We start from the raw sequence: 56,320 nt of genomic DNA, 5'->3' as shown, positions 1-56,320 counted from the left end.
CCCTGAAAACCCTGCGCAACATCGCGCTCGAGTACGGCAGCAACGAGCAACCGGATCTGGCCTTAATGGCGCGCGAGCTCGGCCGCGTGGTGCATCAGAATGCCGCAGTACTGGCCAACCGCCTGGCTCCTTTGCGGGCGCGCCAGCGCGGCTTTGAACGCTGGTTGCTGGCCGAGCGCAGCAAACCGGCGCTCAGCGTGCTGGTGATGGCGTGGCCACCGAATCATCTCACCCCGGTACACGACCATGCCGGCCTGTGGGGTCTGGAAGTGGCCCTTGCCGGAGCGCTGGAAGTGCAGTCCTACTCGCGCGATCCAGCCTCAGGCGATCTGCGCATGCTGGGCCGCGACTGGCTCGGCCCGGGCGACGGCACCTGGTTCGAGGGGAGTGACACCCACGTCCACCGCTGCCGCAACCTGTCACAGCACGACACCGCGCTTACGCTGCATGTGTACGGTGGTGATCTTGCGCAATTCTTCGCCTACGAGCAGACCGGTCCATCCGGCAACTGGATCGCGCAGCCGCAGCGCAGCAGCATTGCCGGCCGCCTGCGCGGCTGACCGTACGACACCACACACAGGGAATTCCATGTTTCGACGGGTCGCCATCATCGGCGGCGGTGCCGCGGCAGCTACTTTGCTCGGCGAACTGCTGGAGCGTCAGCCGGCGCAGCCGCTGCATCTTGACTGGTATACCGGGGCTGCTGCCGCACCTGCGCGCGGCGTGGCCTATGGCACCACCTCGGACCGCCACCTGCTGAACGTGCGCGCGGCATCGATGAGCATGTTTACCGGCAAGCCGCGTGGCTTCCTGGACTTCGTGCAGCGCGACGATCCGGCCATTGCCGGTACCGATTTCCTGCCGCGCCGACGCTATGGCGACTATCTGGAGGCGGAGGTGGCTCGTGCGTTGGAACACGGCAAGGCCCACGGGCACGATGTCAACGTCATTCCGTTCGCGATCGATGCCCTGGTACCCGAGAACGACGGCGTCACCCTGATCCATGGCGAGGAAAGTCATCGCGCCGATGCCGCCGTGCTGGCACTCGGCGCCTTGCCGCCGCAGCCGCTGCCCGGTGTGAGCTCTGCGGCCATCGAAAGCGCTCGTTATGTGATGGATCCGTGGCAACTGCTGGCCGGTGCTGCCGACCTGCATCCGCCACCGCGCAAGGTAGCGGTGATCGGCCTCGGACTGACCGCGGTCGATGTGTTGCTGGAGCTCGCTGCGCAATGGCCGCAGACCGAATTCGTCGCAGTTTCCCGCCACGGGCTCCTGCCCGAGGCGCATTTGCACAAGGCCGCCGCGCCCGCCGATGACAGCGCCGAACTGATCGCCTCGATGCATGACGCGCCGGAGATTCACCGCTGGCTGCACCTGCTGCGCGAAGCCTGCTCGCAGGAGACGGACTGGCGCCCGGTCATCGACAGCCTGCGGCCGCATACCACCAGCCTGTGGCAGGAACTGCCGCTGGAACAGCGCGCGCGCTTCTTGCGCCATGCCCGCTGGGCCTGGGAACGCGTCAGGCACCGCATGCCGCCACAGGTACTCGATTCGATCACGGCGCTGGAACGATCCGGCCAGCTGCAGCGTCAATGCGGCCGCGTGCAATCGGTAGAGCTGGTCAACGAGGCCTTGCAGCTGACCCTGGTGCACGCGGGCGAGACGCGCACGCTAGGTGCCGACCTGGTGATTCAGACCGTCGGCCTGGACACCGATGTGCGCCGTACCCGGCATCGATTGGTGCAGCAGCTGCAGACCAACGCGCACATCACGGCAGATCCGCTGGGTCTCGGCGCACAAGCCGATGCCACGGGCCACTTGCGCCATGGAGACAGCAGCTGGCCGAACCTGTTTGCCATCGGCAGCCTGTTGCGCGGTACGCTGTGGGAGTCCACTGCCATGCCGGAGATCCGCCAGCAGGCCCGCAACCTCGCCGATCGCTTGCTGGGCGACTAGCCAACCTGCACAGCCTGCCATGACCCTCAGCATGCTCACCGCCGGGATCCTGCTGCTGCACCTGCTGGGGGTTTTCGCGGCCATGCATGCCGTGATGTACACACGCACCCCGCAGGGTGCGATCGGCTGGGCACTCGGCCTCTTGTTGCTGCCGTATCTCACCCTGCTGCCTTACCTGTACCTCGGCTCCAGCCGCTTCCTGGGCTATCGCACAGGGCGCAGGCGGCGACCGGCGCCACTGTCGCCGGCCAGCACCGACGGACATGCCGCCATCGACCCGGGTTGTACCCGTTTCGCCGCGGTCAGCGCCCTGCAGGGACAACCGTTTCGTGGTGGTCACCAACTGCGCCTGCTGATCGATGGCGACGCGGCATTCGATACCATGCTTTCGGCGATGGCTGGGGCCGAAAGCTGCCTGCTGGTGCAGTTCTTCATCATCCACGACGACGGCCTCGGCCGGCGCCTGCAGCAAGTGCTGCTGCAACGCGCTGCCGCCGGCGTGCGCGTATGCGTGCTGTACGACGGCGTCGGCAGCCATGACCTGCCGCAGCACTACGTCGATACCCTGCGCGCTGGCGGCGTGGCTATCCACCCGTTCGCCACCCACCGCTGGCGAAACCGTTTCCAGCTGAACTTCCGCAACCACCGCAAGATCGTGGTGGTCGACGGCACCTGCGCCTTTGTCGGCGGCCTCAACGTGGGCGATGAATATCTGGGCCTGAAACCGCCACTGGCCCCATGGCGGGACACCCAGCTGGAATTGCGCGGACCGGCGGTGGCCGAGCTGCAGCGACACTTTGCCGAGGACTGGCGGTGGATCACCGGCAGCCTGCCACCGATGCTGCCGCCGCTGCCTGGTCATGGCGACGCCAGCGCACTGGTGGTGGCCAGCGGACCGGCCGACGAGCTGGAAACCGGCTCGTTGTTCTTCACCACGGCAATCAATGCCGCGCGCGAACGGCTGTGGCTGAGCACGCCGTACTTCGTGCCGGACCATTCGGTACGCGCAGCGCTGCAACTGGCGGTGCTGCGCGGGGTCGACGTGCGCGTGCTGATTCCGGCCCGTCCGGATCACCGGACCGTGTTCCTCGCGTCCACCCTGCACGCCTACCACGCCGTGCGCACCGGCATCCGCATGTTTCGCTACCAGCCCGGTTTCCTGCACCAGAAAGCATTGCTGATCGATCACGACAGCGCGGCGATCGGCAGCATGAACCTTGACAGTCGATCCTTCCGGCTCAATTTCGAGGTCAGTGCGCTGGTCGTCGATCGTGCGTTTGCCGGCGAAGTGGAAACCATGCTGAGTACCGACTTCAGCCGTGCCCGTGCCATCGACGAACGCGAATACCTGGATGCACCGTACCTGCGCCGGGTGGCGATGCACGTGGCACGGTTGTTTGATCCGCTACTGTAACTGGCGGCACCCGGCATGCCGAGCGCGTCATCGCGAAGCGAAGCATGATGAACTGAAACACCTGCCAAGGAACCCCAACATGCGTCGCCTGATCCTGCTGCTCTGCCTGATGATCGCCAGTGCGGTCTGCCATGCCACTGCATCGGCGCCGTTCGTCGAGCGCTCGCTCGACCTGCATGGCAAGACCTACCGCTACCAGGTGTTCGTGCCGGATGGCTGGACGACCAAACAGACCTGGCCGGTGGTGCTGTTCCTGCATGGCAGCGGTGAAAGCGGCAACGACAACCGCAGCCAGCTCAGCCAGGGCCTGCCGCCATGGCTCAAGCAGCAGGGCAAGGATTTCCGCGCCGTGGTCGTGATCCCGCAGGCACCCGATGCCAGCGGCTGGAATGGCGATACCGAACAGATGGCACTCAAGGCGCTGGACGACAGCATCAAGGCTTACCACGGCGATCGTGAGCGGCTTTACCTCACCGGCCTGTCGATGGGTGGCTACGGCGCATGGCAGATCGCGCTGGACCACCCCGGCATGTTCGCCGCCGCCGCGATCATCTGCGGCGGCATCGGCCATCCCGACGACGGTGACCCGTTGCACATCGAAGGCATCCCAGCCAACGTCAGCGACCCGTATGCCTGGGTCGCCGCCCACATCGGCAAGCTGCCGGTATGGATCTTCAACGGCGCCATCGACGACGTGGTGCCCCCGGCAGAATCACACCGCATGCACGCGGCGCTGCAGGCGCTTGGGGATGATGTCCGTTACACCGAGTTCCCCGGTGTGGGGCACGGCTCCTGGCCGATGGCTTATGCCACAAGCGAACTGTGGCCGTGGATGTTCTCGCATCGGCTAGCGCAGGCACGCGCGCGGCGCTGAGGCTATGCCAGCCAAGCCTGCGATGATTTTCGCCCTGCCTATTTATCGCGATTGGCGGAGCGCCCGTTGCGGCTGCACAGCACCCAGCCCGCATAGATGCCCAGCCCCACGCCAATCAATTCGGACATCACGCGCAGGCCGATGTTGTCCGGATCGTGCACCAGCGCCAGCTTCGCCTTGAGCAGTGGCAGCGACTGCAGTGGCGCGTAGTTGAAATAGATCAGGTCCGAGAGGTCGCCACCGGCCGTGACTATCGTGGCCAGCAGGAACGACCAGCCGATCTGCGGGGCGTAACTCCAGCCATGGCGACGCCCGACCCAGTGGAACACGACGAACAGCAACAACCCTGCCAATGCGGAGATCGCACCGGCCTCGATGCCACCGATGAAGCCGTAGCCCATCCAGTCCTGGTTGTAATGCATGGCTCTGTGGTTTCCCTCTGTGATTGCCATGCATTATGCCTGCAGTAGCGCGTCCAGCAGCCGACGACAGGGGCGCGCTAGACTCTGGCATCATCTTCGCGCTGAACTCCCGGCATGAGCCATCCCGTTTCGCCCCACGCCGCCCTGATCGTTGTCGACGTGCAGCCCGATTTCATGCCCGGCGGCGCACTGGCCTGCCACCAAGGCGATGCGATCGTGCCGGGCATCGGCGAAATGCTGCGCTCGCGTGTGTTCCGCCATGTCGTGGCCACCCAGGACTGGCACCCGCGCGGACATGTCTCGTTCGCCAGCTCGCATCCAGGCCGTTCACCGTTCGAACAGATCGATCTGTACGGCCAGCTGCAGATGCTGTGGCCGGATCACTGCGTGCAGGGTACGCGCGGCGCCGAACTGCATCCGGCGATCGACTGGTCGGCCCTCGACGCAGTGATCCGCAAAGGCAGCGACCCCGGTGTGGATTCCTACAGCGGCTTCCGAGAGAACCATGGTCCGGCCGGCCAACGGCCACCTACCGGCCTGGCTGGGTGGCTGCGCGAACGCGATGTCGAGGAGGTATTCGTGTGTGGCCTGGCACGCGATGTCTGCGTCCTGTGGACGGCGCAGGACGCACTGGAACTCGGCTTCCGCGCCAGCCTGCTGTGGGATCTCAGCCGCCCGGTGACGCCGGACACGGACGCGACCACCCGCGCCACCCTGCTGACGCAGGGCATCGCGATCGCTGCGGCAAGTGAATTGCGGCGCGCCTGAAACCGCTGCTCATCCCAACTTCGGTACTGCGTGCAGGCGCACGTCGGCAATCGACCACAGCTGCGGCAACCGGATCGCGAACAGCCCGGCGCTGCGGGTGCGCTGGTCCAGCTTCAGCAGCTCCCTGTCCTTGCTGAGCAGCCAGCAGGCTCCCGAGGCCAGCGCCAGCTCCAGAAACTTCTGGTCATCCGGATCGCCGCAACGTGGCAACACAGTATCCTCGCCCGCCGTTGCCGCCTCGGGCGGCAGCAGCTGGATCAGTGCATCGAAAGCCGCGTTGAAGGCTGGCCGTTGCTGGTCATCGATAGGCAATTGAGGGTAGTGCAGCACCCGCTGCCATTCCTCGCGGCAATCGTCACGCGTCACCGCCTGCACCGCGCCGCGTTCCAGCGCCGCCAGCAGGTGCGAACACAGCGGGTCGCGGAACACGAACAGATCCAGGCATACGTTGGTATCCAGCACGATGCGCGGCACAGGCAGGGCATTGCGGGTCATCGCCGCAGCACCGGACAGGGCCATCGCATGAATGCCGCCGCTTCCATCAGGCATCATTCTCGGATGTCGCACTCAACTGCGCCTCGCCATCCGCATCGATCCGGATGCTCAGGGTGATCGGCCGGCAGCAGACCTGGCAGTCCTCGATGTAAAGCTGATCGCCCGCCGAGGCATCGACCAGGATCTCGATGGTTTCGCCGCAATACGGACAGGCGATATCGAAGGGCGCAAGCATGGGTGCATTACCGGAACAGGGGTAACGCAGCTTGCCACAGACCGACGGCCCCGGATGACGGCGCCGTGCGCGCTACAATCGATCCGCGCCGCCGCCCAACCCGGGCGGCATCCATCCATGCGAAAAACTCCAGGCAGATGCTGCACTTCCTGAATCAACCACGGATCATCGACATCGCCGGGCGACCGTTCGTCAGCCAGGGCCTGTCGCGACGCGTCTGGGATGACATCTACCATCGCGCGCTCACCGTGAGCTGGCCGGTGTTCTTCGGCCTGGCTGCTGCGGCCTTCCTGCTGCTCAACACCTTCTTCGCCGGGATCTACCAGCTCGGCACGCAACCCATCGCGAACCAGTATCCGCATGGGTTCGCCGGCGCATTCTTCTTCAGCGTGGAGACCCTGGCCACGGTCGGCTACGGCGACATGCATCCGCAAACCGTCTACGCGCATATCGTGGCCACGGTGGAAATCTTCACCGGCATGGCGTGCATCGCCGTGGTCACCGGACTGATCTTTTCGCGCTTTTCGCGCCCTCGCGCGAAAATCATCTTCACCGACCATCCGATCGTGCGCATGATCGACGGCAAACAGACCTTGATGGTCCGCGCTGCCAACACCCGGCAGAACATCATCGCCGAAGCCTCTGCCCAATTGCATTTGCTGCGCCTGGAAACCTCGCCGGAGGGTTTCAAGCTGCGCAAGATCTACGACCTGAAACTGGTGCGCGATCGCCATCCGATCTTCATGCTGAGCTGGAGCCTGATGCATGTGATCGACGAGAGCAGCCCGCTCCACGGCGAAACTCCGGAGACCCTGGAAGGCAGCCAATCGGCCTTCCTGCTGAGCCTGGAGGGCATCGACGAGACCACCTCGCAATCCATGCTCGCGCGCCAGCGCTGGAGTCATAAGGACCTGCGCTGGAATCATCGTTATACCGATCTCGTTCACGTCGACGATGCCGGCATCAACATCATCGACTACAGCGTTTTTCACGAAGTGCTGCCGCTTGATGCGGACGAAACCCCACCCGGCTGATGCTGCGTCACGCCTGCCAGGCGATACACTGTGCCTTCCCCCTAGCGGATGACCACCGATGGCCGAGCGCGAGTTCGACAATTATCTTGCCCGCTCCGGCGCCACGCTCGAGGGTTCGCGCTATACCGCCTACCTCGCGGTGACCCCGCGCAAGAGCGGCTTCCCGATGTATTTCGCGATCTGCGAGAACCGCAGCTTCCGCGACAAGACGATCGCCGAGACCGCCGCTGCCAAGGCACTGGCCGACATGCTGGGACTGGAAGATGACGGCACGCCGATCTTCCCCGAGGATTACACCGGCTTCGATGACGACAAGCCGGCCAACGCGCCGGAGTGATCGTGGGCCCGGCATGCGCCGGCCGCGTCAATCACAGCGTCAGCAGCACCTTGCCGATCGCCTCGCGGCTTTCCAGGTACGCGTGCGCCTTCGCGCCATCGCTAAGCGCAAAGCGAGCGGCGAGGTTCGGCTGCAGCTGGCCGGCGCGGATCTGCGCGAACAACGCCGCCGCCCGTTCGCGCCGGATCGACGCACTGGTCAGCACGTTCCACAGATCACCACCGGTCAGCGTCAGCGAGCGATCCATCAACAGGCGCGGGTCGACCGGATCGGGATCACCGGCCGCCATCCCGTAGAACACCACCGTACCGCCGATGCGCGCGGCGGCGAGGCTGTCGCCCAACGTGCGGCCGACCGAGTCGTAGACCACATCGGCGCCGCGACCCGCGCTTAGTTGCTTCGTCTGCGCCAGCAGCTCGTCGTAACCGCACGCAGCGGCCGCGCCGGCCGCCAGCACCGCAGCGCGTTTCGTGGCGCTGGACGCCACGCCCAGTACGCTCGCACCCAGCGCCTTCAGCATCTGCACCAGCAGTTGGCCCACGCCACCGGCCGCCGCATGCACCACCGCCACGTCGCCTCGGCGCACCTTGTAGCTGTCGGTCACCAGATACTGCGCGGTCAGCCCTTGCAACAGGGTTGCTGCCGCGGTGTCGAAGGTGATGTCGTCCGGCAACGGAATCAGCTTGTCCAGATCCACCGCCACCAGCTCGGCATTCGCATGCGGCATGTCGGCAAAGCCGACCCGCGTACCGACCGGAAACTGCGTATCGCCCGCCGCCTCGGTCTCGATCACCCCAGCGCCCTCGTAACCGAGGATCCATGGCGCGGTGCCGCTCAGGTGATAGTTGCCGTTGCGCCGGTACACGTCGGCGAAGTTCAATCCGACACTCTTCATCCGCACCAGCGCCTGACCGGACGCGAGAACCGGCTCGGGCCGCTCGCCCCAGTGCAGCACGTCGGGACCACCGAACTTTTCAAACAACAAGGCATGCATGGCGTGGCGCTCCGAATCAATGGAAATGGGTGATGGCAACCATGCTCACGCGCAGTGCGCGATTCAAGCCGCCCTTTCGCGCAACTGTGCCACTGCTTCCGGAATCGCCGATGGCGTATCCGCCGTGATCACATGCGGATGGCCGGTGCCGAGATCGTGCTCCAGCTCATGCGCCCAGGTCACGTGATACGGCAGGTGCACGCCCCAACCACCCAGGCGCACCACCGGTTCGATATCCGAGCGCAGCGAATTTCCGACCATCGCGAACTGTGCCGGCTGCAGCTTGAACTCGGCCAGCACACGCCGGTAGGTATCGGCGTTCTTCTCCGAGACGATCTCGATGCGGCGGAACAACTCGGCCAGACCTGATTGCGCGACCTTCTTTTCCTGATGGAACAAGTCGCCTTTCGTGATCAACACCACCGCGTGATGCTGCGCCACCGCCTCGACCGCCTCGCGGATGCCGGGCAGCAATTCCACCGGATGCTGCAACACGTCCTTGCCCACCTCGATCAGCCGATGGATATCGGCCGCCGTGATGCGGCCGGCCGTGACCGTGATCGCGGTCTCCACCATCGACAACGCCATGCCCTTCGCGCCGTAGCCGAACAGTTTGAGATTGCGTTGCTCGGTCGCCAGCATTCTGTCGTGCACCTGCCGGTCGCCCAGATCCACATAGCGCCCGACGACCAGCGCGAACTCCGCATTCGCATGCTGGTAATAACCCTCGCTGTGCCACAACGTGTCGTCACCGTCGAAACCGATAAGCTGGAGCATGCTGGAGGCCTTGTCGCAGAGCTGATGATTTTAACGCGTGACTGCCATCCAGCGGCGGCAATCAACCATCGGCCCGTTCAATCTGGCGGGTCAGCGCATACAGGATGCGCAAGTCCTGTGCATCGAGCGTGTCACCCTCGATGCCGCGGTAATGATGATGGAACGCATGCACGGCGGCGTTGCGGTCATCCAGCGGATAGCCGACCTCCCCCAGCGCCATCCAGGGATCGAAGCCGGCAGGAGGATCGATCAAGGTGCCCTGTGGCCACAGTCCGAAGCCGGCATCGGCCAGTTGCTTCCACGGAAACAGCGGACCGGGATCGTTTCTGCGCGTGGGCGCAAAATCCTCGTGACCGACGATCTGCGTGCGCGGGATGCGCAGGCGGTCGGTGAGGTCAGCCAGCAGGCGCAACAGGCTGTCGATTTGTGCCGGCGCAAAAGGCGAGTGGCCGTCATTGTCCAGTTCGATGCCGATGGAAGCGGAGTTCACATCGGTAATCGTGCCCCAACGTCCCGCCCCCGCATGCCATGCGCGCTGCGCATCGGCGACCAGCTGATAGATGTGCCCGTCCTGGCCGATCAGATAGTGCGAGCTGACCGGGCCTTCGCTGTTGCCGCTGCGCAGCGTATCCAGGCTCTTCTGCACCGATGACTGCTCGGTGAAATGCAGCACGATCAGCTGGGCCCGACGCTCGTCGTGATTCGACGACGGCACCCAAGTCGCCAGCGGATTGCGGGCAGGCACCTGCGCGCAGGCGGCAAGCAGCACCAGCACGGCCAGCAGGGTCATGCCACGCCAATGCCGGCACCAGCGCGAAAAGCGACGCATCGATGATGCTCCCGGAAATGGACAAGAACGGGATACTAACCTCACGGCAGCACGGTGCCGTGCGCCTCAGCTCACTTCGCTGCCCAGCCGCAGGTTGATGCCCAGCGCCGTGGCCAGCTCGCGCAGCGGCTCGCCGTCACGGGTCAGCGTCATCCAGCCGGCATAGGTGTCGCTGTCGGTTTCCCACGCCCACAGCGTATAGCCGAACTCGGCCAGGCGGTCGTAGGCGATCGAGAACAGTTCGGCCGCATCCAGGTCATCGAAGAACTCGTCATCGTCCGGATCGCCGTTCCAGTCCACCGACAAATTCCAGCGCGAGGACAGCTCGTCGATCGCCTGCACCAACGAGCGCAGGTCATGCGTGCCCACGATGAAGCCGGAACGCCAGTCGATCACCCGGCCGATCACTTCGATCGGTTCGACCTCGTCGGCATCGACGTCGGCCATCGCCTCGCGATAGTCATTGAACTGCAGCAGCGCCGTTTCCTCGTCGCCGGGATTGATCAGCAGCAGCAGCTGCCAGACCTTTGCCTCGACCGAGTCCTCATCGACATCGTCGAATTCGCGCTCGGCATCATAATCGTCGTCGGATGGATTCATGGGTGGATCACGGTCGGGCAGGAGCCGCATGGTGACGTGTCCGCCACCGCGGGGGAAGCATCCGTCATCACGCACCCACCCGGCGCCGTACTACCGCCATGTCGCGCACCGGGCGAATCTCGATCGCGCCGGTGCGCGACCACGGAAACTCCGCAGCAATCCGCACCGCCTCGTCCATGCTGTCAGCTTCGATCAGGTTGAAACCGCCCAGGTATTCCTTGGTCTCGGCGAATGGCCCGTCGACCACGCTGACGCGGTTGTTGCGCACTCGAAGTGTCTTCGCCGTGGCCGGCGCCTCCAGCTGCTGCGAATCGTGCAGATGGCCTTGCTGCTGCAGTACGTCTGCATGCATGAAGCAGCCATGCATCATCGTGTCGAACTCGCCCTCCGGCAACGCGTCCAGCAGGGTGTCGTCGCAATAGATCATGACCAGGTATTTCATGGCGCCCTCGACAGTAATTAGGTGGATAAAGCCGTGGAACGAAGTACGAAGATGGATAATGCCGCCATCCCGCCTCGCGTGACCACCATGCACGATACCCCCACGTTCTCCTGCCAGCCGATCGCCCACGTGCGTTCGCCGTATGCGCGGCGCATCGACGCGCCGCACCAGCCCACCGTGGTGGAAGGCACCGAAACCGGTGCAGCGGCCGAGGCGATCATCGAGTTTGCGGCTGATTTTCCGGCGGTGGCGTTCCGCGATCTTGCCGGCTTTGAGCGCATCTGGCTGGTGTTCGTGTTCCATCGCAGCGAAGGCTGGAAGGCCGAGGTACGACCTCCGCGTGGTGGCGGCAAGCGCAGCGTACTGGCCACCCGTTCGCCACACCGGCCGAACGCGATCGGCCTGTCCGCCGTCGAACTGGTCGCCGTCGAAGATCATGCCCTGCGCGTGCGCGGCATGGACCTGCTCGACGGCACGCCGATCCTCGACATCAAGCCGTATGTGCCCTACGCCGACGCATTCCCGGGATCGCGCGCCGGGTGGATCGACGGCATCGACGCAGCGCAGGGTCGTCACTCTGCGCCGGGGCCACGCCGGCCACGCTCCACTCCAGGCCGCTGAGCATCGCAGCATCACCGCCGAATCGCCCCCTCTCCGCTGGGCAAAGGACGCGAGAGTAATACGCCGGCACACCTGAAAATGCGCCGCTCGGCAGCCCAGACACCCCTGATCTTCCGGGGGTATCGGCCTGTCATACGGCGATCATCTGATCGGTCGATGATGCAGATGCCCTCTTCTCAACCGCTGAGACAAGTCCCCGCTATTTTTGCTTCGCCCCGACGGAACCCTCCGACGACGGCTCCCGACTTCCCGGCAGTGGTCGGTTCAAACCTCTTGCCGCGTCAGGCGCAAGCCCGGCGCGGCTTTTTTGTGCCCGTTGTTCGCCATGTCCGTCAAATCCTGTTCACGCCCGAGCTGCTTGAATCAGTTGCAAGGAGGTCACACCATGAAAATCTTCCCGCTGCTGTCGCTCGTCCTCGTCGCCTGCGCGATGCTGTCGGCGTCTCCCGCGCATGCAGCCCCACCCGTCCCCGACAGCTCGCACGCATCGACCTTGCCGGAGATGCTCACGCGTTATCACTGGCAATTGCACGATGCCGTCGACAACAGCGGCAAGCGTCTCGATGCCCTGTTCGGGCTGCCGGACAGGCCGCTGCAGCTCGATTTCGCCGATGGCAGGGTCAGGGTGCGCAACGCCTGCAACGGCATCGGCGGCAGCTACCTCATCGTCGAGGATCATCTCCAGGTCGCACAGATGATGCATACCATGATGGCCTGCCATGACCAAACCCTGATGCAACGCGAGTCCACCATCACAGCCGTGCTGCGCAGCACGCCGACCCTGATTCTGTCGGGCAAGGGCAACATGCCGCTGCTCACCTTGACGGCCGACGATGGCCAGACGCTGACATTCGCCGGCAGCCCGGTCACGCAAACACCGTGAAAGGCCACCTGGGAGGTCTGGATTGAAGGCGGCAAGCAGGCAAACGCAGCAGGGACAAACCTTGCCCTCTACGGCTGCCGCTTCACACGATCAAGATGCATGCCCAGCGGCCCGCGTTCCAGCGTGACACTGACATTGTCGCCGGATCGCGCACCCCAGTAGGGCAAGCCGCAGTCGCCCACCCTGCGCTGAAGGAAAGGGTCGTAGAACGCGTAGCTGGTTCCGCAACGACCACCGGTATGGGAGACCTCCAGCTGCGTCAGCATGGACGAAGGGGTGCGGGAGCTTGCGAAAACCAGCAAGCCGAGCAGTGCGTAGAAGCCAAGCCAGCACATCCAGCCGACAAGGCAGCCCATCATCACGACATGAAAGGGGATTTCCATCGTCGTGAGCCTGCGCGGTCCCGCCCGCATTTGCAGGGTGTAGTGATTCCGGCGCAGGAAGCGTGCGAACAGCAGCATCCCGAGCATCGCGAAGACCGCCATGGACCACGCCGCCACCCGATAGGTAGCGGCGCTGAAATAGCAGTCGGCCGAAACACACCACGAAAAAATCAGCAACATGAGCACGCCCAGCCAGGCATACATGCGCATCAGGCCAGTCCTGCCGCCGTCTGTCCCTGCGGCGTCCCCATGGTCGGAGCCGGCTGTACTGACGGAAGCAGGCGGCAGACGATCATCCATTCACGCATATCCTCATCGAACGCACGACGCAGCGGCCGAGCCACTGCGCACTCTGGTCAACCGCTCAGCGTGCCGACGCCGGCACCGCGACGCCCGCCGCCCGGATATCCGCATCATCGAGATGCTCCGCTTTCCAGATCATCGCGCGATGGATGCGGTTCCAGCCGCTGGGATGGTCGAAGAACACGAACTCCTCCACCGGGCCGGGATGCATCTTGCGGTATTCGGAAAGCTGCACGGCCGCCTCCGCGAAACCATCCGGCTGGCGCGCCGCATTCAGGCCGAACGCATCGGCTTCCGCTTCCATGCTGCGGGTGATCGTGTTGTTCACCGGCGTCATGAAGAACATGAAGATCGAGAACAGTGCGGCAAGCAGCGGCAAGCCAGCCACGTCGCCGGCGCCGCGAAGGTTCCAGCGCGCGCCCCAGTACCGTTCGGCCCGGCCGAAACCCCAGTACACGAAGGCGAAGCCGAGCACGATGATGATGGCGAAAAAGACCAGACCCTTGTAGACGTGATTGAGCACATAGTGGCCCATCTCGTGGCCCAGGACCGCCTTGATTTCCGCCGGGGTGCTGCGGTTCATCAGGTTGTCATTGAGGCTGATCCGCGTGGTGCCGAACATGCCGCTCACGTTGGCACTGATGCGCTTGCTCTGGCGCGAGGCATCGAACCAGTAGACATCGGTGGCGGGGATGCCGTTGGCTCGCGCCATCGACAGGATCTGTGCCTTCAGCGGGCTTTCCGGCAGCGACTTGTACGTGTTGAACACCGGCGCGATGTAGACCGGCGCGATGGTGGCCACAAAGGTCATGAACACCAGCGACACACCCGCCCCCCACAGCCACCAGGTACGGGTCGCCTTGCGGATCACCGCATAGATGATCACCAGCGCCACGGTGCCCAGGATCAGGGCGATGACCAGCCCCTTGGCCTGGTCGCCCAGCCATTGCCCAAGGTCCTGATTGGACAGCCCGTACCGATGTTCGCGGACGAAGCCCTCGTAGATGTTCCACGGCAAGGTCAGCAGCGTCGTCAGCACGATGTACTGCAGCGCATAGACGGCCGTCTGCAGCCAGCGCAAACGTGTCAGGCGTTCGGCGAAATCACGCATGCGCGCCGACAGCCGCGTGCCGAGCAACAGCCACGCCACAGCCAGGGCCACCAGCAGATCCCACAGGATCAGCCAGTAGCCGCCCTCGAAATACGCGTCGGAATTCGCCCGCGCCTGCGGCGACAACTGCGCCATGTAGGTGTCGGTGGCAGCGCCCACATCGAAGTGCGCCGTGCTCACCGGTGTCGTTGTCGCACTGACCGTCGGCGTCACGTCAGCCGCCAGTGCAGCCTGCACCTGGCTTGCACCAAGCATCAGGACAGCCACCAGCAGGATGGCCAGAACGTGTTTCATGGACGACTCCCCTCGCCTGAAGATGAAGAGCTTCAAACGTAGCCGAACCTACGGAGGCAGGCTACCTGACTAGTTACACTCCCACGGTTCCTCATGGCTCCGGGAATGCGCTCGGCATCATCCTTGAAGAACAAGTTTCGAGCCACGTCGTGCCGGCTATTTTCCGGGCGCTTGCGTCGATTCATGGACTGGGTGATGGCCATAGCTGAGCACGCGGGTGATCTGCCACTGGTCGCCCTGATGGCGCCAGACGATGACAAAGTCGGCCATGCCATCGCAGTCACCCGTCTTGAACTGGCAGAAGCGGTGCACGCCCTGTTCGATCGCGCCGAAATCCTTGATCGGGTAGACCTTGAGGCTGCCCGGCACCAGCTCGCGACGGAAATGGCCGCACACGTTCTGCGCCGTCTTGGCAATCATCGCCTGACGCGTCCAGGTGACACCGCCCTGGTCGTGATAGAACTCGACATCGGGTGCAAAATAACTGGCGTGCCGCTGAAGCTGCTCCGGCACGCTGCAGTGATTGAATGCGTCGAACACAGCCGTATCGAGTGCGGCTATCTTGTCGAACAGGGCATCTGCCGCTGGCGACGGATCGGGTTGCGAGGCTGCGGCAGGTGCCGCGGAAAGCCTGAACGCGATCAGCATCGGAACCACGATCGTCGAAACGGCAAACTTGTTCACATCAATCTCCTGGCTGATACTCGAATGAGGCCGTGCGGATCCATTGCGCAATCCAGTACCGTCTGTTGAAACGGGTTCCTGTCAGCCGCCGGCAAAACGCTACGAGCGATTGCCCAGCATCAAGGCATAGACCAGATACAGCACCGTCGCGACCAGTGGCATCGCGTACCACCAGTAAGACGCAGCGCTGCCGCCATGCCGGTGCAGATACACCACGATACCCGCACTCGCGGCACACAGGGCCGGCAGGACGTACATCGAAAGATTCAGGATATTGAGCTGGAGCTTGCCGAGCGGGTCATCGTTGCCGATGCCGGTTGCCGAAAAGACCACGACCATGAACAGGAGGTACGCCAGCAGCAGCTGGGAGATCGTCCCCAGGATGGTCCATGTAAGTGACATGCTTGCGTTCCCTTCGGCATTCCGATCGCCGTCGCAGTATGCCTGCAAATCGACCCATGAGCCGCAATGCCCATCGCCACAGTCTCGGGCGAGGAATGAAGATGAAACTCCGGCAGGGTTCGTCAAACCTGTGCCGATTCACCCTGTCCGGGTGGATGCTGTTGCGACATCAAGCGCCTGCATGGAGACGACCTTGCCACCATCGAGCTGCCGCTGGCCGACTTCGCGGAATCCGAACCTGGCATGGAAGCGGCGGGACGCCGTATTGGGCGGCTCGATGTCGAACTCGCAGGTGATGAACGGCACCGCGTCACGTGACGCCAGCGCGCAGGCATCACGGTAGAGCCGGCTGCCTGCACCGCGTGCCTGCACGGTGCCGCCAACCACGATGCGATCCACATACAGGAAGCGCGCATGGCGCTGCGCAAACCACTGGTAGTTCGCTCCGTCATAGTCCGCGCCCTCGCGGAAGGCGAGCAGGAACGCCTCGATCCGGCCGTCATGCTCGATCACGCGATGCAATGCCGACTGTGCGTGCAGTTGCGCCAGGCGCGCAGCATCCAGCGGACTCAGCACCGCCACGAAAGCCTCGTTGAGGGCGAGGATCGCGGGGAAGTCGGCAGGAGTGGCGTCGCGGAGCAGCATCGATGACCTGGTTTTCGCACAGCATGCCCAAAGTCGGGCTTGAGTGACATGGGGGTTCCCGCAGGTGGGAACCCGCCAGGAATGCCGCTTCCTTTCACGCTCTCCGAAATGGCGCCATGAATGGGCCGTGCCTCCTCCCAGATTGCCAATTTCCGGCCCGGCAAATCCAGCCCGGAATGTGGCGCAGAAATGCCGCGGTGCTACCTTTGCGCGGAACGGCCGGGATGTGGCTCCAGGCATTGGAAAGAGGTGGCAGACCTTGCCAGCGTCGACCGTGCCCGCCACCCCTGGATACTGATCAACTCACCTGCCAGGTCTTCGCCAGTTCGCCGGCGAAATCGCGATAGCGACGCGGCGGATGCCCGAGCAGACCGGTGAGGACGTCGACGGCGTGGGATTTGCCCAGCATGCCATCGACATGAAAGCGCGAGAGCATCAGACGCAGATCGTAGGCCGACCATGACGGCATGACACTCGCCATGAAACCCTCGTATGCGTCGAGATCATTGCCACCATGGGTGACCGGCTTGCCGAGCACGCCGGACCAGATTGTCGCCAGCGCATCGCTGGTCAGCGCGTCCGGCCCGGTGATCTCGATCACCTCACGTGGCAGCGGCGCCGGCGCACGGACGCGGCGCAGCAAGGAGGCCACGGCGATCTCCGCAATGTCACGCACATCGACCATCGACACGCCGACATCGCCGATGGGCATGCCGTAGCGGCCATGCTTCATCAATCCATCCTTGAGCATGGCGTCGTTCTGCATGAAATAGGACGGGCGCAGCACGGTCACCGGCAGGTCGAACTGCTCGATCATCCGTTCCACCGTGTACTTGCCGGTGAAATGCGGCACATCGGTGTAGGTATCGCTGTTGAGCACCGACAGATAGACGATGCGCTCGATGCCAGCCTCGCGTGCCAGGCTCAGGGTGCTGATGGCCTGGGTCACTTCATCGGCAACCACGGCATTGAGAAGGAACAGCGCGTCGACATCCTTCAACGCCGCACGCATCGAGGGGATGTCGGTCATGTCGCCCCTGACGGCGGTGACGCCTTCGGGAAACGACACCTTTTCCGGGTCGCGCGTCAACGCACGCACGCCGACACCTTGTGCGACCAGTCCGCGAACGACAAGGCTGCCGATCGTGCCGGTGCTGCCAGTAACGAGAATGTTCATGGGTATCTCCTTCAGTGGTGGGGATGACGTGTTCTGTGGCGCCATCCTGATGTTTCATGAATGTCACCGATAGCCGCATAATCTGGACATCTCGTCTCACTGGTGGAACACCCATGGACCTCCTCGCCCTGGCCGACTTCAACGCGGTGGCACGACATGGTGGCGTCGGTCGCGCCGCACGCATTACTGGCCGTCCCAAGGCCACGCTCTCACGCCGGGTGCGCCAGCTCGAGGACACGCTCGGCGTACGCCTGTTCGAACGTGGCGGCCATGAGTTGCGTCTCACCGGGGAAGGACGCGAGCTGCAGGACCAGACACAGTCGCTGCTGGAACACCTCGATGAAGTCGGCGAAGTGTTGCGGCGAGGCATCAGCACGCCGCGCGGCCGGCTGCGCATCAGCGCGCCCGTGCTGTTCGGTCAGCGCGGCCTGGGCCGCATCGCCGCCGACTACGCCCTGGCCTATCCCGGCGTGCAACTGGAAGTGATCGCCGAAGATCGTTTTGTCGATCCGGTGGACGACGACTTCGACCTGATCATCCGTGCCAATCCGGACCCCTCGACCGACCTGGCCGGGCGCTGCTTCCTGCGCGACGTGCTGGCCGTCGTGGCGGCCCCATCCCTGCCCAGACCGGCAAGGCAGCGTCATGTCGCCGTGCCGGCCATCACCCTGCCCCATGCGCCGGTCGACGCGCCCTGGCAGCTCAGCCGCACACGCAGTGTGCTGACCATCGCCACTCATACCGTGCTGCGCCTGTCGTCGATGGCGATGATCCACGATGCGGTACTCGCAGGCGTGGGCGCCGCCGCCATGCCGCGCTCGCTGGTGCAGGCTGATATCGACGCCGGCCGGCTGATCGACTGGGGCACGCTCGCTGACCGCCGCATCGAAGTCTGGGCGTTGTATCCCTCGCACAGGCATGTAAGCACCCGTGTGACCGCTTTCGTGAAACTGCTGGTGGATCGTTTTGAAAACGCCTCGCCTGCAGCTTTCGCCCGGCTCGCAAGTACAAAGTGACCCGGCGCCAGCGCGGCAAGGGAAGCAGCAACCCTGGCTAGCCATCCTTCCGCGCTACGCGCTAATGCTGCATCAGCCGACCGTCCCGCTTGCGCCTCGCCTCACCGACTCAAGTCCCCTGCACCGGGCGCCAGCGCGAAATCGATCGCCGCGCAAACCGCTGCCACCTGCGCGGCGTTGCATTGCTCGGGCGTTGCCCGCGGACTGTCCGGATAGACTTCGGTGGTCGTCTTGTAGCGGGCGTTGGTGATGCCTGCGCAGAGGCCAAGCTGCCTGAGCGGGTATTCGATGACACCCGGCGCGACCACCGGTGAACCGATGATCTCGCCATGGCTGTCGGCCGGGGCGATGTGGGTGACTTTCGCCACCGCCGCGATCACTGCCTGCTGGAATGCGGGTTGCGGATGTTCGCTGTCGTCGACCAGATAGAAACCATCGGGAATCTCGCCCGGTTCGCAAGCCATGCCATCGCGGGCCGCCAGCGCCGGGCGAAATTCGGACTCGTCGCTGTCGGTGGTTTCATGCAGATCGACATGCACCAGCACGCGGTCGCGCAAGGGCGCAATCAGGCGCATCAGCGCCGCCGACTCCTGTGCCGGGCTGTTCTCGCGGAAGGAGCGGTTCGGATCGATCGCATCCGCGTTCCAGCGATGAATCCGTTCGTAGGCCCAGGGGCTCACGCAAGGCGCCACGATGAGGTTGATGCGACCGGCATAGCTTGCTGCATGCTGATCGACGAACTGCAGCGCACCGTGCACGCCGCTGGTTTCATAGCCATGCACGCCACCCGTCACCAGCACGCAGGGAAGCTCGTCACGCCAGTCGCGGCTCCTGACCGCGAACAGCGGGTAGCTGCCGGAGGGGTAATCGAGACGGCCGTATTGCTCCAGCTCGAAGCGTGTACGCAAGGTCTCGAGCACGCTCAGCACGTCCGCTTCGTAGCTGCGCTGACGGGTCTGCCGTGACAGCCAGGCTGCGACTTCTGCCGGTCCCCACGGAGTGCCGGGGGTGCCGATCGGGTAGAGGGCCGGGATTGTCATCACATCGCTCGCTTTTCAATCGCACAAGGCAAGGCGGGGCAATGTAGCACCAGCCGCCATCGCGGTTGGTCGTCAGAAATGTCTGCCTGCAGACGGCGCCCCTCTCTCGGGCGCGGCCGAGTCACCAGCTGGCAACCATGAAGCTGGCGAAGTGCACTCTGCACCCTGCTTCGAATGTACCGGCCCGGCGCCGATTACTTCTCGTTCACGCGTGGCCCGTTGCCGCTCGGCAGCGGCTCCAGGCTGAGGGCGATGGTGGTGATCTTGCGATCCAGACCCTGGACGACGTCGCTGGTCAGGTCGTTGCTCATGTTGCCGGCGAGCACCGAGTCACGGTTGAGCAAAAGTCCGCAATGATGGCTTCCATAACTGCCAGCGACGATCGGCTCCGCCGCCTGGCCGATACTCTGCATGGCCTTGGCGCGGGTGAGCTGGATACGTTCATTCAGATTGTCGGCCTGGGTCTGCAACGTCTGCATGCGTTGCTGCAGGGCCGCTCCCTGTTCCTTGCGCTGCGCCTCGCTCATGGATGGCTCCTTTTGCTGGAAGCTCTGGACATCCGCGTCGAGCGGCTTGCGCTCGCTGGCCAGCTGACTGCGCGCCTGATCGGCCAGTTGGCTGAGTTGCTGGCTCGCGGCCTGACCGACCTTCGCCTGTGCGAAGACCGCCTCGCGCGAGAGCAGGCACACGCCAGGCACGGGGTTACCCTGGAGATCGGCGGCGCGCGCAGACGACACGGGAACGGCAGAAAGAACGGCCGCGGCGATCAGGATAGCGACATGCAGGGAACGATACAGATTCATGGTGGGTGGTCTCGTGTCCGTAGATTCAATACGAAGAAAATGTCCTTGCAACCTTTGTCACGGCCGACCAGCCTGTCGTCAGAGTTTGGTGGTGCCCTTGCGCAGCCAGTCGTCGATCAGCGATTTCTCGTAACGCAGCGGATCCTGATCGCTGGCGGAAATCTGGTTGAGAAAAGCCGGATTGCGCAGCTTGCGGCTACCCTCACTCAACACCTTGCCGTCGGCACCGTACAAGGTGAAGTCCAGGTCGATGCGTGGCGGATAGATGTCCTTGATGATGCGCACGTCGTCGAAGCGGGGGCCGCGCCAAGGCTCGTATTCGCCGGCACGGGCGACATCGGTCACCTCGATGTCCAGCCGTTGGCCCGGCGCGAGGATGCGCGAGGCACGCTGGGCGATGTAGTCCTTGAGCGGCTTCAGATACGCGCTGGTGTCGATCAGGTGCGGCCCGGAACTGCGCATGACCTCGGTGAAGTGCTGCGGATCCTTGTAGCGGACCTCGACGTTGTCCGGCGGTGTCGCTGCCTGCGCCATGACGAAAGCGAGGGTCATGCAGGCAGCGCACAGCAGGCGCGGAAGCAGGGAAGATTTCATGGCGGACCTCCCGGAACGGTACAGGGCAGCGGCCACCGCGGGCGCGCGTGGCTGCGGTGCAATCGCGGGAACAAGTATACGTCTGGCCGTAATGGGCAGTCAGGCAGGAGCCGCCACCATCAAGCTCCACCTGATCCGCCCTGTCTTTGCATGCATGCTTCGCTGATGCGTCAGGCTTTCCGCAAAAGCCTGCGCATCAACGAAGCATGAAAGAACCCGACGCCGTTTTCGGCCGCCCGCGTCTGCCTCACGGCTTGGCGGCGGCTTTGCTCGGCAACGGCTCCAGGTTGAAATCGATCGTGCTGACCTTGCGGTCCAGGCCCTGGATCACTTCGCCCGTGAGGTCGTTGTCCATGTTGCCGCCCAGCACCGCATCGCGGTTCAACAGCAGCCCGCAGTGATGGCTCTTGTAGGCATCGGCGGCGACCGGTTGCGCATCCTGGCCAATCGTCTGCATGGCCTTGGCGCGGGTCAGCTGGATACGCTGATCGAGCTCGTCCGCCTGCTCCTGGAAAGCCTGCGAACGCATCTGCAGGGCTTCACCCTGCTGGCTGCGTTGCGTCTCGCTCATCGATGCGGCCTTCTCCCGGAAACTCTGCACTTCCGCCTGCAGCGGCTTGCCCTGGGCGTCCAGTTGCGAGCGGGCCTGGGTCGCCAGCTGGTTCAGCCGCTGACTCGCCGCCTGGCCGACCTTGGCCTGCGCGAAAACCGCCTCGCGCGACAGCATGCACACGCCCGGTACGGCATTGCCGCCAAGGGGATCGGTGGCAGCCCGGGCGGAAGACACGGGAGCGATGGAAAGACCGGCTGCGACGATCAGCGCGGCGGTGAAGCATGAGCGATGCATATTCATGTTGGGTGTCCGGTTGCCTGAAATACCTGAGGATAAGCGAACGCGCCCAGGCATGACAGTTACCCCGCAACGGGTGGATCACGCATGGCCATCCTGTTAGTTCTCATACCCCTATAACGTCACTACTTTGCAGGCATGGGCGCCTGGGGCACGGTGGCGCATCCACACAACAGGAAACCCCCATGCGCATTTTCCTCACCGGAGCGACCGGCTTCATCGGCTCCAAAGTGGTACCGGAATTGCTCGCCGCCGGCCATCAGGTGCTCGGCATGACGCGCTCGGATGCCGGCGCCAAGGCACTCGCAGCCGCCGGAGCGGACGTGCATCGCGGGGAATTGGAGGACCTCGACAGCCTGCGCAGCGGTGCAGCGCAGGCCGATGCGGTGATCCACACCGCGTTCAACCACAACTTCGCCAACTTCGTCGCGAACTGCGAAAAGGATCGCCAGGCGATCAAGGCATTGGGCTCGGCCCTGATCGGCTCGAACCGCCCGTTGCTGATCACCTCCGGAACCGGCATGGGCAGTGCCAGCCACGGCCAGCCCGCACTCGAATCCATCTTCAATCTCGATCACCCGAACCCGCGCTCCGCATCGGAACTGGCAGGCGCGGAAATGTCGGCGGCCGGCGTCAATGTGTCGGTCGTGCGGCTGCCGCAGGTACATGACACGGTCAAGCAGGGATTGATCAGCCCGTTGATCGAAGTGACCCGCGCCAAGGGCGTCTCCGCGTACGTCGGCGACGGGCTCAACCGCTGGCCCGCCGCACATGTGCTCGATGTGGCCCGGCTGTACCGACTGGCGCTGGAAAGGAACGAACCGGGTGCGCGTTATCACGCGGTCGCCGAGCAAGGCATCTCGGCGCGCGACATCGCCGAGGCCATCGGCGCCGGCCTGAACGTGCCGGTGAAATCGATCACCCGCGAGGAAGCCGCCGATCACTTCGGCTGGCTTGGCATGTTCGCCGACATGGACATGCTGGCGTCGAGCGCCTGGACGCGGCAGGTGCTCGACTGGCATCCGACGGGGCCGGGGCTGATCGCGGATCTTGAGCATATGGACTATTCCGGCAGCAGTACGCATACGTGATCGCTGCCTTTTGAAAATTGCGACAATCGAATCGTGGCGCAGCACATGGGACGCTTATCCGCGCCACGTTTTCCTCCCGAGAACGGGACGGAGACAATGGTCCCGAATTAATTGCCTCCGCCCTCTTTGGCAGTCGCGATGCCGGCACGACTAGCGCCGCGGGTCGCGCTCCTGCTAAAAAGAAGCTGCGGTCACGCCATGGGGGAGTGTTCCGTCGCGGCGCAGGATTGGCCGCATGGCATCGGAACGCATGCTGGCATCGCGCATGAACTGTTGGTCATTGCTGGCGCCGTCGCCGTCTACGGCATGCGCCATGTTGCCGTGGATCACCTGCTTCGCACCGTGGAACCTGTGTCGATGAATGCCGGTGACGGTCAGGCTGACGACAGCACTCCGCTGGCGACTCCGGGTTGGTCGATGACGCCGCCACCTCTTCCACCACCACTGCCGCCGCTGCCGTTGCCATATACGCCAGCCGGAGCAGCGACGCCGATTCGACGTGGCTATGTGGCAGCGCACTGGCACGGGGATCTCTCGCTGGCGCTGAGCTACTGGGTCAACTTGATGCTGGTGACGCTCATCGCCCGCATCCTGCTTGCCGGGCTGGGCGCGCTCGACTGGCAGCGTCACCCCATGAGTTGGGCGATCGCCGTCACCGTGACCGCCGTCTTGACCTGCCTCCTGATCAACGTGTGGCAGTACGTTGGTCTCTGGCGCGCCGCCGAACGCAGCGGCAGCGGCTGGGGCGTGGTCGCACGGATCATCGTGGTGGTCGGCTGCATCGCCGGTTGTTTCGGCATGCATACCAATGTCCGGGTGCTGACCAACATGGCGCACGCCGCCGCGGAGCAGCGAACCTGGAATGACTTCCGCATCGGCGTGTCGCCCGACGGCAACGCCATCGACGCCACCGGCAGCATGGGCGTGGGCTTCGCCGATCAGATCGAGCAGGCCTTCACGGATCATCCCGGCATCCACATGCTGCGCATCGCCAGTCGCGGCGGCAGTGTCAGCGAGGGCGTCGACCTGCACGATTTCCTGCACGCCCATCGAAACATCACGGTGGAGGCGGACGGCATGTGCGCCAGCGCTTGCACGCTCGCCTTCATCGGCGCCAACCAGCGCTGGGCTAGCCCGCAGGCGTGGTTCGGCTTCCACCAGATGCGCTCGCTGCTGGTGACAGCCCGCTCGGTCGACTACGTGACCACGCAGCAGGACGGCTTCAAGCACGAGCTGCTCGCCCTCGGTGCCAGCCCCGACTTCGTCCGGCTCGCGTTCGCCAAACAGGGCAACGACGTCTACATCCCCGACAACGCGGAGCTGTTCGACAATCACATCATCACCGCGATCGACGCCAACGGGCAGCGCTGGCAAGCCGATGCGTGGCAAAGCGAACAGTTCCTGCAGGCACTGCGCCACGACCCGCATGGCCAGGCGCTGGCGCAGGCGTTCGACCGGATCGCCGTGGTGCAACCGACGATTTACCAGAACTGGTTGCAAGGCAATCTGGCCGTGCCGCCGAATCCGCGCAGTGCCGCCGCGAGACGGCGCAACGACAATTTCTGGCATGCGCTCGACACCGCGCGCGCGCGCCAGCTCGAATATGCCTCGGCGCAGGACGTGCACCGCTATGCGCTGAGCGAGCAACAAACACTGCAGTTGTTGCAGCAGCGATTGTCGCCGTCCGCCTGCGGCCGCTACGCCAGCGGCATCGCCATCAGCCTTGGCAACCAGACCGGCGCGTTCAAGGCTGCCGTCGGGCCCGGCTATCTCGCCCTGTTCTCCGGCAGCGACACCGTCCAGTTGCCGCCCACTGCATGGCGCGCCAGCCTGACCGCCGCCTTGCGCCAGCATCAGGCGGAACACTGGACCCCGCACGGTGAACTGGCCGACGAAGCCCATTGGTCGGCCGACTGCAACCGGCAACTGGCCACGCTGGATCAACTGCTGAATGCTCCCGGCGCCGCCGGCGACCTGGCGCTGCGTGCTTATCTGCGGGTGCGTTGAGTCATGCGCCTCGCTTAAAGAAAGCACGGCCCGGCTGTCGATGCTGGTACCCGTGCAAAAAGGGAGCGACCCTCTTGGCCCCACGGCCCGCGGGATGGCCGTGGCGTAACGGTGCCCGGCTCACTTGATGTGACATTCAGCACATGGTCGGCGCCAGGTCGAGGCCGACAATGGGGCGAAGCAGGCATGACGCGATCCGCAAGACATTCGCCTGAGTCGAGCTGTTCAGCAGAAATGTGAGCCGTGGCGGTATCCAGGTTCGATGTGGCTGGCGCTGCTTTCCCATCACCCTCGTCCTGGAGTCCGCACAGACATGGCCGACGAGCATTCACCCACCGGCTTTTCGCGCCGGAGATTCCTCAAGACGGCTTCCCTGCTTGCCGTGTACGGTCAGGCACTTCCTCTGCTTGCGGCAAACGCCACGCCACATGCCACGAAGGCAAGCGCACCGACGGACCTGCTGGAAGAGTTCGCCTATGGCGATGTGCAGCTTGCACCCGGCCTGGCGCGCGCGCAGTTCGAGCATACGCAAGGCGTGATGCTGCGCATGAACGTGGATTCGCTGCTCAAGCCCTACCGCCTGCGTGCCGGACTGGCGGCACCGGGCCCCGAGATGGGCGGCTGGTACGACGCAGTATCCGATGAGGTCAGGGCGGCCAACAAGGACCCTTACGGCGGGCACGGTTTTGCGCCCGGACATGCCTTCGGCCAGTGGATTTCCGCGCTGGCCCGCGGTTACGCGGCTTCGGGCGATCCGGCAGCCAAGGCCAAGGTCGAGACCATCCTCGCGGGCTACCGGCCGGCGATCTCGGGGCGCTTCTACGCCAACTTTCCCTACCCCGCCTACAACTACGACAAGATCGTCTGCGGACTGATCGACGCGCATTCGTACTGCGGCACGGCATCGGCCTTTTCGCTGCTGCAACGCACGACCGACGTCGCCGAGCCGCACCTGCCGCCACGGGCGCTCGATCGCGGCGACCCGCAGAAGCACTGGCGGCAGTCCATCGGCGAAAGCTCCTCGGGCTGGTACCTGATGGACGAAAGCTACACGCTTGGCGAGAATCTGTTTCTCGCATGGCAGCGCAAGGCGGGGGAGCGCTACCTGCCGCTGGCGCAGCGGTTCCTGCTCGACGACATGTTCTTCGCGCCACTGGCCGCTGGCAACAACGTGCTGCCGAACCATCACGCCTACAGCTATGCCAACGCGCTCAACTCGGCGGCACAAGCCTACGTGGCCACCGGCAGCCGCATGCATCTGGATGCGGCGCGCAACGGGTTCGCGATGATTGCGGCGCAGAGCTTCGCCACCGGCGGCTGGGGGCCGGAAGAATATTTCCGCAAGCCCGACAGCGACGATCTCTACACCACGTTGACCACCACCCATCGCGGGTTCGAGACGCCATGCGGCAGCTACGCCCACCTGAAGCTCGCCCGCTATCTGTTGCGCATTACCCGTGACGGCCGTTACGGCGACAGCATGGAGCAGGTCTTCCTCAACACTGTGCTCGGTGCCCGGCACCTGCAGGACGACGGCCACGCGTTCTACTACTCCGATTACAACTTCAAGGGCGCGCGCACGTATTTCCCGGATCGCTGGCCGTGCTGCTCCGGCACGCTGCCGCAGGTGGCCGCGGACTATCACGTGCTGATCTACTTCCGCGACCCCGCGGGGGTGTACGTGAACCTCTATACACCGTCCACCGGCCACTGGATCGACGACACCGGCACACGGCTGGCGCTCACGCAAAGCGGCGACTACGCCAATGACGGTCGCGTGCACCTGGACCTCAAGGCCAGCCGCAGCGCGCGCTTCCGCCTGCGCCTGCGCATACCCGGCTGGTCGCTGCAGGGCGAAGGCCGGCCGCAGATCCGCATCAACGGCACCACGGTGCCTGTGGATGCAGAATCCGGCTTCGCCGTCATCGAACGCACCTGGAAAGATGGCGACCGCGTCGAACTCGCGTTGCCCATGACGGTGCGCCTGGTTCCGATCAACGCGCATCACCCCGACGTGGTGGCCTTGATGCGCGGACCGCAGGTGCTGTTTGCCCTGGCCGAACGGCCAAGACTGGGCCGCGGGCAACTGCTAGGAGTGAAGCGGCGCAGCGACGGGTTGTGGCAGGCGGGCGACGTGCGCTTCGCCCCGTTCACCGCGATTCATGGCGTGCCCTACAGCACTTACATCGAGCTCGCCTGAGGGTAGATGCATACGCGCCGTGGGCAGCAAACAAGCACAGGACTCGTTACGCGTGCGGGAGGGCTTACGCTTGCGCCAAACCCTGGAACAGCAACTGGCGCAGATAGATGGATTAACGCTGAGCAACGCGGCGGCTGCCGCCATCCTCAACGTGTTACCGCGATCAACACGCAGCCGTCCGCTTGAACGAATCGTCAAGCCCCACTTTGCGATTGCACGGTCTTGCCGAGGCAAATGCTGGTTGGATCGTTGATGTGCTCTCCAAACGCCGGAATACGCTTGAACCCATATTTCTCGTAGAGGGCTATGGCTTGAGGTTGACGATTGCCCGTTTCGAGCCATATGGCGTCATAGCCGAGCCGAACTGCGTGGGACTCTAACGCACGGAGAACTGCCAAGGCCAAGCCATTGCCGCGCGCTGCGCGTGTGACAAATACTCTGCGGATTTCGGCGACGTTATCTGATAACGGGCGTAACGCGCCACAGGCGACGGGCCTGCCACTTATCTGCGCGAGCAGATAGATGCCTCGCGGCGGTGTTGGCTCGTTTGTTGGCCAAGGGGCATTGGGAGACGAGGACTCGGGATAAAGCTTGCGGGCTTCAACTGCTGCTTCGCGAAGTAACGCAAGCGCCTCTGACCCCAGCGGATTGACTTCGATGACCGATAATTTTGCAGCGAGTTCGGTCATGGGGCCTAACGTTCGACATGAGCGGCGGACTCAAGCGCAGCTTGAGGTCCGCTTGATGGAGGGGTTAGATATTCACGCCGGAGGAGCGCAAATTGCAGCAGGTCGTGGTGTTCGCCGAGCCAGAACCCCGCCTCCCGCATGTGGCCCTCCTGAACGAACCCCAGCGCGCGCAGGAGCTTGAGGGACGCAGCATTGTCCGGATGAATTTGTGCCTCGACACGGTTCAGCCCCATCTGCTCGAACCCCCACGCCAACACTGCGGACAATGCCTCCAGCATGAAGCCTGCACCACGCGCAGATCGGGCGAGCTCGTACCCGACGATGCAGCTCCTCCACCCACGGTTCCATTTGAACAGGCCGCATGAACCCAGGAGCTGATTGTCCAACTTTCTCTGGATACCCCAGCGTGTTCCGGGGTTGGGCATCTGACGCCAGGCAGCGAAGGTTTCGACGAGCCTTTCTGCCTGCTGAAGATCCGTAAGCGGATCTGTGCCGAACCAGCGCATCGCCTCGGTGTCGCCGTGAATATCAAACAAGGCCGTAGCGTCGGTCGCGACGATCTCGCGCAAAAGCAATCGCTCGGTTTCGAGTGTGGGGAAGTCGCTCATTGAGTACCTAACGCTTGAATTTAGCGGCGCGCGTAGCGCGTCCGCTGGAATGACTTCTCAGGCCGCACACGCCTACCGCATGACCCGAGCGCCGCTTAGTCCAGGAATCTCCATGTATTGGCACCATCCAGTCTCCGAACACGAGTTGACTCAGCCACGGACGGGTCAAAGTTGCGGAAGTTAACGCCCATTCTGCTGCTAATGCGACCGATGGGTTGCCAGTGTGTTACGCAACCACAGGTAGCGCATCTACAGAGCGCAAGGCACTTGTCACCCCAAACGTAACGCTCGATCGCGCCTCTGCGGGCCACGATCTTCACTCTGCTCTTGTCGTAGTAGCCCCACAACCCGGCGTGGCGACGGCAGATTGAACAGTTGCAGCTCGTGAGGCGCCGTGGTTTACGTTCGACCTGGATCTTCACTGCTCCGCAATGGCATGAACCTGTGAGCATGGTACTGCCCTCTTTGTGCCGCCTGACGGCTGAGTCAAGCGGCGCCGGAGGCATCCGCCTTGAATGAATTGTCAGGCGGAAATATACGAAATCGCATACGCCAACCACATTGCAGCCACTAGAAAGCAGCCAGCCAGGAAAACAGGAAACCTGTGCATGACTTTGTTATAGGTACATTGAATGGCGCTGTGAACCATGCGCAAGGCAACGAATAGCCAAGCACATGCAGGCAGCCAGATGGGTATGTGGTTGGTCGCAATGGCCGTAAGACAGAGCACATAGAAGACGACCGGAAGCTCGAACAAGTGGTTGAAATTGTCTGATGCCCGAGAGTCTTCAAGGCGTTGCGACCTGTGGAGGGAAAGCGCCACCGATTGAGGGTGAATCCGTCTGGCCCGCATATCCTTGATGCGGACGTGGAACATGCGGATGCCAACAACGAAGGTGAGCATCACCAGGGTGGTACAAGCTGCAACAAGGTGTTGAGTCAGACTCACAAGGAACCCTCCATTGCCATTCAACGAGGGAGTCAGGCGACGGCAAAGCCGTTCGCCTTGAACGAATTGTTGGACCACATATGCGTGCTCAGCCCGTATATGGCCCCTTGACCTCACCCCAACCCCATTTTGGCATGGGTGCATCCTGGTCCGCCGTAGCACCCGGCTGCGAATTGATCACTGCCAAGCGAGAACCCCACTCCAAATAGCCGACCAACGCAGAGCGGAACTCGGGATCATCCGGCATGCCAAGCTCGTCTGCTGTTTCCAGCAGCAGACCTACCCAGCGTCGCCTCTGATCCTGACTCAGGTGACGGTTGAGATGCTGCCGAATCATGTGCGGATGACCGCCGTGCAGCCTGGAGTAAGTGTCTGGGCCGCCAAGGACTTCTGCTAGAAAAGCAGCGACGTGACTCGGATGATCCGCGCTCATGTGCGCGAAGACCGGCCCTAACAAAGAGTCAGCCTTGACGTGCTCGTAGAACCGTGTGGTCAGGCGAGTAAGTGCATCAATGCCGCCGAGCCATTCGTAGAGGGTGGGAACGCGTTGATTTGACATGGCGACCTGATCGTTGAGATGTGGTCCAACGCCTGAATTAAGCCTCGCGGCTTAGTGAAGGCAAAACAGTGGCAAGCTTCTTTCTGACACTATTTTGCGGGAACGAAGCGGTGCCTGCTTGAAGGAATTGTCAAGCGGCCGCCGGCTGGTGCCCGCACCAGGCCTGCCGCCGCCCAACGCCTGAGCCGGAACACTACTCCGGCAGGTTCGAACGAATTAGGTTCGCGGTTTCAGTAAGTTGCTTGGCAGAAACTTGAACTCGCTCTCGACGCTGCGCGTCTCCGCCTGGATCGTGTGAGGCACCCCTTTTGCGTCCGGCGCCATCGAATGTTGCGAGTTGCGGCGGGCCTATACCCCAATCACTTCCCTTCTGCCGAGGCACGACATGGAAATGGAAGTGCGGTGTTTCCTGTCCGCTAAACACCCCGTTGTTCTGGAACGTAAGTATTCCGAGGGGTCGATAAGTCTTGACGAGCGCCTCTGCGACTCTCTTGGCCGAAACCATGATGGCCCCGCACTCCTGGTCAGAAAGATCGAGCAGCGTTGCGACATGCCGGCGTGTGATGACGCAGCACTGGCCAACTTCGAATTGCCACGGATTGATCACGGTCAATGTATGTTCGCTTTCGTCTATGACCTTCCATCTTTCTTCGCGACCTGCCACACAAAGGTCGCACGGATCTCTTATGGGAAGTTCGATCATCTGCCATCTCCGATTAAGCTGGTTTGCCCCAGGCGGCCTACCGCTGGAGTCAAGCGGTGGCGAAGCCGTCCGCGTTGGACGAGTAGTTAGGTGCTCTGCTCGAGGGCCACAGATCTGACCATGACGATATCTCGTTGAGGATCGCCGCCAAGAGGGAATGTGTGCTCACCCGCCTCCACGAACCCCAACTTCTTGTAGAACGAGATGGCCTTTGGGTTGCGCTCCCAGACACCGAGCCACAATGCATCTGACCCGTGTTGCCTGATTTGATCGATGCAAACCTTCATGAGCTCCTGCGCGACGCCCTTGCCATGCCAGTCTTCGACAACGTAGAGGCGTTGAATCTCCCCCGAACTTTTTGCCGAAACACAGTCAGGAGCCTCTCCCCAGCGCAGTTGGGCATAACCAATCAATTTGCCTTCGTTCTCGCTCACCAAGGTAACCATTCCAGGATCAGTGATCTCGGCCGCTTGAATCTGTTCGCTATAGCTAGTTCGGCAATGAAGCTCCATGTGTTCGGCTGTATTCACTGCACCAAAGGTTGCCCTAAATGTGGCCTCAGCCATCTCGGAGAGCGCCTTGGCGTCACCAATGTGAGCTTTTCGTACGGTTGGCACCAATACCTCCAAAGAGCATCTGACAACAGAGTTAAAAGGCCGCGTAGCCGTCCGCCTCGAGCGAGTGGTTAGGCGGCACCTGGCGGTGCTCTCATGACTTGCCGGCACGCTTGAGGATTGCCTTTGAGTCTTCGAAACCAACGGGAACCGATGTGTGCTCGTGCACTACACGCAGGACATCGCCGCTTGTTTTGAGCACCCAGCTGATTCGATTTTGCATGGAGTGGATGTCTTGACCTTGCGCCGATATTCCAGTGTAGGTCGCGACGGCGCTCATCGCCGCAAAGCCTGGGGAATCGATGATCTTCACATCGTCGAATGCGACGCGGCATTTTTCGTCTTGGAGCGAGGAGAACCAACCCTCAATCGCAACTCGCCATGCAGCTGCTCCCTCATAGGTCCAGACACCCCACGTGTCGAATACCCGAACGTCGGAATCGTACAAGTGCATAAATGCATCAACTTCCTTGACCAACACAGCTGATTTGTAGGTCTCGAGTGCACGCAAGACCATTTTTTCGGTGTCACTCATCTCGATCTCCATCAGCTCTGGACAGGGCGCCAGTCTATTCCGCCCATATGAGAGGGACGTTTGGCCACGGAATAAAGGGGTCAGAGTGAGCTGGCCCGCTTGGCAGGCTACGCATCAGAACCAGTAGTCGGCAACGCAACGGCCATCGCGCGGCAAGTCTTCGTACGTGTCGAAACCGTCGAAGTGATCGATGGGAATCTTCGCCACGGCGTCGGGCTCGGCCAGGCGGAGGTTGACGGCGGTGCGGCGACGCCCCGCCGCATCCGTCTCGAGGCCGCGCCAGCAAACGACGCAGCCGCATGCCGGACAGAAGTGGAACTCGATCGCCTTGCCGCGGACATAGGCCTGCGTGTGTCCCGTGACGCGAATGCCTTCATCCACGTAGTCGTAGGCCCAGAGTGCGCCGTAGCGGCGGCAGACCGTACAGTTGCAGGCCGTGGCCCCATCGGGCTGGCCATCGAGCTGCCATCGCACTGCGCCGCAGTGGCATGAGCCTTCGATCATGGTTGCTTCCCGTGACTTGGGCCCATGATAAATGAAGCTGCCACGTCACCGGCACACGCTGCCTATCGGCACGAGGTTGACGGTGGTGGAGCTGCACCATTTCCGAATGCTTTGTTCATCTCGCCAGGAATCCGCCCGACCTCGGCATCATGGAGTACGTGACCGCCTGCCCGTCATTTGTCTCACCGGCTGCTCAGGCGCTGGAGCTGATGCCGGCGGATACGGCGAAGGAACTCCAAGACCGAGCGAAAAGGAACTGGCGACATGTCATCACGTGAAATGTCGATGCTGCCTTTGAGCGCAACTATCGGGCCATCAACTTGTGCTCGACCCCACCAACACGGTGGATCACCTTGCCGTCCACGCTCAAGCCGAACGACTGGGTAAAGCTTTGGCTCGGTGTGTCAGGCAGCAGGCTGTACATGCTGTTGGCGGCCTCCACCGTGCGGAACGTCCAGTCCACGCACGCCGGCTCGGTATTCAGCACCGACATCAGGTTGGAGGCGGTGTAGGTCATGGTGCCTGCGCCGGAGGCGAGCGTGGTGGTGGCGCCGTTGATGTCACCCACGAAGTTGACCTGAAAGGCGACGATGGGCGCCAGGTTCTCGGCGGGTTGATCGCTCAGCGAAATGGTTTTGTTGCCGATGGTATGGCCGTGGTTGTCGATCACCACATAGGTCGCTCCGGTGATGTTGTCGGCCGCGTCGTTCAACAAGGTGATGATGATCTGGTACCCGGCGGGCAGCGTATTGGTCGGCAGGTTGGCCAGCCAGGGCTGAATGTTGATCAACGGCTCCTGCTTGTCATGAAAGTTGCACACCACACACGTCAGGCTGGGCGAACTGTTGTTCGGAATGAGCAGCACCACGTACTGCTGTGCACCGACGTAATCGCCCCTGGCCGAGTACGCGTTGATCTGGAAACCGAAGCCGTTGGTGCCGGTGATGTCGGTGTCCACGATGATGTGCACCGAGAGTCCCCGCAGGTGGTTGCACGAGGTGAACACCGGAAGCCCGGGACCCACGCGGATCTTCTCCTTGCTGACAGCGCCTTTCGACACCAACTGGGCGGGGCTGTACAGGAAGTAGTTCGAATTGCTGCCCAGGCCTTGCGCCGGGATGGCCGCATACGGGCCGCCACTGTTGAGCGCCGCGCCAATGCCCTTGCTGCCGAAACTTCCCCAGCCCCAGTTCGGCGAAATGGGTTTGGGGTAGCCGGCATCCACCGTGCCCGCCCCTTCGTCGGCGCGCGTGACCCGGATGTACTGGTCGCCGGAGAAGAAATAGCAACGCGACCCGCTGTACAGCGCAGCATCGATTCCATTCGCGCCGAACGAGCCCCAACCCCACACCGAGATCGGCCGCGGATAGCCGGCATCCACTGTGCCCGGGCCAGTTTCGCCGCGCGTCACGCGAATGTATTCCTTGCCCGAAAAGAAATAGCACTTCGAGTTGCTGTACAGCGCCGCATCGATGCCATTGGTGCCAAACGTACCCCAGCCCCAGTTGGGTGCGATCGGCCGCGGGTAACCCGGATCGATCGTGCCCGGCCCGGTCACCCCGCGCGTCACGCGTATGTAGTCCTTGCCCGAAAAGAAATAGCACTTCGAGCCGCTATACAACGCCGCGTCGATACCGTTGGCGCCGAACGAACCCCAGCCCCAGTTCGGTGAAATGGTCCGCGGATAGCCGGCGTCCACGACGCCCGGCCCCGTATCGTCGCGAGTGACGCGGATATATTGATTGCCAGCAAAGAAATAGTCGTACACGGCAGCTCTCCAGGAGGGGTGCATGACCCGTCACGAGCAGCGTTCCGCTGGCGTGGCGGATCGTGTGATGCGAAGGACAAACTTCAACAGCGCGCACGTGACGTGCGAGACATCGCGGAGCCTAGCGCCGTGCCAGGGCCAACTCCATAACACGCAAGCGCTAGGCGTCGGCCGCAAAGGGCCTACTTCCTAGGCGTTTGTGCTTAGACCTTTTGATTGGCCAGGGGTGCAGCGAACGCATTGTTCGCGCCGTCGATAACACCACGCCTCATCCGCTTCGCGTCCGCGCAGCACGCTGACCCCTGTGGCGTTATCGGCAGTGCTGCAACTGGGCGCCGTACTCGCGCGCGAGATTGTCGACCGCTTCGGCGGTCTGCAGCAGATGGCGGTCGTGCTGCCACTGACCGCTGCGGTAACCGCCAATGCCTTCGTGGTAGGCCAGGTACAGATGCCTTGGATCCCACTTGGAGATGCCCAACTCGCGATGGATGCGGTCGGTGTACCAGCCAAGGAAATCGAGCGAGTTGTTCATGTTCTTGCGGCTCTTGAACCAGCGGCCGTTCGCTTTCAGATACTCCTGCCACACCGGGTCCTGCGCCTGCGCATAGCCATAGGCGCTGGAGCGGCGCGGCAGCGGGATGAACAGGAAGTGCGGCCGGGCCGGTTGAGCCTTCTCGCGGAAGTCGGATTCCCGCTGCACGAACGCCATCAGCACATTGACCGGAGTACCCCAACGCTTCTGCGCCGCCTGGGCATCGCGGTACCAGCTTGGGTACTGGTCGAAGACCTGGCAGATGCTCTGGCTGTTACGGGGCGGCGCGGTGGCACACCCACTCAAGGCCAGCAGGCTGATAGCTAAAAAGGCCACGCCGAGACGACGAGCGGTCGTGGCGCTCCATGCTCTGATCATGGTTGCAGGGTAGCAGCCGATGGGGCCTGCAGTGGAGCGGGTGTTGCGGAAAATATTCCCTACGCCTTTGTGCTGCGACGAGTTGCGGGGCTCAGGCCCCGAATGCAGCCATGAAAGCCATCTAACCACGCCGCAAAATGAACCTGAAGACTCATGTCGCCGCCTCCTGTCGCTGGGCGACGCTCGAAACTGTGGTAGTTACGAACGTACCGCCCAGCGACAGGAGGCGGCGACATGAGTCTTCAGAGTGAGCTGGCCCTGTTTTTCGCCGGGAAGGGATGGTTTTTTGGAGGCTGACAACGGTTATAGTGCTAGTGGAGACTTTCTCTTCTGATGATGGGTCTGAATACCATCACGTTCTTAAAGGCTGTAAGAGGAGGAAATCCCATATTCGTTCATGGCGGACGGCTACATCGCCGCTTAAATTTAGCATTAGGCAGCTTGTGAAGCTTCAATCCCACTCATGGCGGCAGTCTGGTTCCATAATGCTCTGGCGATACGTGGAGAATCGACGCAATTTTCCAGGCTGGAATTTCACTGCTAATGTCGAAGGCTGCGCTTCGCTCATCGCCTTGTTGGATGCATTCACTAAGGACGACATCCCGGTATCACGCACGCTTACCATTACTGCACCGACGCCAGCGGCCCTGGCTAATGTAAACAACCGATCGGCTGCTTCAGTAGCGCCGGTTAAGCTTCGCATGTCATTTTCGGCAGTCTTGTCGAAATGGGCCTTTTCCGAGTCAATCGACCCTGCAGAATTTTCCATTGGCGCCGAGTGGTTGCCACTGTTCCGACAGGCTATTGCTGACATTCATGCTGGCAAAGACGACTATTCCATTGGCCCATCAGGCAGTAGCATGCTATGGGTCTGGCGGCAGCCAGCTGCTTAATAAATCGTTCAAAGCAAAGCGGCGTGCTTAACTCGGACGTACTCGGTGGCAACAATTGGAACTTCGGTGTCAAATACAATCTAGAGACAAAGACGTTTACGACTTTGGGCTCAACGGCGCCGTTTGATGCGCTGAAGCGCCCATTCATTCGTCCAAGCCGGCCGCTGCGAGGCGGTGACGGATTAACTGAAGCGTTGGTCAACAGGCAAATATGTCTTATTTCAAGATAATGCTTTCGGGTACAGGAATATCCTTTCCGTTTGAGGGAAGTACAGCCCTTGCAATTGGGTTCTTCACGACGCGGTTTGTAAAAGCTGCGACTCGTTCAGAGGCACAAGAGCTTGCTAAAGAAATGGTGCTCGACGAATGGCGTCAAGGGGGTATCTACGCCGCTGAAAATCGCGGTAAAATCCCCTCACTGGTCATCGAAAGTGTCTCTTCTACGGGCACCCTTACGGGGATGTTCAAGCACAAAGTGGCAGGCTATACATTTTACCTCGGCGATTAAGCCTATCTAACTATTCGCTCAGACTGGTGTCTTCAGCACTCCCCAAGTTGGCGCCCATTTTGAGTGTTAGCAGGGCATAAGGGGCTTGAGGTGGCCATTTTCATGCTTCGCAGCTCATCGCGTTAGCGTACTTCAACGATCAGTGCCAGCTTATTCATGCGCTACCAAAATGACCCTGCTCGAACCTTGAATTTCCGGGTAGCATGTTTGATGGCTCGGGGTGCTGACGATCTTCTCGGCTGCCGAGTGGAGTCTCAGCGTGCCATGCGTAACTATCTCCGTCGAGAGGCGAACAGTCAGCTTCATGCAGCGGTCGCCTACATGGTCCCGTTCCGGGAGGCGTCCTGAACATTATATTGGCGGATAGTGCCAAGAGCCGATTTAGCGTATTGGTCTGTGTAATGGACTAATTACCAGGAATCATAGGGCAGCTGCTGATCCTTGACTTTTCCAGGTGATGATGGAGCCTCAGTTTGCTTTGCTGTCGTTTGCTTTCCTGAAATAGTTTTGCCAGTAAATAAACTGCTTACCCACGCCTTTTCATTATTCCAGCGCTCCTCATCATCAGCCGTTGCAGGCCGAGGCACTGGATCGGGTATATATGCAGCATATTTCTCGAGTTTCTCGAAATCGTCAGCCGTAGCAGCAGAAATTATCGACAATTCTCCCCAAAAAGTATGCCCCGTAACATCCTCAGACTGATAATGAGGCAAGCCTTTCGATCCGTCATCAAGATCGTGACCTGGGTCCCTCTTTATTCTAGTTGGATCGTTAGCTGCGCTCTCAATTTCGTGTGCAAGCTGCCGTCTCGGGGCCACTACATTTTTACCCGCCCTTCTCGCGATCACAGCCTCTTCCTTGGATAAGGCAGCCAGTTTTCGCATGCCTGTAGCAGTCAGCTCAACTAAATAAGCAATTTTCCCTGCACGACCATCCGGGTCAACATTTAAGATAGGGTTATTATTTGCATAATCATATCGATTGAAATTGAACGCATTGCCTGCGGCAGGTGCCTCTTGATCTTCGCTGATAAATCGTCCCACACTCGGGTCGTAGTACCGGGCCTGCATATAGACCAAGCCGGACTCCGGGTCATTCACATGGCCCGTGTACCCTGGCCCATTCGGTGGCGTGCCTAGCGCCTGACTGCCATAAGGCATGTAGTCGTAGGTCGCGGTAATGTTGCCATTGGCATCGGCTTCGGCCAGCGGCGTGCCCTGCGGATCGGTGTAGACGTAGGTCACCGAGTTTGCCAGGGCTGGGACCTGATTGAAGATCAGGAGAAGCAACCCCAATCCGAACTTCCATGCATGCTTCATATCCGTGCCCTCAGTTCGCACTCAACGCAACAGTGACCCAGTCCGAACAACCTGCGCTGTTGCAGGCATTCAGATTGAAGGTTCCCGGCTTGATGTTTGTCGTAACCAGGTAGCTGGTAGCCGGCCCGTTATATGTCAGTTGAATCATGCCAGGCACCTGGAGCTCATACTTGCTGGCTCCAGGCACAGCATCCCATTCGGCGGTATACGTGGTAGCCCCCGTAGAGCTAACACCACTTACGATTCTTGCATTCGTCGGGGCAGCCGGAATGCCGACGGCAATCATGCCAATGCTGCTCCAAGGTCCACACCCCACAGCATTGCATGCCTGTACTTGATAACCGTAGCCACCCCCGCCCTTGCCGGTTGCATTCCAGCTTGTAGCACTACCATTTTGTACGTTAGTCCACTGGCCATTGCCAAGGGCGATGCCATGGGGTAGCGCGATGGTGTACTGATTTTCCTGCAAGACGTAGTAGGTGGTTGCCGGTACAACGCTCCAGTTGATGGTGTAGCTGCCGCTAGGGCTTGCCGACGGCACGGTTATGAACGGAGCTGATGCAGGAGGCAACGGAATGCTCTCGTGGGCAATCTGCTTTGATCCCAAGTAGATAAAGTTAACGTCCACCGCTGCGGCAGGTTGATGCTGGAACATCAACTGGCCACCATGGTTATAGAACGAATATATCGAGCTCCCGTCTACCAGCGTCTTGGTGGTTCGGCGCCCCGATGCGTCGTACTGATAGCTGCCATAACCTTGAATCAGGGTCAGCTGATCCTTCTGGTCAAATACCAATGAGTTAGCGTTGCGGCCGATCTCGTTACCGCGGTTGTCGTAGCCGAAGCTATCGAGGGTGCTGCCTGCCTGCGTGATGGATTGCAGCCGATTGGTGGGGTCATAGTTGTAAACCAACGTCTGGCCAGCTGACACTCGTGTGCGCAAATTGTTGAGCGGGTCGTACTGGTACGACTCGGTACCCCACAGACCGGGCGCCACAGCGCTGATCAGGCGATTGAGACCGTCGTAGCCGAAGGTCTTGGTACGCGGCCCGTTAGCCAGATCGTTGACGTGAGTGATGTTGCCATCGGGATCGTAGAGCAGGTCCTCACTCAGGTTGGTGCCACCGGCTGTGCCATAGGTGAAATTGCTCAGCAGTTGACGTGCGTTCTGCTCGGTTACATAGGCGGTACCGTTGCCGAAAACAAACTGTTTGACCTGACCGTTGGGCCAGTAGCCGATGGCGCTAGCGTAGCCTCCTACTTGGGTAGCGCGCCCCAATGCATCCGGCGCATAACTAACATTTTCGCCATTTGGGTAACGTATGAGACTCACGCTCCCATAGGCATCATGGGCATATCCCAAGGTCCACGCATTCTGACTGACCACTTGCAAGCTCTCGCCCGTCAGCATGCCGCGGAAATTGTAGGTACCGCCCCAGGTACTAGTTCCGGAGATAGCTGAATCCATGTCCCCCACCGCCGTGTAATGGTATTGCGTGCTCTGCGTTCCAGTCGGCGGCACGACGGTCCAGAGCCGGTTGGTGGGGTAATAAGTGAAGGTGGTCTTGGCCGTGTCGGCCACTTGGTCCTGCCCGCAGCCCATCCCGCTGATGCTCAGCCCGGCCGCGCTCCACTGCAGGTTATTGGCGCCGTCATAACCCATCACCGTATTGGCGCTTTCCGGCTCCGTGGTGCGACACAACCGGTGATAGTTGTCATAGGTGAGCGTCTTGGTCACGCTGTCGGTCTCGGTGCCGTTGTAAGGACCGGACTGGGTGATGGACAAGGGGTTGCCGTAGACATCACGGTTGATGACTTGGGTAGTAAGGTTGGGGTTGAATGCACCGGCTACCTGCACCTTGATCGGGGCGTTGTACGACGGCTCATCGAACACCTGGTAATAGGTCGTTGAGACGTTGCTATTAGGGTCGGTGACCTTCTTGCCGGCGCCCGACAGGTACGACATGGTTGTGGTCAGCGTACCCAGCTCAGAGTCTCGTTGAATTTGGCTCACGCGGCCCAACGTGTCATACGTCGTGCTCGTGCCGCTAGTGATCGCCGATAGATCGGGTGCACCGCCGATCGGATAAGAGGCAAAGGTGGTGAGTCCGCGCCAGTCGTAACTGTTCGCACTGGTAATATCCGAACCGGTCGTGCCGGCAATCGAAGAGTCGCTGAGCAGAGGCCGCAACATGGCATCAAAATACGTCACCTCGGTGGCATTGCCGGTACTCACGGTGCGCCGCCAGTGGCCGCTTGAGATACCGCGCTCGGCCGCGGTGATGTAGGCGAAGGCAAAGGTCTTTGGCAACCATGCCACTTCATCGCCCGTGGGGTAGATGATCTGGTAGGGCCACCCCGAAGAGGTATAGCTGTATTGGGTGGTATGGCTGGCCTGGTCGGTGACCGAGATGATCTCGCCGTAATCATCCACAGTAGCCGACTGGCTGGTGTTATCCGGATAACCGATGAGCTGCGGAATGCCGCGGTAGTAGTTGCCCAGGGTCGTGGTCTGGTTATTGCCGTCGGTGAAGCTGGCCAACTGGCCAGCCGCTGGCTGGCCGGCCGGAAAGTAGGTATAGCTCAAAAGCGGTTCGCCAAAGCGCGACTGCGACTTCATCAACGCGGTCGCCGGATCGTAAACGCGCTGAATCTCGGTTTCGCCGGTCTGCATGTTGACAACCTGCTGGATTTGACCAAGCACCCAGTGCATGAGGTCGTCGTAGTAGGTTGTCTGATCCTCCAACGCGACTTGGCCGGCTACGTTGTTGTATTTGTTGACCTGGTTCGGTCGTGCAAAGACATCGAAGGCCACATTCTGGTGCGTGTAGGTATCGCCGTCCTGCACCGTGACTGTCGACACCACTGGGCGAAGACGCCCGACCATCGGGTTCTTGTAGTTACCTAACACCGATTGACCTACATTCGGAGGGAAGGCCTGATTCGCCACCTGATCTTCTGTCAGATAGGTGTTGGTAACGACTTTCTGGACTTGCCCGGAAAGCGAGTCCGTTTCTGTCTGCAGCAGCCACCCTTCATTGTTGGCGTAGCTGTCGCCAAAAGTGTATTTGACGATATCGCCCGGCTCGGTAACCGTCACTACCTTAGAGGGAGGGGCGATGCCACAACAACCCGGTGGAATGTACGTTTCGACATTCCCGTTGTACGGGCTAGACGCCGTGAAATAGGAGCCTTGTTCGGCGTAGGCATAAGTCCAGTTCAGCGCGGTCAGGCCCGCACCAGAAATCTGCTTTGAGACGAGCGTAAAGTTATCAAAGTAGTCGAAGACCGATTGATAGGAATGATCCGGATTACCATCCAAACAAGAATATGGCACGTCCGCACGATAGTGCCGCAGGTATTGGAAAGTGAACGTAACTTGGGCGCCAGATGGAGCACCGATGCTGTAGACGAATGCGCCCGTATTTGGAAAAGTGTCTAGCTCAGATTGGCACTGGCTCGGTTCGGGAGGGCCACCATGCAATACCTTGGTGGTTGCCAATGATCCCGACGCTATCGTGTAAGTCCATTTCGACGTATCTGGTCGTGTGACCGAAGACAATGCTCCGTTGGTATACCCATACGTCCAAGTGCGGCTGCCGGCCTTAGCGGAGGCCACCGTATTGCCCGACCAAGTCAAATCAATTTCTCGCCCGTCGTTGGCAGTAATACTGGTCAATTGGTCATTGTTGTATGTATAGGCGACCCAATTGCCGAAGCGATCCTCTACCCGGGTAGCAAGCAGGAATATGCGGTACCTTGGGTAGGAAATACCCGGAGGTACGCGTTGATCGTTGGTCGTAAAACCCATCTCTGGTGCGACACGCGTCACGGTCCAGCTAAAGGTATATTTCTCTCCGCTGGGCGATAGCGCGTAGAACGATTCACCAGCCATGCCGTACGTGCTGGCCAGACAGCCGAAGCGGTAATAACTCTTGGTGACCCATGGGTAGTTTTGGCCGTCCGCCACCGACGGCAACTTTGCCTCCGTATTGATCAACATCTCTTCGTCGATGCCATCCGGAACATGGACGAAATTGCCATCCCATAGCAGTTCAGAGTAGTAACCGTCGCTATTGGGCAGGCCAGGGTACGAAACGTAGGGCAACGTCGGATTGGAACAACGCGCAGTACTGAGGTTGCCGGAACTATCCGAAACCGTCCAGCCATTCTGCTGAGTAAAAGCACCCTCGATGTACGGCACGTCGACATCCCAGTCGTCCATACCTGAGAGTCTTCCCGGATCAATGCGTCGATCATTGATGACCAGACGTCGACGCAACTGTACCGGTAGCTTGCTGTTGCCCGGGAGGTCGATATCCGTGACGTCAAACTCGGTGGAGCCGTTGTAGAGACTGACCTGATCGCCGAACAGATCGGATTTGAGGGGGGTCACTTCCTGGGCAGCACGCAGGTGATTGCCGTATTCCTCATAGGGCTCGACACTACTTGTCTGCGCGTGGACTCCTGCAGAAATCATGAAAAGCAAGAACACCGACCAAACCAGTGGGCGTACTTTCATGAAACTCCCCGAATAGATGGTGTCTGCAGATCGCAGCAAAGCAATACCAAATGTGCCGCGCCATTTCGCGCCATGCGCAACGAAACGAACGTCGCTTTCCTTGATGCGCCACAACAGCCGATAAAAAGTTTTGTCTAGCAATTTGGCTAGATAACTTTCGCTGTTGCATGCCCATCTCAGTATTGAGTCATCAGCGTTCGCTGGCTCATTGCCGAGTACTTGGCCAGGAAGATGCGTCATTCCGGCGACACGACTATTTCGTCTTATCGCACTGCCCAAGGGCACTAGCCACAAGAGTATGGATCTGCCATACGAGAGCATGTTAGATCGGCAGCGAGGGGCCGACTTATTCGATGAGAGGGCTGTGTGAGCAGGACAAGACATCGGGGCACTCGTATCCGATCCGCCGTGGAAATCCTTTGCCATCGATGTCCCCTTTAGTAGTCGCGTACGCTGTCATCGCGTCGATGCCGACAGCACCGATTTTCGCTCAAACACGGTTCGACCCTTACATCCGTTCACACGAATGGTGAACGCCCCTTAGGCTGCTTTATAGCAAATTTGTGCCGATGGCAGATAGTGCGGCTTAATTTTTTGGAACCATGTGCGTCGAGATTCTTGCAGAGCAGCACGTGACGCTTGACCATTTGACACCTCCCAGAGGATTGCATGCAGGCATGCGTGCTAGAGCGTGACGCTCTTTAAGATCCGATCGTTCGCACACTGGATACTTTGGTCCATAGGTTTGCAGCTGTGGAAGTTCACAAGAAAATCGTTGATGTCATCGGCGTCGGATGCTTTGACGCCCGTCAGATGGATGTGGACGAAGGACGCGTTGGCATTGGCCTGATGCAGCAGGTCGAACTTGCCATTCGACTTCACATAGAGGCACTTTCCAATGGGGTCAGTCAGTTTGTAGTGCTTGACTTGAGGTGCGTTGAAGATGTCGTCTTGTGGGTTGTTGCCACTGTAAATTTCCGTTTTGACCTCAGCTCCGAGAGAGAGGCTATAAAGCACAAAGTCCGCCGGGATTTTCATGTCCAAGGCGTCATCGCTCGCGATCCCGAAAATAGATCTCGCGACGATCTGAGCGAATGTGCAGCGATAAAGCGCAAGAGCGCCGGGATGGAAAGGAGAGGAGCAGACACGCGAGGGTTTCATCTTTGGCGTGCCGGCGGGTGACGAAGCGTCGGCCGTGCTGCCGCTCGAGTCGCTCCATTTTTAGCGATCCAAAAAGCGTTTCACTGCAGGCAGCGTCCCAGCAGTTGCTACGCAGGCTCATCGACCGACTCGTTATGGTGCTCTATCACCTTTTCCCATTTCCAGATTAGCTAGTCGTAAGATATTGCGCATCTCTACTCCGGAGAGGGCGTTTATGAAGACTTGGATTGCAGTGGAGCTGATGCTGGCACTGGCGGCAGGCACGGTGGCGGCGAAAGACGTGCCCAAAGTTCCTGATATGCAGAGCGCGGACTTCTGTGCTTACCCGAATGACGTTGAAGAGCTCCTCAAAGCATGGGCAGAAACAACACTGAAGGACTTCGATTCCGCGCGACACGTCCACGTCTCGAAGCCTCGAAAGGAATGGGCGGTTGAGCAACAGCAGCCCATCTATCGCTGGTCCGTGCGTGCGACGATCACGCCAAGAATTCATAAGTCCGATCCTTATGCGTGACACCAAATCCTTGTACCTCCAACTAAGGAAACTATCCGCAGACATGGAGTTCAGCTATGGATGCTATCCATTCCAAAAGTGTATTCGTGTACGGACAAGTCAAACGCGCCCTGCGGTCAGGCCGCTACGCACCCGGGCAGCGGATCGATCCGGCCACGCTCGCGGCGGAGTTCCACACCAGTGCCACGCCGGTTCGATTCGCCCTGTACCGCTTGGTCGGCGAAGCGCTGGTCGTCGATCAGGCACGTGGCGGACTGCACGTACCGTTGCTCACCGAAGTCGCCATGCACGACCTCTACGACTGGATGGAACGCCTGTTGCTGATGGCATGCGATATCGGCGTTGCACCGGGAGCCCGCAAGACGGATCAGCTGGAGCTTGCGTCCGCCGATGACGATCCGGTCAAGCTGACGTGGCAGCTGTTCGACGCGATCGCCCGCGCGACAGCCCATCGGTCCCTGCACCATGCCGTGAAGCAGGCCAACGACCGGCTGGCGCCGATACGTCGGGCCAAGCAAGGATTGATCGAGCACGGCTTCGAAGAGCTTTCGGAGCTGTACCGGCATTGGCAGACACGCGACATGCCGGCCCTGAAGTCTGCACTACGCGACTATCACGAACGCCGGAAGCGACTCGTCCCGCGCATCGTGGCGTTGCTGAGTGACCACAGCGATTACCTTCACTAGGCAGCCTCTGGTCCAGTGTCCACGTGGGTCATCGTGTTGCGGGAAAGACATTGGATGACCGGCATCTGCCGTTGAAGAGCGCCTCCCGCCTGCACGTGAATAACAGTGAGGCGCGTTGATCAGGCCGCCCCAGCGCACGTCGGCTGAGTGCACCGGAGCGAATGCATCACCCGACCGGTCTTCGATGATCGGACACCGGCAAATTTGACCGCCTCCCCGGGGAAGCTGGAGGGCGGCTTCCGACGGCGGACTCAACCGATCATCACCACAAAGCCATCCAGCAGCGTCTTGAGACCAAACTCAAAGAGTTCATCGAGGCGAAGCTCGTAACCGGGATCAAGATTACCTATCAAGGCGGCGAAAGCAGGATAGCGGCCCGACGTAACAAGGTTCGAAAGCGACGTTGCCTGTGCAGCCATCCAGGCGTCGTCGGACAAACCGGTAGCTGCTTCCTCCTGTGTCCGGCGCTCCAGGTGAATGGCAATACCGTGCACATAGCTGTAGAGCAGTACGTGCAAGTGCATGACGGTGGCTGGATCAAGCCGACATGGGGCCAGCGCATCAAATACGGTCTCTGCGTGCGCCATCAGATTGGGCAGCAACAACGGACGGGTCAGTGCATTGATATGCGCCAGCCAAGGATGCTTGGTGTACAGGCCCCATAGGGCGCGTGCGCTGAGCGTCAATTGTTCTCGCCAGTTCATCGCCATCTTCGGCGGTGGCGGTATTTCGCCGTAGGCCGTATCGGTCATCAGGAGAATAAGAGACTCTTTGCTATCCACGAATCGATACGGCGACATGGCGGCCACACCCAATTGCGCCGCAACACCGCGCATGGACATGGCGCTCAGTCCTTCGCGGTCGGCTATCTCTATAGCCGTGTGAATGACGCGCTCTCGCGTAAGGTCACGATCTGAAGAAACGTGCGGACTTGGACGGCGCTGCGGCTGCGGCTGCGGCTGTAGAGGTTTTGCCGTTGTAGCTACTACCGTGCCACTGCGCGCGCGCACTACGACCAGCCCCTCATGACGCAGAACGGTCAGTGCCTTCGCGGCTGTGGCTAATGCCACGTTCCATTCGCGTGCGAGCTCCCGGATTGACGGCAGTCGGTCACCCTGCCGCAGCTCATCGTTGGCCATACGCAGCTTGAGTGCCGCAACGATGCGCAAGTACGGAGGTTGGTCGACCGCGGACATGTCCTTTCACCCTTGAACTGATCTAGTACAGATGTCTCGTCAATTCTGGATCTGATCCAGCCTGATCGCCATATTGTCGGCGTATTTGGCCAGGGAGCAAACTTTAAATACAGCGTACATCTTCCACGCAACGCTCACATCCATCCAAGAGGAAGCACCGGTCATGGACAAAGAAGTTCAGGGATGGCCAAGGACGTCGCCCATACGACTCATTGGCGCCGGCAGCATTGCTGCGGGAATCATCGACCTCGCCTATGCCATCGTTTTCAACAGCCGCGCCGGCGTTCCCGCCATCGTCATTCCACAATCAATTGCCAGCGGCCTTCTTGGCATCAACGCATTTCGTGATGGCTGGGCATCGGCAGCACTTGGCGTAATGCTCCATTTCGGCATCCTCTTCGTGGCTGCAGGCAGCTACTTTCTCGCGAGTCGAAAGTTAGAGGCCCTGGTGATGCGACCGAAGACGTATGGCGCCCTTTTTGGCTTGGCCATTTATCTGTTCATGCATGCGATCGTTCTTCCGCTTTCAGCCGCACCCAAATTCAAGGTTACGCCCGCATCGGTAGTCGGCGACCTCATCGTCCATATCGCTTTGATTGGCCCGATTATCGCCTTGGCGGTTCAACGGTTCTATGTGAGGCGCCTGCCTGGCGCACCTCAAGCATGAGGTCATCGCCCTTGCGCGTTCCGATCGCCCGGATAGTTCCACTCGTGCGCATAGCTTCCGAAATTATCGATTTTCCAGACGGAGCAACCCATGGTTGAGCAGGAATTTGTCAAAACATCGAATGGCCATGCATTGTTCGTACGCGATTGGGGTTCCGGGCCACCCATTGTGTTGCTGGCCGGTTGGGCCATGCCCTCGGATCTTTGGGGACCGGTGATGGTCATGCTGGGCGATCAGGGTTTCAGAACCATCGCTTATGACCGACGTGGTCATGGGCGATCAAGCGACCCTGGCGTGGTGAACTACGATTGTCTCGCGGACGATCTCGCAGCCGTTCTGGAGGCACGCGATCTCCGGGATTGCATGGTCGTGGCGCATTCGGGTGCAGCTGGCGAGGTAATCCGCTATGTCACAAGGCACGGGTCGGCCAGGCTTGATCGCATCGTACTTGTGGGAGCGCAGGGACCATGCCTACTGCAAAGCGTCGACAATCCGGATGGCATCCCGCGAGAGGGTTTTGAAGCGCTGTTGCAGCAGCTGAAGGAAGACTTGCCGGGCTGGATCGAGAACAACATCGGGGCTTTCGTACCTGGAGCTTCTGAAGGTACTCGCACCTGGGTAAGCGAGATGATCCTTGGCTGCTCTCGACGAATCGCGATTGATCTACAACGCACGATCGCCGAGGCCGATCTGCGTCTGGAAACGCAGGGGCTGGACCTTCCAGTCACCATTATCCATGGCGATCTTGATGCATCGTGCCCCATCGACATGACAGGGCGGCGCTACGCAAAGCTCATCACGGGGGCACATTACATCGAGTACGAGGGGGCCGCGCACGGTCTTATGCTGACGCATGCGAAGCGCCTCGCCGACGACATCGCCAGGCAATTTACGCAAGCGTAGAGAGTTTGAGCGGTCGACAAGCGGGATGCTCTATCGGAGTCACCGATCGAGACCCCTTGCTTCGACCTGTCGTCGTTTTCCACATGAATGCGCAGCGCATCACCAGGTCCTAGATGAAGAAAGTACTGATTTCCGGAGCCGGCGTCGCTGGCTCCTCGCTAGCGTATTGGCTGCATTACCACGGCTTTGCAACGACCGTGGTCGAGCAATCACCGAGCCGCCGACTCGGGGGGCAAGCCGTCGATATTCGCGGTGTCGCGCTTGAAGTCGTGAAACGCATGGGCCTCGGTGAAGAGATCAAGCAGGTGCGCACACGGATGCGCGGCATGACCGTACTTGATCGCGATGGCAACGAGGTCGGCCGTTCGACCGAAGCTACCTTCAGTAGCGGTCGCCTGGACAGCGGCGATGTGGAGCTGCTACGCGAAGACCTTACACAACTGCTCCATGAACGTACCAGTGGCGACGTTCGATATCTGTTCGGCGACTCCATTACCGCCATCGACGAAGAGGCCGGCGGCATCTGCGTCACTTTTGAGCATGCGTCGCCGTGCATGTTCGATCTGGTGATCGGCGCCGACGGCCTGCACTCCCAAGTGCGGGCACTCACTTTTGGAAGCGAAAAGCAATTTCTGACTCCGCTCGGCATGCAAATAGCCATCTTCGGTACCGACAACTTCCTGGCACTCGACAATTGGCAGATCTGGTTGCAGGGCGGTGATGCCGGCTATGGCATCTATCCCGTACGGGACAATCGTGAATTGAGAATCACGCTGGGCTTCGCCGCTGCTGATGGGGACGTTGACTATCGCAATATTGACCAGCAAAAGCTTCGCGCCTCCGAGCGGCTTGCACATCTACGGTGGAAGACGCCGACACTCCTCGAGGCGATGTGGGAGGCCAAAGATTTCTATACGGATGCAATGGCACAAATTCACATGCCGTGTTGGTCAAAAGGCCGGGTCGCATTGTTGGGCGATGCGGCCTGTTGCGCCTCGCCGTTGTCGGGGCAAGGCACCAGCCTGGCATTAGTGGCCGCGTATGTCATGGCGAACGAACTTGCCAGGACGCGGGACGACCACCATGCGGCGTTCGTTCGCTACGAGGAACGCGTGCGTCCTTTTGCACTAAGCAATCAGGCACTCGTCACCGAGCATCCCGGCCAACCTGCGTCGGCGGAGGCGATTGATGCAGCAAAGAACGCGATATCAATCGATGACCAGGTCCGGATGATTTCTCGGAACAGGAATATCGGCGCTCACAATCATGAGACCTTGAAACGCTGAACAAGCCGATCATCCCGGAGTTCCATTGAAGCTATTTGATTGCAAGCAGCAACTTCGGCTCGATTCGACATCATTACCCCCACGAGATGGTTATGCGCTTCAAACACCTGCATTTCGCTATTGCTCCCATCCTTGGACTGGCCGTGCTCGCAAATTCTTCAGCGGCGTCACTAGTCAAGGATCCTCAGGCCATCTTTGACGCCATGAAAGAGGCTAGTGGGGGTTCACGATGGGACGCCATCGGCGAGCTCGACTTCACGGCTGACATCAGCGAGGGAGGCTTGATGGGGCATCGTTCTTTCAGTGAGGACCTGCATACCGGCCGCAACAGGGAGCTTTATGACCTCGGCGGAACATCGGGAGGTGATGGCTATGATGGTCATGACAGTTGGTTCATGGATGAAAAGGGTATCGTTTCTGTTCGCGAATCGGTACAAGCCAGGCGCGAAACTGCAACGGATTCCTATATCGCTCGCAATGGTTGGTTTAGGCCATCGACGGCAGATCCGGCGATCAAGCGCTATCTTGGCGAGCAACACGAAGCCGGACACACCTATGCGGTGATGCGTGTGACTCCACGTGGGGGCAATGCATTCGATGCTTGGATCGACGTCGATAGTCATCTGCTGAATCGTGTCATGGAGCAGACCGATACCGGCCAGACAGAGACGACCTGGTATCTGAACTACAAGCCACTCGCGGGTCTGCTTCTGCCATTTACACAACGAACAAGCGATGGCAACAATCAGTACGACACCTCGGCATGCTTCACGAAAATCGTGACCCTGGCGAAAGTTGACGATAAGCACTTCGATATGCCGGCTTCCTCCGTGCACGACGCGCACATCGACGGTGATGCCACGGCTGCCAAAGTTCCGTTCGAATCCTACGGCGGCGAGATATTGGTCGACGTATCAATCAACGGCGCGAAGCCGATGCCGTTCCTCCTGGACAGCGGTGGGCTGAACCTTCTCACGCCAGATGCTGCACAAAAACTGGGAGTCCTCGGCGAAGGAAGACAGGCGGTACAAGGGGTCGGCGACACGGAGCAATCGATGAAGAGCGCCCGGGTAAAGAGTTATCGCCTGGGAGCTGTGGTTCTCGAAGATCAACGCTTTTTGATTCTTGACCTCCCCAAGATTTTGACCGATCGCGGCGAACGCACGCCGATCGCCGGCATCATCGGCTACGAGTTACTGCGTCGTTTCGTTACGCGCATCGACTACGACGAGAAAGAGTTGACCTTCGTGTCGAATGAAGCGTTCCAGTACACCGGTAACGGAGTCCGACTGCCTCTTCAATTTGATGACCGTACTCCGCTGGTTGTAGCAAGTGTCGATAAAGTGCCCGGAACCTTTGCGCTCGATACCGGTGACATGGGTGACCTGACCGTCTTCAAGCCTTTTGCGAAAACGCATGACATTTCACTGCGAGGAACCATCTTCAACGGCCGCGCCAAAGGAGTTGCAGGCGAAGCAGCGTTGACGGTTGGTCAGCTGGGCAGCTTGTCCCTTGGTCCCTACACCCTAAACAGTCCAGGGGCTTCATTGGGCGCATCAAAGATCGGCGAATTTGCCTCGAAGGTGCTCGCGGGCAATATCGGTCACGGAGTGCTGTCGAAATTTGTACTTACCTTTGACTATGCGCATAGGCAGATATACGTCGAGAAGAGCAAGACCTTCAACGCCATCGAACGACACGGTCATTCGGGCATCAACTTCGATCGTCAACGCCATGATCGGTTGATCGTCACTCGGGTCGAACCCAAGTCGCCTGCGGCAGCTTCAGGATTGCACGTGGGAGATCAGATCACGGCCATCAATGGCATTCCCATTAGTCATATGGGCCTGGATGATATTAAAGAAGTTACGACGCAACCCGCTGGGGCGCATGTTCAACTCAGCGCGCTACGAGGGAAAAGCGCCCGTCAAGCGACGCTAATTTTGATCGACTAGTAGAGAGAGCACCCCTAAGGACTGGTTCGTCTGAAAGTCCCCATGGGTGGTTTGACGTGACTTCTTGGAAGTATCCGCGTTAACGGGGTAGAACCCCTGGGAGATGTGTCTTGAACCAGAAGCTCTGGGAAAAGTCTCGTATAGCTGTGCTGACCCTATTCGTTGGCATTTCGCCCCTCGCTGGTGCAGCCGGCGTCATCGTTCCCCAACGTATCCCGGATACCTATGCAAAGGCGGCAACGCTGGTATCCGTAGCGCACGGGCGTCAGCTCAATCTACGTTGCACAGGAAGCGGCCTGCAGACAGTGATGCTGGAAGCAGGCTCACACGCCGATTCGATGACCTGGTTCAAATTGCAGCCGCTACTGTCATCGGTTACCAGAGTGTGCGCGTACGACCGCGCCGGCTATGGGTTCAGCAGCGGGGGGCCGCAGCCTCGAAACCTCGACGCAGATGTTTCAGACCTGCATGATTTGATTCGTGCTGCGGGGATCAAGACGCCAGTTGTCCTGGTGGGCCATTCACTAGGCAGCAATATCGTGCGCCGTTATGCGGAACGCTATGCCGCAGAGGTGGCCGGCATGGTGCTGATCGATCCACCGGAACAAGATGTGGCTGCGTTTGCACCGGAATGGGCGAAGAGTGACGAAGAGTTGAATGCCCAGCGATTTGCCTTGATCAGGCAATGCGAGGCAAGCGCCGAGAAGGATGCGCTGGTGTCGCTGCCGGCACTTAAGGCTTGCGGGGTGGGTTCCAATCCATTGGCCAGCGCAAAGCTAAATGCCGTGATACTTGCCGAAAAATCGAGGCCTGCCTTCTGGCGTACGCTGCTATCCGAGTTGCAGGACAATGCTGTCGTGTTCAGCAAGCCGGTGCCGCTGAAGGAAACACATGGTTCCGTGCCGCTGGTCGTGTTGACTGCCGCCAATACTTACGCTGGAGCCCCTCCCAGTGTTCGCAAAGCTCTCGAAAGTGCCAGAGAGAAGACTCAGGCGCAGATAGTCGCCACTTCAACGCACGGGGAACGTTGGTTTGTGGACAACACATCTCACGATATCCAGCTGGATCAGCCCGAAGTCGTTGCGAAAGCCGTGGCAAAGGTTCTGCAACAGACTGTAGCGCCCGACAAGTAGTCGTTGATCTTTGCGGCACACTCTCGGCGAGATTAGTGGACGTCCGCTTCTGGCCGGTTGCGGCCGCTGGATTCGAAGCTGCTCAGTGTGCCGGCGCCCCGGTCACAGACGGTTGGTTCGGGTGATCAGGTTCCGCGGTGCCCGCAGTCAGCCGAAGAAGCATCGACGCTGAGTCCGGCATTGCGCGACGAGCATCACGCTCCCGAAATAATCAACGGATGACAACGCAATAATCATTTGAAAATCAAAATTTCCGACTCCTACGCTGCTCGCGTCATGGGACTGCCATGACATGACCGAAGGAGATCGAGATGAACACGAACGAGAATATCCGCACCAATACGCAGGACGATGTCATCGAGCTCGGTGTCGCGAGCATCGAAACCAAAGGGAACGGTGGATTCATCGAGGCCCTCGGCGACGATCCGCTCGCCGGCATTTCCGATGCATGACCAACGAGGCGCGCCGAAAGGCGCGCCTTTTTTTGGAGTGATGCAAATGGCGCAACTCAGACTGCATCGTGACTTGTCCTACTGCAGGGTCGATGACTACCTTGTCTTCCTCGACATCCAGAACGACCGCTACTTTCGTCTCACTGGATGTTTGGCATCTGCGTTGGTCGCTTACCTGGATGATGGCGATGCTCCAAGTAGCAGCGTTCGCAAATTGATCGAACGAAAGATATTGGTGCGCGGGCCAGTCGACTCCGATTGCGCATCACTCCCCCTCACTAAAACTCCCACGCATAGCGCGATGGAGGAGTCAGTTCGCACCAGGCGCGCAACTTTAAGCGAGCTGCTGGACACCTTGGTCATCGTATGTTCCACACACCGGCAACTCAAAACCCGTAGTTTGAAACAGACCCTCGGGAATCTTTCATCGCTTCGAGAAAAACGGACATCTCAAACCTCAATGTCCCGCCCAAGCGAAGTCCGTGCCTTGGAGGTAGCCGCTGCTTTCCGCAGCGCGCGTTTGTACGTTCCGATAGACATGTGCTGTCTTCTTGATTCCATCGCGATGATCAAGTTCCTGGCCAAGCGTGCAGTGCACGCCGATCTCGTGTTCGGCGTGACGGGAGACCCCTTCTCCGCGCACTGCTGGGCGCAATACGGCACTGCGGTTCTGAATGATGCCCTGGGACATGCGTTAGCTCTCACACCCATAAAGGTGATCTGATGGACAACGATTACATCGCCATCCTGTTGCCGACCGAGGAGAGTATCCACGCTAAGTTTCCCAACCTGGCTGACACACTCCATGTGATGGGTATGCGCGTCCGCTATGCGTCGGGCACCCTGACACTGTTCGGCACGGAGGACATGTCGACGTTGCCGCTGCCAGGCGACGGGATACTCATCGGCCGCCTGTTTACGCAGGATGGAGTCGCTGTCAATGACAGTGCAAGATTCCAAGGGCTTACAGATCCAACGCAGATCCAAAAGCACATACTGGAAACCTGCTGGGGTTCATACCTCATTATCCAACCCGATGCACAAGACCCGAGCGCGTTCACGATGACGCGCGCCCCATCCGCGGCCGGCAACCTTCCATGCGTCTGGTCGATAAGGGAAGGAGCTGGCTTCCTTACGTCAGACGTTTCCTTGGCGAATCGGACTGGTCTCTACCGAAAGCGGATCAACTGGGACTTCATTGCCCATCGCCTGAGGTATCCCGGCTTAAAGACGCAGCGCACGGGACTCGCCGAGCTCGCCGAGTTGCTGCCTGGGTGTGCGTTGCGCACAAGTGGCTCCAAGGTCTCGGTCCGGCAAACGTGGTCACCTTGGGATTTTGTCGTCCAAGAACGCCGTTATAGGGACTTGAGCGATGCCGCAGACCAGATCCGTCACGCCGTCCAGAGCGCCGTCCGTGCGTGGGCGGCCATCGACCAGTCCATATTGCTGGAACTATCCGGCGGACTCGACTCTTCCATCGTCGCGGCGTGCCTACAGAACCGCCCTGCGCGCGTCGTCTGCTGCAATCTGGTTACCCCGGTTCCCGGGGTGGACGAGCGACAGTACGCTCGCCAGATGGCCGTGCAACTCGGCGTCGAACTCCACACCGAACACCTTGGCTTTGACAAGGCATGTTTCGACTTCGCACCACCTCCCGACTCCGTTGCTCCCACGATGGGACCATTGCAATACGTTGTGGACGAGGCCATGGAGGCCGCCGCCGAATACCACGGCACCACCGCTTACTACTCGGGAGGAGGAGGCGATTCGGTGTTCTGCTATCTGCGGACCGCAGCCCCCAGCACCGATGCGTGGAGAGCCCATCGTTTCGGCACCGCCATCACCGCCGTGAGGGATCTGGCCAACCTGCATCAATGCACATTCTGGAAGGCAGGCCGCCTTACCCTCTCCAAGTTGAGGCGGCCGCCTCAATCTCTCTTCCATCCAGATCCCACATTCTTAGCGCCGGGATCGGCATGCGTGGAACCGGAAACACATCCGTGGTTTGAGGCTCCCACTAATGCTTTACCTGGGGATAGGGAGCGAATATTCGATCTGGCTGCGAATCAGCTCTTCGAGGGTCAGGTAGCACGTAGGTACAGACGGCCGCTGCGGTTCCCACTGTTGTCACAACCCGTCATGGAGGCCTGCCTCCGCGCACCGAGCTGGATGTGGATTGCAGGGGGCAAGAATCGCGCGGTCGCACGAACAGCGTTTGCAGGCCTCTTGCCACCCGGCGTATTGAACCGCCAAAGCAAGGCGACCTACATGAGCTACCTGGTCGCCGTGTACGAACGAAACAAGCATCAGATCGAAGAGTCCCTGCTGTCAGGCCGCCTCGGGTCACAAGGCCTTCTGGATACACCCGCCCTCAGTACGTTCTTTTCAAAGCCGTTGCTACCACACGATAGAACCTTCCTCAGAATGTTCGACCTGTGCATGGTCGAGAACTGGGTGCGCCATCAGCCCTAGGGCGCGCCTCGTTGCACCATGTGTTCGTGACGCATACTCGACTGCATGGAGCGCCAGTGGGCGTATTGCGATGCCTTGGACGGGTCCGGATCTTCGTACCCCTGCAGCCAAAATCGAAACCAGTCCAGATTGCGTGTGTACACGGCGAGCTTGTGCCGAGGCTGGAATTTGTTATGCGGCTCGTTGGGGAAAACATAGACGTCCGCGCGATTGCTCAGCATCAACGGAACGGCGTATCCGAGTGCGAACAGGTATTCCTGCTCCGGAAACTGCAACAGTATCGGGGCATGGATCTTCCCCAGGTTCAGGGTCGGCGAAATCTTTTGCCAGTGCGCCTTCGTTTCATCCGGGGCGCCCAGTTGCCAGTTCTTGCGCAGCAGCGACAAGAATGGCTCGCCAATATTGCTGCCCAGCAGGTAGTACATTGACGAAATGGTTGGCGAGGACACCGATGCTGCCGTAACCACATGGGAATGGATGAGTGTCCACATCGTCACTTCGCTTCCGAAGCTGAGCCCACCCATTCCGACCCTCGTCCTGTCGATCATGCCTTCCGAGGCGAGTCGCTCGACGGCACCCTCGACCGCCAACTGCCCCATGCCGTAACGCTCATCCGCGCTGGGTGAGACTGAAGGCTGGTTGATGCAGAGTGTGGAAATGCCCTGCTCTGCCATCGTGGCTAGTGGCCACTCGTCGCCCGTTCCGCCACGCACAAATCCGGCGCACAGGTAATAGGTCACGAACAGCGGTGGTGGTGTGCTTCCCGTTCGGCGTGCCGAGTAGAGTTGGCCGGTGAACGTCCGTCCTTTTGCATCCTTCCAGCGCAGCAGTTGCGTCGGAATCCTGGCAAGGTCTTGCGCCAGATCCCTGTTGGGATCGAACAGGACCTTCCGTGCCCCCGTCTGCAGATCGACTCGCTCCAACCGCGGCGGTCGATTGGCATTGGCCGTCACGCACGCCAGCGCCACGGGTGATACGCCACAGGTACCGGGTCCCCAACGATCTTCCCCGCCGAACATGCCGCTGGATGTGGCTACCGGATATACCTCGCCAGTGGCCACGTTCCAGCAATAGATGGACTGAGCGAATCCCTGGTCGTAGGGCGTCACGGTGAAGATCACTTCGTCAGTGCCGGGGCGCCACTGCACGCCACTGATCCTTTTGCCGGTGCACGCCTCCGCCACGCATTTCACCAGCGTGCGTGCGTCCCGGCCAGGCAGCATGGCCAGTTCGATCCGTGGCCGATCCGTCCGCGCTCCCGTACGCGTGAGCAGAACAATGCGCCCACTATTGCGATCGCGTGCCATTTTCCAGACGTGAGGCACTTGCTTGTCGAGATCGGACGCCGCGAGAGGCGCAGGTGGTTTTTCGGATGGCGAGATATCCCGCACCTCACCACGCGCCAGATCGATCGCCTTCCATCGATCCGGCACATCGGTAGTCAGGTCGACACGATTGAACATGAGGCCAAGACGCTGGGTGGCAAGTCGCCCACCGGTATAGCCGGATCGAAACAGGGGTTGCCCGAGAGGC

Annotated in this window: 58 protein-coding genes and 1 pseudogene (2 of these 59 only partly in view); 24 read left to right on the top strand and 35 right to left on the bottom strand. The window is 60.7% G+C overall.

The genetic code is table 11. From position 1 onward, the window contains the following. The 4 genes from B0E50_RS01930 to B0E50_RS01915 all read left to right on the top strand — a co-directional run. On the top strand, window positions 1-560 hold the 3' portion of the coding sequence (locus B0E50_RS01930) for a cysteine dioxygenase family protein (protein ID WP_077439396.1). 19 nt of this gene lie to the left of the window's left edge; 560 of the gene's 579 nt are visible here — the last part of the coding sequence; its start codon lies beyond the left edge, outside the window; its stop codon occupies window positions 558-560. A 28-nt stretch (window positions 561-588) separates the two neighbouring features. After that, the gene (locus tag B0E50_RS01925; RefSeq protein ID WP_077439395.1) at window positions 589-1,956 is read left to right on the top strand and encodes an FAD/NAD(P)-binding protein; all 1,368 of its coding nucleotides are present in this window, start codon (window positions 589-591) and stop codon (window positions 1,954-1,956) included. Window positions 1,957-1,975: 19 nt separating this feature from the next. Then, window positions 1,976-3,370: a cardiolipin synthase gene (gene cls, locus B0E50_RS01920; protein WP_077439394.1), complete on the top strand. Its 1,395-nt coding sequence runs from the start codon at window positions 1,976-1,978 to the stop codon at window positions 3,368-3,370. A 79-nt stretch (window positions 3,371-3,449) separates the two neighbouring features. After that, on the top strand, window positions 3,450-4,244 hold the full coding sequence (locus tag B0E50_RS01915; protein ID WP_077439393.1) for an alpha/beta hydrolase-fold protein: 795 nt from the start codon (window positions 3,450-3,452) through the stop codon (window positions 4,242-4,244). Window positions 4,245-4,282: 38 nt separating this feature from the next. On the opposite strand, the gene B0E50_RS01910 is transcribed toward B0E50_RS01915, so the two are convergent. Beyond that, the gene (locus B0E50_RS01910; protein ID WP_077439392.1) at window positions 4,283-4,666 is read right to left on the bottom strand and encodes a hypothetical protein; all 384 of its coding nucleotides are present in this window, start codon (window positions 4,664-4,666) and stop codon (window positions 4,283-4,285) included. 114 nt (window positions 4,667-4,780) lie between these two features. Here B0E50_RS01910 and pncA point away from each other — a divergent pair, with 114 nt between their 5' ends. Next, window positions 4,781-5,434, top strand: a complete 654-nt coding sequence (gene pncA, locus B0E50_RS01905) for a bifunctional nicotinamidase/pyrazinamidase (RefSeq protein ID WP_077439391.1) — start codon at window positions 4,781-4,783, stop codon at window positions 5,432-5,434. A 9-nt stretch (window positions 5,435-5,443) separates the two neighbouring features. On the opposite strand, the gene B0E50_RS01900 is transcribed toward pncA, so the two are convergent. Further along, complete coding sequence (locus B0E50_RS01900) at window positions 5,444-5,953, bottom strand: putative toxin-antitoxin system toxin component, PIN family (protein ID WP_254427144.1); 510 nt, start codon at window positions 5,951-5,953, stop codon at window positions 5,444-5,446. 22 nt (window positions 5,954-5,975) lie between these two features. Next, on the bottom strand, window positions 5,976-6,164 hold the full coding sequence (locus B0E50_RS01895) for a CPXCG motif-containing cysteine-rich protein (protein WP_077439390.1): 189 nt from the start codon (window positions 6,162-6,164) through the stop codon (window positions 5,976-5,978). Window positions 6,165-6,229: 65 nt separating this feature from the next. Here B0E50_RS01895 and B0E50_RS01890 point away from each other — a divergent pair, with 65 nt between their 5' ends. Beyond that, window positions 6,230-7,198 (top strand): ion channel, encoded by a 969-nt coding sequence (locus B0E50_RS01890; protein WP_254427143.1) that lies wholly within the window; start codon window positions 6,230-6,232, stop codon window positions 7,196-7,198. Window positions 7,199-7,256: 58 nt separating this feature from the next. Beyond that, complete coding sequence (locus B0E50_RS01885; RefSeq protein WP_077439388.1) at window positions 7,257-7,535, top strand: hypothetical protein; 279 nt, start codon at window positions 7,257-7,259, stop codon at window positions 7,533-7,535. Window positions 7,536-7,566: 31 nt separating this feature from the next. Here the strand turns inward: B0E50_RS01885 and B0E50_RS01880 are convergent, their stop codons facing one another. The 5 genes from B0E50_RS01880 to B0E50_RS01860 all read right to left on the bottom strand — a co-directional run bounded on the left by B0E50_RS01880 (window position 7,567) and on the right by B0E50_RS01860 (window position 11,177). Beyond that, window positions 7,567-8,529, bottom strand: coding sequence for a quinone oxidoreductase (locus B0E50_RS01880; RefSeq protein WP_077439387.1), 963 nt, complete (start codon window positions 8,527-8,529; stop codon window positions 7,567-7,569). A 63-nt stretch (window positions 8,530-8,592) separates the two neighbouring features. Next, entirely contained in the window at window positions 8,593-9,306 is a 714-nt protein-coding gene (locus tag B0E50_RS01875; protein WP_077439386.1) for an HAD family hydrolase, read from the bottom strand. A 61-nt stretch (window positions 9,307-9,367) separates the two neighbouring features. Then, window positions 9,368-10,135, bottom strand: a complete 768-nt coding sequence (locus B0E50_RS01870; protein ID WP_077439385.1) for an N-acetylmuramoyl-L-alanine amidase — start codon at window positions 10,133-10,135, stop codon at window positions 9,368-9,370. A 66-nt stretch (window positions 10,136-10,201) separates the two neighbouring features. Next, entirely contained in the window at window positions 10,202-10,735 is a 534-nt protein-coding gene (locus B0E50_RS01865; protein ID WP_077439384.1) for a hypothetical protein, read from the bottom strand. Window positions 10,736-10,802: 67 nt separating this feature from the next. Beyond that, window positions 10,803-11,177: a YciI family protein gene (locus tag B0E50_RS01860; protein ID WP_077439383.1), complete on the bottom strand. Its 375-nt coding sequence runs from the start codon at window positions 11,175-11,177 to the stop codon at window positions 10,803-10,805. A gap of 51 nt (window positions 11,178-11,228) precedes the next feature. Here B0E50_RS01860 and tsaA point away from each other — a divergent pair, with 51 nt between their 5' ends. After that, window positions 11,229-11,798 carry a tRNA (N6-threonylcarbamoyladenosine(37)-N6)-methyltransferase TrmO gene (gene tsaA, locus B0E50_RS01855; RefSeq protein ID WP_254427142.1) on the top strand — a complete coding sequence of 190 codons (570 nt, stop codon included), beginning with the start codon at window positions 11,229-11,231 and terminating at the stop codon, window positions 11,796-11,798. Between the two features lie 385 nt (window positions 11,799-12,183). Continuing rightward, a complete protein-coding gene (locus B0E50_RS01850) occupies window positions 12,184-12,681 on the top strand; it encodes an META domain-containing protein (protein WP_168170778.1) in 498 nt (165 codons plus the stop codon). Between the two features lie 68 nt (window positions 12,682-12,749). Here B0E50_RS01850 and B0E50_RS01845 read toward each other — a convergent pair whose 3' ends face one another. The 6 genes from B0E50_RS01845 to B0E50_RS01820 all read right to left on the bottom strand — a co-directional run bounded on the left by B0E50_RS01845 (window position 12,750) and on the right by B0E50_RS01820 (window position 17,680). Continuing rightward, entirely contained in the window at window positions 12,750-13,364 is a 615-nt protein-coding gene (locus B0E50_RS01845; RefSeq protein ID WP_139350719.1) for a hypothetical protein, read from the bottom strand. A 64-nt stretch (window positions 13,365-13,428) separates the two neighbouring features. Beyond that, entirely contained in the window at window positions 13,429-14,772 is a 1,344-nt protein-coding gene (locus B0E50_RS01840; protein ID WP_217343179.1) for a M48 family metallopeptidase, read from the bottom strand. A 156-nt stretch (window positions 14,773-14,928) separates the two neighbouring features. Next, the gene (locus tag B0E50_RS01835) at window positions 14,929-15,456 is read right to left on the bottom strand and encodes a nuclear transport factor 2 family protein (RefSeq protein ID WP_254427141.1); all 528 of its coding nucleotides are present in this window, start codon (window positions 15,454-15,456) and stop codon (window positions 14,929-14,931) included. Between the two features lie 99 nt (window positions 15,457-15,555). Then, complete coding sequence (locus tag B0E50_RS01830) at window positions 15,556-15,858, bottom strand: hypothetical protein (RefSeq protein WP_139350718.1); 303 nt, start codon at window positions 15,856-15,858, stop codon at window positions 15,556-15,558. A gap of 138 nt (window positions 15,859-15,996) precedes the next feature. Beyond that, a complete protein-coding gene (locus tag B0E50_RS01825; RefSeq protein ID WP_254427140.1) occupies window positions 15,997-16,503 on the bottom strand; it encodes a GNAT family N-acetyltransferase in 507 nt (168 codons plus the stop codon). Window positions 16,504-16,801: 298 nt separating this feature from the next. Further along, window positions 16,802-17,680, bottom strand: coding sequence for an NmrA/HSCARG family protein (locus B0E50_RS01820; protein ID WP_077439378.1), 879 nt, complete (start codon window positions 17,678-17,680; stop codon window positions 16,802-16,804). Window positions 17,681-17,793: 113 nt separating this feature from the next. On the opposite strand from B0E50_RS01820, the gene B0E50_RS01815 reads away from it, so the two are divergent. Continuing rightward, window positions 17,794-18,696: a LysR family transcriptional regulator gene (locus B0E50_RS01815; RefSeq protein ID WP_077439377.1), complete on the top strand. Its 903-nt coding sequence runs from the start codon at window positions 17,794-17,796 to the stop codon at window positions 18,694-18,696. Between the two features lie 101 nt (window positions 18,697-18,797). On the opposite strand, the gene B0E50_RS01810 is transcribed toward B0E50_RS01815, so the two are convergent. The 4 genes from B0E50_RS01810 to B0E50_RS01795 form a co-directional block, all read right to left on the bottom strand. Then, on the bottom strand, window positions 18,798-19,736 hold the full coding sequence (locus B0E50_RS01810) for a M14 family metallocarboxypeptidase (protein ID WP_077439376.1): 939 nt from the start codon (window positions 19,734-19,736) through the stop codon (window positions 18,798-18,800). A 194-nt stretch (window positions 19,737-19,930) separates the two neighbouring features. Continuing rightward, window positions 19,931-20,539: an OmpH family outer membrane protein gene (locus B0E50_RS01805; protein ID WP_077439375.1), complete on the bottom strand. Its 609-nt coding sequence runs from the start codon at window positions 20,537-20,539 to the stop codon at window positions 19,931-19,933. A gap of 78 nt (window positions 20,540-20,617) precedes the next feature. After that, window positions 20,618-21,133: a DUF3016 domain-containing protein gene (locus B0E50_RS01800; protein WP_077439374.1), complete on the bottom strand. Its 516-nt coding sequence runs from the start codon at window positions 21,131-21,133 to the stop codon at window positions 20,618-20,620. A gap of 247 nt (window positions 21,134-21,380) precedes the next feature. Beyond that, window positions 21,381-21,986, bottom strand: coding sequence for an OmpH family outer membrane protein (locus B0E50_RS01795; RefSeq protein ID WP_077439373.1), 606 nt, complete (start codon window positions 21,984-21,986; stop codon window positions 21,381-21,383). Window positions 21,987-22,168: 182 nt separating this feature from the next. On the opposite strand from B0E50_RS01795, the gene B0E50_RS01790 reads away from it, so the two are divergent. The 3 genes from B0E50_RS01790 (at window position 22,169) to B0E50_RS01780 (ending at window position 27,281) form a co-directional block, all read left to right on the top strand. Further along, entirely contained in the window at window positions 22,169-23,074 is a 906-nt protein-coding gene (locus tag B0E50_RS01790; RefSeq protein WP_077439372.1) for an SDR family oxidoreductase, read from the top strand. A gap of 198 nt (window positions 23,075-23,272) precedes the next feature. Continuing rightward, entirely contained in the window at window positions 23,273-25,081 is a 1,809-nt protein-coding gene (locus tag B0E50_RS01785; RefSeq protein ID WP_077439371.1) for a hypothetical protein, read from the top strand. Between the two features lie 313 nt (window positions 25,082-25,394). Next, a complete protein-coding gene (locus tag B0E50_RS01780; protein WP_077439370.1) occupies window positions 25,395-27,281 on the top strand; it encodes a beta-L-arabinofuranosidase domain-containing protein in 1,887 nt (628 codons plus the stop codon). A 194-nt stretch (window positions 27,282-27,475) separates the two neighbouring features. Here B0E50_RS01780 and B0E50_RS01775 read toward each other — a convergent pair whose 3' ends face one another. The 11 genes from B0E50_RS01775 to B0E50_RS17810 form a co-directional block, all read right to left on the bottom strand. After that, entirely contained in the window at window positions 27,476-27,970 is a 495-nt protein-coding gene (locus B0E50_RS01775; protein WP_077439369.1) for a GNAT family N-acetyltransferase, read from the bottom strand. Between the two features lie 5 nt (window positions 27,971-27,975). Then, the gene (locus B0E50_RS01770) at window positions 27,976-28,578 is read right to left on the bottom strand and encodes a GNAT family protein (RefSeq protein WP_077439368.1); all 603 of its coding nucleotides are present in this window, start codon (window positions 28,576-28,578) and stop codon (window positions 27,976-27,978) included. Window positions 28,579-29,101: 523 nt separating this feature from the next. Next, window positions 29,102-29,527, bottom strand: a complete 426-nt coding sequence (locus B0E50_RS01760) for an MAPEG family protein (RefSeq protein WP_168170777.1) — start codon at window positions 29,525-29,527, stop codon at window positions 29,102-29,104. Window positions 29,528-29,615: 88 nt separating this feature from the next. After that, complete coding sequence (locus B0E50_RS01755; RefSeq protein ID WP_077439367.1) at window positions 29,616-30,086, bottom strand: group II truncated hemoglobin; 471 nt, start codon at window positions 30,084-30,086, stop codon at window positions 29,616-29,618. Window positions 30,087-30,279: 193 nt separating this feature from the next. Beyond that, window positions 30,280-30,789: an HIT family protein gene (locus tag B0E50_RS01750; protein WP_077439366.1), complete on the bottom strand. Its 510-nt coding sequence runs from the start codon at window positions 30,787-30,789 to the stop codon at window positions 30,280-30,282. A gap of 86 nt (window positions 30,790-30,875) precedes the next feature. Further along, window positions 30,876-31,406, bottom strand: coding sequence for a GNAT family N-acetyltransferase (locus B0E50_RS01745; protein WP_077439535.1), 531 nt, complete (start codon window positions 31,404-31,406; stop codon window positions 30,876-30,878). Between the two features lie 91 nt (window positions 31,407-31,497). Then, a complete protein-coding gene (locus B0E50_RS01740) occupies window positions 31,498-31,938 on the bottom strand; it encodes a nuclear transport factor 2 family protein (protein WP_168170776.1) in 441 nt (146 codons plus the stop codon). Between the two features lie 114 nt (window positions 31,939-32,052). After that, a complete protein-coding gene (locus B0E50_RS01735; protein WP_077439364.1) occupies window positions 32,053-32,442 on the bottom strand; it encodes a GFA family protein in 390 nt (129 codons plus the stop codon). A 304-nt stretch (window positions 32,443-32,746) separates the two neighbouring features. Next, window positions 32,747-34,210 carry a hemopexin repeat-containing protein gene (locus B0E50_RS01730; protein WP_168170775.1) on the bottom strand — a complete coding sequence of 488 codons (1,464 nt, stop codon included), beginning with the start codon at window positions 34,208-34,210 and terminating at the stop codon, window positions 32,747-32,749. A 310-nt stretch (window positions 34,211-34,520) separates the two neighbouring features. Then, complete coding sequence (locus B0E50_RS01725; protein WP_077439362.1) at window positions 34,521-35,120, bottom strand: hypothetical protein; 600 nt, start codon at window positions 35,118-35,120, stop codon at window positions 34,521-34,523. 451 nt (window positions 35,121-35,571) lie between these two features. Then, the gene (locus tag B0E50_RS17810; protein ID WP_139350717.1) at window positions 35,572-35,889 is read right to left on the bottom strand and encodes a hypothetical protein; all 318 of its coding nucleotides are present in this window, start codon (window positions 35,887-35,889) and stop codon (window positions 35,572-35,574) included. A 335-nt stretch (window positions 35,890-36,224) separates the two neighbouring features. On the opposite strand from B0E50_RS17810, the gene B0E50_RS01715 reads away from it, so the two are divergent. After that, window positions 36,225-36,521, top strand: coding sequence for a hypothetical protein (locus tag B0E50_RS01715; RefSeq protein ID WP_077439361.1), 297 nt, complete (start codon window positions 36,225-36,227; stop codon window positions 36,519-36,521). 410 nt (window positions 36,522-36,931) lie between these two features. Here B0E50_RS01715 and B0E50_RS01710 read toward each other — a convergent pair whose 3' ends face one another. The 4 genes and pseudogenes from B0E50_RS01710 to B0E50_RS18320 all read right to left on the bottom strand — a co-directional run. After that, window positions 36,932-37,840 (bottom strand): RHS repeat-associated core domain-containing protein, encoded by a 909-nt coding sequence (locus tag B0E50_RS01710; protein WP_077439360.1) that lies wholly within the window; start codon window positions 37,838-37,840, stop codon window positions 36,932-36,934. Window positions 37,841-37,850: 10 nt separating this feature from the next. Continuing rightward, the gene (locus tag B0E50_RS01705; protein ID WP_139350716.1) at window positions 37,851-42,602 is read right to left on the bottom strand and encodes an RHS repeat protein; all 4,752 of its coding nucleotides are present in this window, start codon (window positions 42,600-42,602) and stop codon (window positions 37,851-37,853) included. Window positions 42,603-43,046: 444 nt separating this feature from the next. Beyond that, a complete protein-coding gene (locus B0E50_RS01700; protein WP_139350715.1) occupies window positions 43,047-43,523 on the bottom strand; it encodes a hypothetical protein in 477 nt (158 codons plus the stop codon). Further along, window positions 43,513-43,647: pseudogene (locus tag B0E50_RS18320) on the bottom strand (IS3 family transposase); the annotation flags it as partial. The pseudogene B0E50_RS18320 and the gene B0E50_RS01700, both read right to left, overlap by 11 nt. A gap of 90 nt (window positions 43,648-43,737) precedes the next feature. Between B0E50_RS18320 and B0E50_RS01690 the strand changes: the two are divergent. Together B0E50_RS01690 and B0E50_RS01685 are read left to right on the top strand one after the other, a co-directional pair. After that, the gene (locus B0E50_RS01690) at window positions 43,738-44,037 is read left to right on the top strand and encodes a hypothetical protein (protein WP_077439356.1); all 300 of its coding nucleotides are present in this window, start codon (window positions 43,738-43,740) and stop codon (window positions 44,035-44,037) included. A 56-nt stretch (window positions 44,038-44,093) separates the two neighbouring features. After that, window positions 44,094-44,723, top strand: a complete 630-nt coding sequence (locus tag B0E50_RS01685) for a GntR family transcriptional regulator (RefSeq protein ID WP_174575014.1) — start codon at window positions 44,094-44,096, stop codon at window positions 44,721-44,723. Window positions 44,724-44,974: 251 nt separating this feature from the next. On the opposite strand, the gene B0E50_RS01680 is transcribed toward B0E50_RS01685, so the two are convergent. Continuing rightward, window positions 44,975-45,919 carry a TetR/AcrR family transcriptional regulator C-terminal domain-containing protein gene (locus tag B0E50_RS01680; RefSeq protein ID WP_077439355.1) on the bottom strand — a complete coding sequence of 315 codons (945 nt, stop codon included), beginning with the start codon at window positions 45,917-45,919 and terminating at the stop codon, window positions 44,975-44,977. Window positions 45,920-46,082: 163 nt separating this feature from the next. Between B0E50_RS01680 and B0E50_RS01675 the strand changes: the two genes are divergently transcribed. The 8 genes from B0E50_RS01675 (at window position 46,083) to B0E50_RS01645 (ending at window position 54,787) form a co-directional block, all read left to right on the top strand. After that, window positions 46,083-46,586 carry a hypothetical protein gene (locus B0E50_RS01675; RefSeq protein WP_077439354.1) on the top strand — a complete coding sequence of 168 codons (504 nt, stop codon included), beginning with the start codon at window positions 46,083-46,085 and terminating at the stop codon, window positions 46,584-46,586. Between the two features lie 90 nt (window positions 46,587-46,676). Further along, the gene (locus B0E50_RS01670; protein ID WP_077439353.1) at window positions 46,677-47,489 is read left to right on the top strand and encodes an alpha/beta hydrolase; all 813 of its coding nucleotides are present in this window, start codon (window positions 46,677-46,679) and stop codon (window positions 47,487-47,489) included. Window positions 47,490-47,602: 113 nt separating this feature from the next. Then, on the top strand, window positions 47,603-48,775 hold the full coding sequence (locus B0E50_RS01665; RefSeq protein WP_077439352.1) for an FAD-dependent monooxygenase: 1,173 nt from the start codon (window positions 47,603-47,605) through the stop codon (window positions 48,773-48,775). Between the two features lie 92 nt (window positions 48,776-48,867). Continuing rightward, window positions 48,868-50,730, top strand: coding sequence for an aspartyl protease family protein (locus B0E50_RS01660; protein ID WP_168170774.1), 1,863 nt, complete (start codon window positions 48,868-48,870; stop codon window positions 50,728-50,730). 110 nt (window positions 50,731-50,840) lie between these two features. After that, entirely contained in the window at window positions 50,841-51,863 is a 1,023-nt protein-coding gene (locus tag B0E50_RS01655; protein WP_254427139.1) for an alpha/beta hydrolase, read from the top strand. A gap of 311 nt (window positions 51,864-52,174) precedes the next feature. Further along, entirely contained in the window at window positions 52,175-52,315 is a 141-nt protein-coding gene (locus B0E50_RS17805; RefSeq protein ID WP_139350713.1) for a benenodin family lasso peptide, read from the top strand. Continuing rightward, entirely contained in the window at window positions 52,308-53,039 is a 732-nt protein-coding gene (locus B0E50_RS01650) for a lasso peptide biosynthesis B2 protein (protein ID WP_217343177.1), read from the top strand. The genes B0E50_RS17805 and B0E50_RS01650 overlap by 8 nt, the downstream gene beginning before the upstream one ends. After that, entirely contained in the window at window positions 53,039-54,787 is a 1,749-nt protein-coding gene (locus tag B0E50_RS01645; protein ID WP_077439349.1) for an asparagine synthase C-terminal domain-containing protein, read from the top strand. Before B0E50_RS01650 ends, B0E50_RS01645 begins: the two co-directional genes overlap by 1 nt. Here the strand turns inward: B0E50_RS01645 and B0E50_RS01640 are convergent. Further along, window positions 54,784-56,320 carry the 3' portion of an Atxe2 family lasso peptide isopeptidase gene (locus B0E50_RS01640; RefSeq protein WP_139350712.1) on the bottom strand. Its footprint extends 614 nt past the window's final position, so only the last 1,537 of its 2,151 coding nucleotides appear in the window; its start codon lies off the right edge, out of view — the gene reads right to left on this strand; the stop codon is at window positions 54,784-54,786. The genes B0E50_RS01645 and B0E50_RS01640 overlap by 4 nt on opposite strands.

The organism is Rhodanobacter sp. C01 (genome assembly GCF_002001045.1).
GTDB lineage: Bacteria > Pseudomonadota > Gammaproteobacteria > Xanthomonadales > Rhodanobacteraceae > Rhodanobacter.
This window is presented reverse-complemented; position numbering and strand designations above follow the sequence as displayed.

Bases quoted from the DNA above. Each gene is read 5' to 3' on its own strand.
- B0E50_RS01885 (WP_077439388.1), top strand. From the start codon at position 7,257: ATGGCCGAGCGCGAGTTCGACAATTATCTTGCCCGCTCCGGCGCCACG.
- B0E50_RS01725 (WP_077439362.1), bottom strand. From the start codon at position 35,120: ATGATCAGAGCATGGAGCGCCACGACCGCTCGTCGTCTCGGCGTGGCC.
- B0E50_RS01750 (WP_077439366.1), bottom strand. From the start codon at position 30,789: ATGATCGAACTTCCCATAAGAGATCCGTGCGACCTTTGTGTGGCAGGT.
- B0E50_RS01840 (WP_217343179.1), bottom strand. From the start codon at position 14,772: ATGAAACACGTTCTGGCCATCCTGCTGGTGGCTGTCCTGATGCTTGGT.
- B0E50_RS01800 (WP_077439374.1), bottom strand. From the start codon at position 21,133: ATGAAATCTTCCCTGCTTCCGCGCCTGCTGTGCGCTGCCTGCATGACC.
- B0E50_RS01910 (WP_077439392.1), bottom strand. From the start codon at position 4,666: ATGCATTACAACCAGGACTGGATGGGCTACGGCTTCATCGGTGGCATC.
- B0E50_RS01675 (WP_077439354.1), top strand. From the start codon at position 46,083: ATGGACAAAGAAGTTCAGGGATGGCCAAGGACGTCGCCCATACGACTC.
- B0E50_RS01880 (WP_077439387.1), bottom strand. From the start codon at position 8,529: ATGCATGCCTTGTTGTTTGAAAAGTTCGGTGGTCCCGACGTGCTGCAC.
- B0E50_RS01700 (WP_139350715.1), bottom strand. From the start codon at position 43,523: ATGAAACCCTCGCGTGTCTGCTCCTCTCCTTTCCATCCCGGCGCTCTT.
- B0E50_RS01770 (WP_077439368.1), bottom strand. From the start codon at position 28,578: ATGAGCGACTTCCCCACACTCGAAACCGAGCGATTGCTTTTGCGCGAG.
- B0E50_RS01705 (WP_139350716.1), bottom strand. From the start codon at position 42,602: ATGACGCATCTTCCTGGCCAAGTACTCGGCAATGAGCCAGCGAACGCT.
- B0E50_RS01715 (WP_077439361.1), top strand. From the start codon at position 36,225: ATGTCTTATTTCAAGATAATGCTTTCGGGTACAGGAATATCCTTTCCG.
- B0E50_RS01875 (WP_077439386.1), bottom strand. From the start codon at position 9,306: ATGCTCCAGCTTATCGGTTTCGACGGTGACGACACGTTGTGGCACAGC.
- B0E50_RS01735 (WP_077439364.1), bottom strand. From the start codon at position 32,442: ATGATCGAAGGCTCATGCCACTGCGGCGCAGTGCGATGGCAGCTCGAT.
- B0E50_RS01925 (WP_077439395.1), top strand. From the start codon at position 589: ATGTTTCGACGGGTCGCCATCATCGGCGGCGGTGCCGCGGCAGCTACT.
- B0E50_RS01690 (WP_077439356.1), top strand. From the start codon at position 43,738: ATGAAGACTTGGATTGCAGTGGAGCTGATGCTGGCACTGGCGGCAGGC.
- B0E50_RS01900 (WP_254427144.1), bottom strand. From the start codon at position 5,953: ATGGCCCTGTCCGGTGCTGCGGCGATGACCCGCAATGCCCTGCCTGTG.
- B0E50_RS01795 (WP_077439373.1), bottom strand. From the start codon at position 21,986: ATGAATATGCATCGCTCATGCTTCACCGCCGCGCTGATCGTCGCAGCC.
- B0E50_RS01710 (WP_077439360.1), bottom strand. From the start codon at position 37,840: ATGAAGCATGCATGGAAGTTCGGATTGGGGTTGCTTCTCCTGATCTTC.
- B0E50_RS17810 (WP_139350717.1), bottom strand. From the start codon at position 35,889: ATGGAAAATTCTGCAGGGTCGATTGACTCGGAAAAGGCCCATTTCGAC.
- B0E50_RS01860 (WP_077439383.1), bottom strand. From the start codon at position 11,177: ATGAAATACCTGGTCATGATCTATTGCGACGACACCCTGCTGGACGCG.
- B0E50_RS01845 (WP_139350719.1), bottom strand. From the start codon at position 13,364: ATGGATGATCGTCTGCCGCCTGCTTCCGTCAGTACAGCCGGCTCCGAC.
- B0E50_RS01850 (WP_168170778.1), top strand. From the start codon at position 12,184: ATGAAAATCTTCCCGCTGCTGTCGCTCGTCCTCGTCGCCTGCGCGATG.
- B0E50_RS01785 (WP_077439371.1), top strand. From the start codon at position 23,273: ATGGGGGAGTGTTCCGTCGCGGCGCAGGATTGGCCGCATGGCATCGGA.
- B0E50_RS01870 (WP_077439385.1), bottom strand. From the start codon at position 10,135: ATGCGTCGCTTTTCGCGCTGGTGCCGGCATTGGCGTGGCATGACCCTG.
- B0E50_RS17805 (WP_139350713.1), top strand. From the start codon at position 52,175: ATGAACACGAACGAGAATATCCGCACCAATACGCAGGACGATGTCATC.
- B0E50_RS01780 (WP_077439370.1), top strand. From the start codon at position 25,395: ATGGCCGACGAGCATTCACCCACCGGCTTTTCGCGCCGGAGATTCCTC.
- B0E50_RS01685 (WP_174575014.1), top strand. From the start codon at position 44,094: ATGGATGCTATCCATTCCAAAAGTGTATTCGTGTACGGACAAGTCAAA.
- B0E50_RS01775 (WP_077439369.1), bottom strand. From the start codon at position 27,970: ATGACCGAACTCGCTGCAAAATTATCGGTCATCGAAGTCAATCCGCTG.
- B0E50_RS01865 (WP_077439384.1), bottom strand. From the start codon at position 10,735: ATGAATCCATCCGACGACGATTATGATGCCGAGCGCGAATTCGACGAT.
- B0E50_RS01805 (WP_077439375.1), bottom strand. From the start codon at position 20,539: ATGAATCTGTATCGTTCCCTGCATGTCGCTATCCTGATCGCCGCGGCC.
- B0E50_RS01660 (WP_168170774.1), top strand. From the start codon at position 48,868: ATGCGCTTCAAACACCTGCATTTCGCTATTGCTCCCATCCTTGGACTG.
- tsaA (WP_254427142.1), top strand. From the start codon at position 11,229: ATGGATAATGCCGCCATCCCGCCTCGCGTGACCACCATGCACGATACC.
- B0E50_RS01790 (WP_077439372.1), top strand. From the start codon at position 22,169: ATGCGCATTTTCCTCACCGGAGCGACCGGCTTCATCGGCTCCAAAGTG.
- B0E50_RS01825 (WP_254427140.1), bottom strand. From the start codon at position 16,503: ATGCTGCTCCGCGACGCCACTCCTGCCGACTTCCCCGCGATCCTCGCC.
- B0E50_RS01755 (WP_077439367.1), bottom strand. From the start codon at position 30,086: ATGTCAAATCAACGCGTTCCCACCCTCTACGAATGGCTCGGCGGCATT.
- B0E50_RS01665 (WP_077439352.1), top strand. From the start codon at position 47,603: ATGAAGAAAGTACTGATTTCCGGAGCCGGCGTCGCTGGCTCCTCGCTA.
- pncA (WP_077439391.1), top strand. From the start codon at position 4,781: ATGAGCCATCCCGTTTCGCCCCACGCCGCCCTGATCGTTGTCGACGTG.
- B0E50_RS01820 (WP_077439378.1), bottom strand. From the start codon at position 17,680: ATGAACATTCTCGTTACTGGCAGCACCGGCACGATCGGCAGCCTTGTC.
- B0E50_RS01915 (WP_077439393.1), top strand. From the start codon at position 3,450: ATGCGTCGCCTGATCCTGCTGCTCTGCCTGATGATCGCCAGTGCGGTC.
- B0E50_RS01645 (WP_077439349.1), top strand. From the start codon at position 53,039: ATGGACAACGATTACATCGCCATCCTGTTGCCGACCGAGGAGAGTATC.
- B0E50_RS01650 (WP_217343177.1), top strand. From the start codon at position 52,308: ATGCATGACCAACGAGGCGCGCCGAAAGGCGCGCCTTTTTTTGGAGTG.
- B0E50_RS01810 (WP_077439376.1), bottom strand. From the start codon at position 19,736: ATGACAATCCCGGCCCTCTACCCGATCGGCACCCCCGGCACTCCGTGG.
- B0E50_RS01830 (WP_139350718.1), bottom strand. From the start codon at position 15,858: ATGTCACTTACATGGACCATCCTGGGGACGATCTCCCAGCTGCTGCTG.
- B0E50_RS01815 (WP_077439377.1), top strand. From the start codon at position 17,794: ATGGACCTCCTCGCCCTGGCCGACTTCAACGCGGTGGCACGACATGGT.
- B0E50_RS01680 (WP_077439355.1), bottom strand. From the start codon at position 45,919: ATGTCCGCGGTCGACCAACCTCCGTACTTGCGCATCGTTGCGGCACTC.
- cls (WP_077439394.1), top strand. From the start codon at position 1,976: ATGACCCTCAGCATGCTCACCGCCGGGATCCTGCTGCTGCACCTGCTG.
- B0E50_RS01670 (WP_077439353.1), top strand. From the start codon at position 46,677: ATGGTTGAGCAGGAATTTGTCAAAACATCGAATGGCCATGCATTGTTC.
- B0E50_RS01740 (WP_168170776.1), bottom strand. From the start codon at position 31,938: ATGAGTGACACCGAAAAAATGGTCTTGCGTGCACTCGAGACCTACAAA.
- B0E50_RS01895 (WP_077439390.1), bottom strand. From the start codon at position 6,164: ATGCTTGCGCCCTTCGATATCGCCTGTCCGTATTGCGGCGAAACCATC.